40 protein-coding genes, 1 rRNA gene, 2 pseudogenes and 2 riboswitches (1 of these 45 cut by a window edge) are annotated in these 57,671 nt (G+C 44.1%); of the genes and pseudogenes, 35 read left to right on the forward strand and 8 right to left on the reverse strand.

Annotation, left to right across the window (positions count from 1 at the left end):
* The 17 genes from R8695_RS00885 to R8695_RS00965 form a co-directional block, all read left to right on the forward strand.
* Positions 1-2,499: ribosomal RNA gene (locus R8695_RS00885) — 23S ribosomal RNA — on the forward strand (it extends 384 nt beyond the left edge of the window).
* A 301-nt stretch (positions 2,500-2,800) separates the two neighbouring features.
* On the forward strand, positions 2,801-4,267 hold the full coding sequence (locus R8695_RS00890; protein ID WP_154780609.1) for a GH39 family glycosyl hydrolase: 1,467 nt from the start codon (positions 2,801-2,803) through the stop codon (positions 4,265-4,267).
* 21 nt (positions 4,268-4,288) lie between these two features.
* Complete coding sequence (locus R8695_RS00895; RefSeq protein WP_154780608.1) at positions 4,289-6,037, forward strand: cache domain-containing sensor histidine kinase; 1,749 nt, start codon at positions 4,289-4,291, stop codon at positions 6,035-6,037.
* Between the two features lie 20 nt (positions 6,038-6,057).
* Positions 6,058-7,617, forward strand: a complete 1,560-nt coding sequence (locus R8695_RS00900; RefSeq protein ID WP_167515483.1) for a response regulator transcription factor — start codon at positions 6,058-6,060, stop codon at positions 7,615-7,617.
* Between the two features lie 82 nt (positions 7,618-7,699).
* The gene (locus R8695_RS00905) at positions 7,700-8,986 is read left to right on the forward strand and encodes an ABC transporter substrate-binding protein (RefSeq protein WP_019160925.1); all 1,287 of its coding nucleotides are present in this window, start codon (positions 7,700-7,702) and stop codon (positions 8,984-8,986) included.
* 15 nt (positions 8,987-9,001) lie between these two features.
* On the forward strand, positions 9,002-9,889 hold the full coding sequence (locus tag R8695_RS00910; RefSeq protein ID WP_154780607.1) for a carbohydrate ABC transporter permease: 888 nt from the start codon (positions 9,002-9,004) through the stop codon (positions 9,887-9,889).
* A gap of 16 nt (positions 9,890-9,905) precedes the next feature.
* Positions 9,906-10,739 carry a carbohydrate ABC transporter permease gene (locus R8695_RS00915; protein ID WP_118512421.1) on the forward strand — a complete coding sequence of 278 codons (834 nt, stop codon included), beginning with the start codon at positions 9,906-9,908 and terminating at the stop codon, positions 10,737-10,739.
* Between the two features lie 225 nt (positions 10,740-10,964).
* A complete protein-coding gene (locus tag R8695_RS00920) occupies positions 10,965-12,920 on the forward strand; it encodes a M28 family peptidase (protein WP_154780615.1) in 1,956 nt (651 codons plus the stop codon).
* Between the two features lie 81 nt (positions 12,921-13,001).
* Positions 13,002-13,643 (forward strand): GNAT family N-acetyltransferase, encoded by a 642-nt coding sequence (locus R8695_RS00925; RefSeq protein ID WP_118512409.1) that lies wholly within the window; start codon positions 13,002-13,004, stop codon positions 13,641-13,643.
* A 130-nt stretch (positions 13,644-13,773) separates the two neighbouring features.
* Positions 13,774-14,151: a BlaI/MecI/CopY family transcriptional regulator gene (locus tag R8695_RS00930; RefSeq protein ID WP_118512407.1), complete on the forward strand. Its 378-nt coding sequence runs from the start codon at positions 13,774-13,776 to the stop codon at positions 14,149-14,151.
* Between the two features lie 158 nt (positions 14,152-14,309).
* A riboswitch (cobalamin riboswitch) is annotated at positions 14,310-14,503 on the forward strand.
* Between the two features lie 196 nt (positions 14,504-14,699).
* Positions 14,700-15,638 (forward strand): nickel ABC transporter permease, encoded by a 939-nt coding sequence (gene nikB, locus R8695_RS00935; RefSeq protein WP_118512405.1) that lies wholly within the window; start codon positions 14,700-14,702, stop codon positions 15,636-15,638.
* Positions 15,639-16,463: a nickel transporter permease gene (gene nikC, locus R8695_RS00940; protein WP_118512403.1), complete on the forward strand. Its 825-nt coding sequence runs from the start codon at positions 15,639-15,641 to the stop codon at positions 16,461-16,463.
* Positions 16,464-16,701: 238 nt separating this feature from the next.
* Positions 16,702-18,258, forward strand: a complete 1,557-nt coding sequence (locus R8695_RS00945; RefSeq protein ID WP_154780606.1) for an ABC transporter substrate-binding protein — start codon at positions 16,702-16,704, stop codon at positions 18,256-18,258.
* A gap of 26 nt (positions 18,259-18,284) precedes the next feature.
* On the forward strand, positions 18,285-19,070 hold the full coding sequence (locus R8695_RS00950) for an ABC transporter ATP-binding protein (RefSeq protein WP_118512399.1): 786 nt from the start codon (positions 18,285-18,287) through the stop codon (positions 19,068-19,070).
* Positions 19,063-20,037 (forward strand): ABC transporter ATP-binding protein, encoded by a 975-nt coding sequence (locus tag R8695_RS00955; RefSeq protein ID WP_154780605.1) that lies wholly within the window; start codon positions 19,063-19,065, stop codon positions 20,035-20,037. Before R8695_RS00950 ends, R8695_RS00955 begins: the two co-directional genes overlap by 8 nt.
* Before the next feature lie 19 nt (positions 20,038-20,056).
* Positions 20,057-21,298, forward strand: coding sequence for a type 1 periplasmic-binding domain-containing protein (locus R8695_RS00960; RefSeq protein ID WP_154780604.1), 1,242 nt, complete (start codon positions 20,057-20,059; stop codon positions 21,296-21,298).
* 236 nt (positions 21,299-21,534) lie between these two features.
* Positions 21,535-22,614, forward strand: coding sequence for a M14 family metallopeptidase (locus R8695_RS00965; RefSeq protein WP_154780603.1), 1,080 nt, complete (start codon positions 21,535-21,537; stop codon positions 22,612-22,614).
* A gap of 115 nt (positions 22,615-22,729) precedes the next feature.
* Here R8695_RS00965 and R8695_RS00970 read toward each other — a convergent pair whose 3' ends face one another.
* Positions 22,730-23,212 (reverse strand): DUF2284 domain-containing protein, encoded by a 483-nt coding sequence (locus R8695_RS00970; protein WP_154780602.1) that lies wholly within the window; start codon positions 23,210-23,212, stop codon positions 22,730-22,732.
* Positions 23,213-23,408: 196 nt separating this feature from the next.
* Here R8695_RS00970 and R8695_RS00975 point away from each other — a divergent pair.
* From R8695_RS00975 to rhaD, 8 genes and pseudogenes are all read left to right on the forward strand, one after another.
* A pseudogene (locus R8695_RS00975) lies at positions 23,409-23,582 on the forward strand (TetR/AcrR family transcriptional regulator); the annotation flags it as partial.
* Positions 23,583-23,987: 405 nt separating this feature from the next.
* Positions 23,988-25,076: a hypothetical protein gene (locus R8695_RS00980; RefSeq protein WP_154780601.1), complete on the forward strand. Its 1,089-nt coding sequence runs from the start codon at positions 23,988-23,990 to the stop codon at positions 25,074-25,076.
* A gap of 67 nt (positions 25,077-25,143) precedes the next feature.
* A pseudogene (locus R8695_RS17610) lies at positions 25,144-25,780 on the forward strand (MATE family efflux transporter).
* Positions 25,781-26,348: 568 nt separating this feature from the next.
* Positions 26,349-33,017 (forward strand): InlB B-repeat-containing protein, encoded by a 6,669-nt coding sequence (locus tag R8695_RS00990; protein ID WP_167515481.1) that lies wholly within the window; start codon positions 26,349-26,351, stop codon positions 33,015-33,017.
* Positions 33,018-33,174: 157 nt separating this feature from the next.
* On the forward strand, positions 33,175-34,848 hold the full coding sequence (locus R8695_RS00995) for a GGDEF domain-containing protein (RefSeq protein ID WP_308418851.1): 1,674 nt from the start codon (positions 33,175-33,177) through the stop codon (positions 34,846-34,848).
* The gene (locus R8695_RS01000; protein WP_167829770.1) at positions 34,838-36,748 is read left to right on the forward strand and encodes an EAL domain-containing protein; all 1,911 of its coding nucleotides are present in this window, start codon (positions 34,838-34,840) and stop codon (positions 36,746-36,748) included. The genes R8695_RS00995 and R8695_RS01000 overlap by 11 nt, the downstream gene beginning before the upstream one ends.
* Positions 36,749-36,805: 57 nt before the next feature.
* Positions 36,806-37,060, forward strand: coding sequence for a sporulation transcriptional regulator SpoIIID (gene spoIIID, locus R8695_RS01005; RefSeq protein WP_154780597.1), 255 nt, complete (start codon positions 36,806-36,808; stop codon positions 37,058-37,060).
* A gap of 247 nt (positions 37,061-37,307) precedes the next feature.
* On the forward strand, positions 37,308-38,138 hold the full coding sequence (gene rhaD, locus R8695_RS01010; RefSeq protein WP_118509648.1) for a rhamnulose-1-phosphate aldolase: 831 nt from the start codon (positions 37,308-37,310) through the stop codon (positions 38,136-38,138).
* 52 nt (positions 38,139-38,190) lie between these two features.
* On the opposite strand, the gene R8695_RS01015 is transcribed toward rhaD, so the two are convergent.
* Positions 38,191-39,009 (reverse strand): MurR/RpiR family transcriptional regulator, encoded by an 819-nt coding sequence (locus tag R8695_RS01015; RefSeq protein WP_118509649.1) that lies wholly within the window; start codon positions 39,007-39,009, stop codon positions 38,191-38,193.
* A 314-nt stretch (positions 39,010-39,323) separates the two neighbouring features.
* On the opposite strand from R8695_RS01015, the gene nagB reads away from it, so the two are divergent.
* The 6 genes from nagB (at position 39,324) to R8695_RS01045 (ending at position 46,878) form a co-directional block, all read left to right on the forward strand.
* A complete protein-coding gene (gene nagB, locus R8695_RS01020) occupies positions 39,324-40,064 on the forward strand; it encodes a glucosamine-6-phosphate deaminase (RefSeq protein ID WP_118509650.1) in 741 nt (246 codons plus the stop codon).
* Between the two features lie 17 nt (positions 40,065-40,081).
* Positions 40,082-41,185, forward strand: a complete 1,104-nt coding sequence (nagA, locus tag R8695_RS01025; RefSeq protein WP_154780596.1) for an N-acetylglucosamine-6-phosphate deacetylase — start codon at positions 40,082-40,084, stop codon at positions 41,183-41,185.
* Positions 41,186-41,264: 79 nt separating this feature from the next.
* Positions 41,265-43,166, forward strand: coding sequence for a beta-N-acetylhexosaminidase (locus tag R8695_RS01030; RefSeq protein ID WP_243139547.1), 1,902 nt, complete (start codon positions 41,265-41,267; stop codon positions 43,164-43,166).
* Positions 43,167-43,308: 142 nt separating this feature from the next.
* Positions 43,309-44,040: a histidine phosphatase family protein gene (locus tag R8695_RS01035; protein WP_118509652.1), complete on the forward strand. Its 732-nt coding sequence runs from the start codon at positions 43,309-43,311 to the stop codon at positions 44,038-44,040.
* Positions 44,041-44,082: 42 nt separating this feature from the next.
* Complete coding sequence (locus R8695_RS01040; protein WP_154780613.1) at positions 44,083-45,042, forward strand: alpha/beta hydrolase; 960 nt, start codon at positions 44,083-44,085, stop codon at positions 45,040-45,042.
* A 15-nt stretch (positions 45,043-45,057) separates the two neighbouring features.
* A complete protein-coding gene (locus R8695_RS01045) occupies positions 45,058-46,878 on the forward strand; it encodes a DUF6320 domain-containing protein (RefSeq protein ID WP_154780595.1) in 1,821 nt (606 codons plus the stop codon).
* Between the two features lie 194 nt (positions 46,879-47,072).
* Here R8695_RS01045 and thiC read toward each other — a convergent pair whose 3' ends face one another.
* The 3 genes from thiC to R8695_RS01060 form a co-directional block, all read right to left on the reverse strand.
* Positions 47,073-48,383, reverse strand: a complete 1,311-nt coding sequence (thiC, locus tag R8695_RS01050) for a phosphomethylpyrimidine synthase ThiC (protein WP_118509655.1) — start codon at positions 48,381-48,383, stop codon at positions 47,073-47,075.
* Between the two features lie 303 nt (positions 48,384-48,686).
* Positions 48,687-48,795: riboswitch (TPP riboswitch) on the reverse strand.
* 116 nt (positions 48,796-48,911) lie between these two features.
* Positions 48,912-49,922 carry a fibronectin type III domain-containing protein gene (locus tag R8695_RS01055; protein WP_154780594.1) on the reverse strand — a complete coding sequence of 337 codons (1,011 nt, stop codon included), beginning with the start codon at positions 49,920-49,922 and terminating at the stop codon, positions 48,912-48,914.
* A gap of 101 nt (positions 49,923-50,023) precedes the next feature.
* Positions 50,024-50,302 carry a type II toxin-antitoxin system HicB family antitoxin gene (locus tag R8695_RS01060; protein WP_118509657.1) on the reverse strand — a complete coding sequence of 93 codons (279 nt, stop codon included), beginning with the start codon at positions 50,300-50,302 and terminating at the stop codon, positions 50,024-50,026.
* A gap of 135 nt (positions 50,303-50,437) precedes the next feature.
* Between R8695_RS01060 and R8695_RS01065 the strand changes: the two genes are divergently transcribed.
* Together R8695_RS01065 and R8695_RS01070 are read left to right on the forward strand one after the other, a co-directional pair.
* Positions 50,438-51,253, forward strand: a complete 816-nt coding sequence (locus tag R8695_RS01065) for a DNA-3-methyladenine glycosylase family protein (protein ID WP_118509658.1) — start codon at positions 50,438-50,440, stop codon at positions 51,251-51,253.
* A gap of 16 nt (positions 51,254-51,269) precedes the next feature.
* Positions 51,270-51,557 carry a hypothetical protein gene (locus tag R8695_RS01070; RefSeq protein WP_118509659.1) on the forward strand — a complete coding sequence of 96 codons (288 nt, stop codon included), beginning with the start codon at positions 51,270-51,272 and terminating at the stop codon, positions 51,555-51,557.
* Here R8695_RS01070 and R8695_RS01075 read toward each other — a convergent pair.
* On the reverse strand, positions 51,554-52,195 hold the full coding sequence (locus R8695_RS01075; protein ID WP_154780593.1) for an endonuclease III domain-containing protein: 642 nt from the start codon (positions 52,193-52,195) through the stop codon (positions 51,554-51,556). The genes R8695_RS01070 and R8695_RS01075 overlap by 4 nt on opposite strands.
* 158 nt (positions 52,196-52,353) lie before the next feature.
* On the opposite strand from R8695_RS01075, the gene R8695_RS01080 reads away from it, so the two are divergent.
* On the forward strand, positions 52,354-53,025 hold the full coding sequence (locus R8695_RS01080) for a Crp/Fnr family transcriptional regulator (protein WP_118509661.1): 672 nt from the start codon (positions 52,354-52,356) through the stop codon (positions 53,023-53,025).
* Positions 53,026-53,079: 54 nt separating this feature from the next.
* Positions 53,080-54,240 carry an MBL fold metallo-hydrolase gene (locus tag R8695_RS01085; protein ID WP_154780592.1) on the forward strand — a complete coding sequence of 387 codons (1,161 nt, stop codon included), beginning with the start codon at positions 53,080-53,082 and terminating at the stop codon, positions 54,238-54,240.
* 66 nt (positions 54,241-54,306) lie between these two features.
* On the opposite strand, the gene R8695_RS01090 is transcribed toward R8695_RS01085, so the two are convergent.
* Positions 54,307-56,574 carry a glycogen/starch/alpha-glucan phosphorylase gene (locus R8695_RS01090; protein WP_154780591.1) on the reverse strand — a complete coding sequence of 756 codons (2,268 nt, stop codon included), beginning with the start codon at positions 56,572-56,574 and terminating at the stop codon, positions 54,307-54,309.
* Positions 56,575-56,745: 171 nt separating this feature from the next.
* Positions 56,746-57,630 (reverse strand): AraC family transcriptional regulator, encoded by an 885-nt coding sequence (locus R8695_RS01095; RefSeq protein ID WP_154780590.1) that lies wholly within the window; start codon positions 57,628-57,630, stop codon positions 56,746-56,748.
* Positions 57,631-57,671 lie beyond the last annotated feature (41 nt).

Genomic DNA, 57,671 nt, shown 5'->3' on the forward strand with positions numbered 1-57,671 from the left:
TGAGACTGAGCAGGATCCAGAGTACCACGAGACACGTGGAACCTTGTGGGAAATCAGGGGGACCACCCCCTAAGGCTAAATACTACTTAGTGACCGATAGCGCATAGTACTGTGAAGGAAAGGTGAAAAGGACCCCGGGAGGGGAGTGAAAGAGAACCTGAAACCCTGTGTCTACAAGCTGTGGAAGCACTTTATATGTGCAACCGCGTACTTTTTGTAGAACGGTCCGGCGAGTTACGCTTACTGGCAAGGTTAAGCACTTCAGGTGCGGAGCCGTAGGGAAACCAAGTCTTAAGAGGGCCAGAGTCAGTAGGAGTAGACCCGAAACCGGGTGATCTATCCATGTCCAGGTTGAAGCTGCCGTAAGAGGTAGTGGAGGACCGAACCCACATCCGTTGAAAAGGGTGGGGATGAGGTGTGGATAGGGGAGAAATTCCAATCGAACCCGGAGATAGCTGGTTCTCCTCGAAATAGCTTTAGGGCTAGCCTCGATACAGATTTGCGGAGGTAGAGCACTGAATTTCCTAGGGGGCGTCAAAGCCTACCGAAGAATATCAAACTCCGAATGCCGCGTAATCGATTATCGGGAGTCAGACTGCACGAGATAAGTTGGGCGGTCAAAAGGGAAAGAGCCCAGACCTTCAGTTAAGGTCCCAAAGTGTGCGTTAAGTGGAAAAGGATGTGGGATTTCGAAGACAACCAGGATGTTGGCTCAGAAGCAGCCATCCATTCAAAGAGTGCGTAATAGCTCACTGGTCGAGAGGTCCTGCGCCGAAAATGTCCGGGGCTGAAACGCGCCACCGAAACTAAGGAACCGAAAGGTTGGTAGAGGAGCATTGCATGCGGGAAGAAGCAGTACCGTAAGGAGCTGTGGACTGCATGGAAGAGAGAATGCCGGAATGAGTAGCGAGATAGAGGTGGGAATCCTCTAGGCCGAATATCCAAGGTTTCCAGAGTAAAGCTGATCTGCTCTGGGTAAGTCGGGGCCTAAGGCGAGGACGAGAGTCGTAGCCGATGGACAACAGGTGGAGATTCCTGTACTGCGGTATGACAGAACTGTGGGGACACGTAAGGAAAGCGGAAGCCGGGAATGGAGAGCCCGGTGCAAGCGGGGTACCAGCCACTTTGGCAAATCCGGGTGGCAATGGGAAGCCGTGATGCGGAGCGAAATAAAGTAGCGAAGTCCGTGAGCCATGCGTCAAGAAAAGCCGCTATTGTTTATACCGTACCCGTACCGTAAACCGACACAGGTGGATGAGGAGAGAATCCTAAGGCCGGCGGAAGAAGCATTGTCAAGGAACTCGGCAAAATGGCCCCGTAACTTAGGGATAAGGGGTGCCTCAGAAATGAGGCCGCAGAGAATAGGCTCAAGCAACTGTTTAGCAAAAACACAGGTCTATGCGAAACCGAAAGGTGAGGTATATGGGCTGACGCCTGCCCGGTGCTGGAAGGTTAAGAGGAGAGGTTAGCGCAAGCGAAGCTTTGAATTTAAGCCCCAGTAAACGGCGGCCGTAACTATAACGGTCCTAAGGTAGCGAAATTCCTTGTCGGGTAAGTTCCGACCCGCACGAAAGGCGTAATGATTTGAGCGCTGTCTCGACAATGCATCCGGTGAAATTGAAGTACCAGTGAAGATGCTGGTTACCTGCGCCAGGACGGAAAGACCCCATGGAGCTTTACTCCAGTTTGGTACTGGGACTCGGTATTGCATGTACAGGATAGGTGGGAGGCTAGGAGATAGTAACGCCAGTTATTATGGAGCCGCTGTTGGGATACCACCCTTGCAGTATTGGGTTTCTAACCAGCCGCCGTGACCCGGCGGTGGGACAATGCCAGACGGGGAGTTTGACTGGGGCGGTCGCCTCCGAAAGGGTATCGGAGGCGCCCAAAGGTTCCCTCAGAATGGACGGAAACCATTCGAAGAGTGCAAAGGCAGAAGGGAGCTTGACTGCGACACCGACGGGTGGAGCAGGTACGAAAGTAGGGCTTAGTGATCCGGTGGTATTAAGTGGGAATGCCATCGCTCAACGGATAAAAGCTACCCTGGGGATAACAGGCTTATCACTCCCAAGAGTTCACATCGACGGAGTGGTTTGGCACCTCGATGTCGGCTCATCGCATCCTGGGGCTGTAGTAGGTCCCAAGGGTTGGGCTGTTCGCCCATTAAAGCGGTACGCGAGCTGGGTTCAGAACGTCGTGAGACAGTTCGGTCCCTATCCGGCGTGGGCGTAGGATATCTGAGAGGAGCTGTCCTTAGTACGAGAGGACCGGGATGGACGGGCCGCTGGTGCATCGGTTAGACTGCCAAGTCTACGGCCGAGTAGCCAAGCCCGGAAGGGATAAACGCTGAAGGCATCTAAGCGTGAAGCCCCCCTTAAGATGAGATATCCCATTCGAAAGAAGTAAACCCCCTTGAAGACGACGAGGTAGATAGGGCAGAGGTGGAAGTGCAGTAATGCATGGAGCTGACTGTTACTAATCGGGTGAGGGCTTGACCAAGAATCGCAGGAAGTAATGAATCTCAAGGAAATGTCAACATGTATGTAGTTTTGAAGATATAGGAAAGGCCAGCTAGATGATAGCTGGCCTTTTTTATGTGTTTCAAAGGGGAAACCATTTCTTTTTTCTGGCTGGGATTCGCGAAAACTAGGAAGTTAGCTGGATATGGGGATTACTAAGAAAGAGGGGTAATTTTTTTACAGAATAGGTCGGGATTTTGACTTTGCAGTCAGGGCGTATTGCATGGATGGAAATGGCATGTTTATAATAAAAAATAAAAATGCACTTTCAGGAGGAAAAGATGGAGAATTTGAAGTTTTATGTAGATCAGAATGCGCCGAAAACTAAATTTGATCACTATTGGGAGAAATGCGTAGGTGCTTGCCATGCATATACTGCACTGCGTGAAGATTACAGAATGATGCTGAGAAAAGCCAAGAAGGATCTGGGATTTCAGTATGTACGTTTTCATGGACTTTTTAATGACCAGATGAGTGTGGTCAGAGAAGTTGAGCCTGGAAAATACGAATACAATTTCGTCAATATTGACAATATCTTTGATTTCTTATTAAGTATTGACATGAAGCCATTTGTGGAATTGAGTTTCATGCCCACACCATTTGCATCAGGTGATCAGACTTGCTTCTATTATAAAGGAAACGTTACCATGCCTAAGAGCTTCGAACTGTGGGATGGATTGATCGTTGAGTTGCTGAAACATCTGGAGAGCAGATACGGAATGGAAGAACTGGAGAAATGGTTCTTCGAAGTGTGGAATGAACCGGATCTGGATTTCTTTTTTGCAGGAGGCCAGGAAGATTATTTCTTATTATATGAACATACTGCCAGAGCAGTAAAAAGTGTAGGCGCAAACCTGAGAACCGGCGGACCGGCCACTGCCAATAATGAGTGGATCCCGGATTTTGTCAACTACTGTGAGAAAAATTTCGTACCACTTGATTTTATTTCCACTCATCACTATCCATCAGATGATCCCAACTGGAATGCAGATATGCATCTGGATAATTTCTTCGGAGAAGAAGTCAACTTAAACAGCGATGAGATAGACCGTAGAGGACTGCTGACCAAGATGGTACGTATTGCGAAGCATGAAGCAGGAAACCTTCCATTATATTATACAGAATGGAACACTTCAGCCAATGAGGGAGACGAATTCCATGATACACCTTACAGCTCCGCATTGGTAACCAAGACTCTCATTGATAACTATGGATATGTAGAAGCATATTCATTCTGGACATTTTCTGATATCTTCGAAGAACATGGACAGGTTCCGGGAGAGTTCAGGGGTGGATTCGGACTGCAGACCATTCATGGAATTCCGAAACCTGTATACCGTGCCTTTGAACTGATGCATCAGCTGGGAGAGGAACGGCTTCCGAAGGTAGAAGAACAGGGACATGTGGGAATCTGCCCGGTTGTGGACAAAGACGGCAGCCTTGCAATTCTGGTTTATAATCAGGAAATGATCGGAAAACCAGTCTCTGAAGAAAAAGTAGAAATTCATATCAAAAATGCCCCCGGTAAAAAAGCAGAGATCCAGAGGATCGATGATAACCATGCAAATGCGAAAAAACAATGGGAAGAAATGGGATGCCCTACTTATCCCACACCTGCTCAGGTGAAGGAATTAAAAGAGGCTTCTGAGTTGAAAACAGAGGAATTACCTGTTAAGGTAGAAGGAGAAGAAGCAGTGCTGGAATTTGCTCTTCCGGCATATGGTGTGGCATTGATAAAATTGGTATAAGAAATAAGAAGAGGTGGATGCATGAAGGGTTTGAAAAGGATGAAGATAAAGACAAAAATATGGGTATTGTTCCTTGCCTGCATTTTAATGTCGTCTGTCATTTCCATAGGAACAGTGGTATACAGCAGTCAGAAATCCAATCTGAAGCATATCGGTGAAATGACAACACAGACTCTTCATGCCATCGACAGCAACCTGGAGCTGATGATCGATCATGTAAATCAGGATACCTATGCAGTGTTCTGGAGCAAAATGTTTCAGGATACTCTGGAAGAGGTATCCAAAGGAAATCTGACTGTGAAGACTAGAACAGAATTGCAGGACTGCCTGACCAATATCATGCTGGCAGGAGATTATATTTCCTCTATTGTATTTTATGACAATATAGGAAATTCTTTTATGTGCAACAGAGAAGAGGTTGTTTTGAAGAAAGAAATTGCTGTAGAAGATGCCTACTGGTATGAAAAAGCCATAAAAAAGGATGGGGACTGGATCTTTGAGACAGATGGTGGAGGAATCGTCAGCTATAAAAGCAAAAACAGAAATATTCTCTCCATGATCCGTGTGATCAAGAAAAAAACAGATTATTCCAAATTGGGAATCCTCATGGTAAATATCGATGAGAAAACCATCCGCGAGATCTTCGATTCTGTGGGCGGAAATCTGAATTCCAATTTTTATGTGTTGATGAATGACACTTTGATCTTCGGACCGGAGGAAAAAGAAAACTATGATGTAAGCAAGGATATTATCGGATCCCTGGAAGAAAATGAGACAAAGATTGTACGCAGCGAAGAGAATTCCATGGTGTATAAAAAGATCTCATCTATGATAGATGGCTGGACCCTAGCTATAGAGACACCTATGAGCAGTTTTTCCAACAGTATCAGTTATTTCAATACGCTCATCGTCCTGATCGTCAATATAGGTATGCTGATCCTGTGCTGGCTTTTTATTTCCCGTACAGTGAGCAGACCGATCCAGAAAATGGAAGAACAGATGATGTATTCTAAATCTATTCCTGAGAACTTGGAGGTGGATGAAGAATGTGAGGATGAGATCACCAACCTGAAACGGACCTATAATAATCTGTTGAATTCTATCCGTAAGCTTCTGGAGAGAACCAAGGAAGAAGAGAAGATCATTCGGAAAAATGAACTGGATCTGATCCTGGAGCAGATCAATCCCCATTTCCTGTATAATACTCTGGATGTGATCAGCGGCCTTACTCTGATCGGGGATCAGGACAAAAGTTTCCAGATGACACAGGCGCTGGGAAGATTTTACAGAAACAGCTTAAACAGTGGATGTCAGGTGATCACGGTGAGGGAAGAACTGGATATTATCAAAAGTTACATGACGATCATCAATATCCGGTATAATAATGAAATCAGCATTGAATATAAAGTGGATGAAAATCTGCTGGATATTCTGATGCTGAAACTGATCCTGCAGCCTTTGGTGGAGAATGCAGTCCATCATGGAATGCGCCAGAAAGAGGGCAAAGGGGAACTGTGTATTTCTGTGCATGCACTGGACGACAAACTGATGGAAGTTTCTGTGAGAGATAATGGGGTAGGGATTCCGGAGGATAAGATCCGGCTGATCCTGGAAGGCGGATATAAAACTTCCAAGTCAGGATTCGGGCTTCACAGTGTGAAACAGAGAGTTGAACTATTTTATGGGATTGAGGATGCAGTATCCATATCCAGCCAGCCGGGATGCTGGACGGAAGTGAGGGTACGTTTTTCATACAAAACAGATGGTTAATACGAAGAAGAGGGACAGTAATGGAGAAGGATGTCATTAATATACTAATAGTAGATGATGAGAAATATGAAGGCATATTAATGGAAAAAAGCGTAGCCTGGGAATCGGAGGGGTTTCACATTATGGGCAATGTCCAGTGTGCAGAGGATGCGCTGGCACTGATGGAGAAACAGACGCCAGATATTGTGTATACAGACATTAATATGCCGAGAATAGATGGACTGGAACTGAGCAGGCGCATCCGGGAGACATATCCGGCAGTGCATATTGTGATCGTTACCGGATACCGGGAGTTCGAATATGCCAGAGAAGCCATACACATAGGAGTGGAAGAATTTCTGTTAAAACCTATCCAGTCAGATGAACTTCTGGCTGCTGCGGTGAAGCTGCGGGAACAGATCCTGAAAGAACGGGAACAGCAGTCGAAAGATGTGGAAATCTATCCGGTTCTCTGCCAGGAACTGCTTCGAAGGATCGTCACCGGGTACATTAAATCTGAGGAATCTGGGGAAAAGCTTTCCGAATATCAGATCCGGCTGTGGAAAAACAATGGAGTCCGGGGATTTTTGCTTCTCATGGATCTGGAAGACCATGATGTGCTGCTGAAACTTCTGGAGATCATGAATAAAACCATAGGAGAGAAAAAGTACGGATATTTTTTCCTGGAAAAAAACAAGATATTCTTTGTCATAGAGGAAACTCCGGAGATCAAAGATCTGCTTGGGACTGCATTTGAACAGATCACGGAACTGGGCAAAAACGGCACAGCAGCTGCATCTGTCAGCAGCTATTATGAAAAGAGAGATGACAGCCCGAAGATCCTCTCAGAATGTGAGGAAGCACTGGTAGACACTATGCGGGATGAGAGAAAGACTCTGATCTTCTATGAGGATTATATTGAATATATGCAGCAGATCAGTCATTCTTACCCGGTGAATTTCGACAGTTACAGGATCGCAGTGAAAAGTGGTGACCAGGAAGCGGCTGTTGGATTTATAGACCATTATCTGGAACAGTATATTTTTAACGGTCCGTTGATGATCTCTCAGCTTCGTAATCTGGGGGTTCTGCTCTTCCATAATACGATGTCTGTATTGAAGGAAAGCAATAAACACCTGGATAATGAAGAACAGGTAAAGATCCTGGAAAATATTTCAGGGATTAATACACTGCAGGAGTTCTGCAGAACACTGTATGCTCTGATCGAGGGAACCATACAGACGATTTCACGGAATGCAGGAGGAAATACAGTAGCTCAGAAAGCACAGGAATATATTGAACAGAATCTGGACAGGGAGAAACTGTCCCTGAACCTGATCGCATCGGATCTGTTTGTAAATGCCAGTTATCTCAGCCGTATTTTCAAACAGTCTGTAGGGGAAAGTATTACGAAATATATTATGCGCAAGCGCGTGGAGAAGAGTATGGAGCTTTTTGATACTACGGATCTGAAAGTATATGAAGTAGCGGCGGCCGTGGGAATGCCTGATGCACATTACTTCGGAACATCCTTTAAAAAGTACACCGGAAAAACAGTAAATGAGTACAAAAGTAAAAATCGCACCCTTTCAGGTAAATAATCTGAATTGAGAAAACGCCTTCCGGATTTTATAATATCAACATAACAAGTCACTTAGAGTTCATAATTCAGGGAGGAAAAAAATGAACAATTGGAAAAAGTTTACAGCAGCGTGCATGGGTGCTGCAATGGTTGGAACAACAGTTTTCGGAGCATCTGCAACAGTTTTCGCAGCTGATACAGTAACACTGGATGTATGGCATCAGTTTACAGACCCGGAAAGTGCACAGACACAGGCATTCGAGGCAGCGGTAGAAGAATACGAGAAAGAACATGAAAATATCAAAATTGAACTTCACGGTCTGGATACAGAATCCTATAAGACAAAAATCTCTACAGAATTCGCAAGCAGCGCTTCCGGAGTAGATGTATTTTATTACTGGGCACCTGGAAAACTGAAACAGCTTACAGATGCTGATAAAGTTTTACCGTTAAATGATTATGTAACAGATGATATTAAGAGCAGAATTAAAGAAGGTTCCACAAGCAACTTTGAACTGGATGGAAATTTATATGCACTTCCGATCGACAGCTATATGATGTGCCTGTTCTGCAACAAAGATTTATTTGACCAGGCAGGAGTAGAGATTCCTACTACTTATGATGAACTGATCACAGCCGGCGAAGCGCTTGCGAAACTGGACGGAGTAACACCATTGGCTATCGGCGCAAAAGATGCATGGCTTGCAGGTGCTCTGTATGAATCACTTGCACTGAGAGAAGTAGGTGCTTCTGAAGTACAGTCCGCACTTCTGGGCGAAACAGAATTCACAAACGAGGGATTCAAGAAAGCAGCAGAAGATGTTGTTGAATTATACGACAAAGGAATCCTTGGCAAGAACCCTCTGGAAGACGGCGAAGCAGAAGCTACCGCAGACTTCCTCAACGGAAAAGTTGCAATGCAGCTTGACGGAAGCTGGTTCGCAGGAACTATCGACAATGCAGAAGACAGCGCTGTTAAAGATGTAGAAGTGATCACATTCCCTGTAGTTTCTGACGAGCAGGATGCAGCTGATTATGCAGGCGGTGCAAGTGCTTCCTTCTTTGTAAACAAAAACACAGATACACCGGAAGAGTCCGCAGATTTCGCAATGTATATTTCTGAGAAAATGGGCGAGCAGGCTCTGGAAATTGGCACAGGATTCCCATGCTGGAATACAGATGTTGACACAGACACGATTTCCCCGACATTTGTAAAATTAATGGATCTCTATGATGGCGTAAAAACAGGTGTACAGAACTGGGATGGTATCATAAATGCAAACGCAGCAGCTGTTCATCTGGAGCAGGCTCAGTCCTTACTTTCCGGAAGCGCAGATATTGACAGCTTTATGACTGCACATCAGGATGCAATCAGCGCAGCAGAATAACGCAGGGATGAAACTATGAAAAAACTTTTAAGTAATAAGGCCTATATCGCTGTTTTCGTCGCACCGGGTCTGATCCTGTTTCTGGTAATGGCGGTGATCCCGCTGTTTACCACAGGATATTACGGACTGTTCAATTACGACGGAATCGGAGAAAAAGTCTTTATAGGATTAAAAAATTACAAAGAACTATTTACAACAGATCCTTATTTCCTGAGATCTGTATTGAACTCATTTATTCTGGCAGCAGGTTCTTTGTTTATTCAGATCCCTATCGCGTTATTCCTGGCCATCCTTCTGGCAAACGGGATCAAGGGAGAGGGCTTTTACAGAACTGTATTTTTCCTGCCGGTAGTAATCTCCAGTATGGTAATCGGACAGCTCTGGTGCAAGATCTTCAACAGTGAGGGACTTCTGAATGCGATCCTGGGTGCACTGGGAATGGTAAACGATACTGCATGGCTGGTAAATCCGAAAACTGCTTATATGACAACGGTGATCCCGGCAATCTGGCAGAGCATCGGATACCATATGGTCATCCTCTATGCAGGTGTGAAGAATATTTCGCCGGAATATTATGAAGCTGCGAAACTGGACGGAGCTACAGGATTCAAGGCAGCTACGAAGATCACGATCCCGCTGCTGATGCCGACGATTAAAGTATGTGCCACATTTGCACTGGTTGGTTCTCTGCGTGTATTTGACCTGGTATATGTTATGACAGGCGGCGGCCCGAACCATGTCAGTGAAGTTCCTGCAACATTGATGTATGATAATCTGTTTGTAAAATGCCGCTATGGTTACGGCAGCGCCCAGGCGTTCTTTATCGTATTTGAGTGTCTGGTGTTCAGCTTCCTGATCAACCGCATTTTCAAAAAATCCGAAGAAAATGCATCGATGATTTGAGAGGAGCCAGATGAATATGAGTGCTATGAAATTAAAAAAGACTTTAATCTATCTGTTCCTGGCGGTATTTACTTTTATTCAGATATTCCCGTTCTACTGGCTGGTAACATTCTCATTCAAGAGTAATACAGAAATATTTGATTCCAACAATCTGGTAGGTCTGCCGAAAGTATGGCATCTGGAAAATTACTCCAAGGCCCTTATGGGAGGAGAAATCTTACGATATTTGTTAAACTCTGTTTTCTATGCAGTAGTGACAGTTGTGGTTTCAACACTTCTGGCATCTATGGTTGCATATGCCATTAACAGAATGTACTGGAAGGCCAAGGGAATTGTGGCAGCGATCTTCAGTCTGGGAATCATGATCCCTGTACAGGCAACACTGCTTCCATTGTTCCAGGGACTGGACCGTCTGGGAATCAGAGGGGGATATTTGGGACTGATGCTTCCGTATATCACATTTGCTATGCCGATGACGGTTATGATATTGAGCGGATTTTTTAAATCTCTGCCAAGAGAGATCGAAGAAGCTGCATGTATCGACGGATGTAATATTTTCAATATGTTTTTCAGGATCATCCTGCCTATGATACGTCCCGCAATTGCCACTTCCTGTATCTTCGCATTCCTGAATACATGGAACGAGCTTTTATTTGCTAACACATTCGTAGACAGTTCCCAGTATAAGACACTTCCTGTAGGAATCATGTCCTTCGTAGGCGAACATTCCACGAACTGGGGAATTATCGGAGCCGGTATGGTGATCGCCACACTGCCTACAGTAGTGATCTATCTGCTGTTGAGCAAACAGGTTCAGGAGAGCTTTACAGTTGGAGCTGTAAAAGGTTAAAAAGTGAACATAAGGAGAAACTGCATTTGCTGATCGGATTGTAATGGATCAGTGATGCAGTTTCTTTTTTCTTGTTCCATTCCCTTTTCTATGCTAAAATACTTTCATGATATCACGAACAGCTTTTCATCGTACAATATCAGGAAAGAGGCGAAGAAATTGAACATTAAAAATTCCTGTATTTCCTACATTGACACAGACTGGTCCTATCAGCTTGCCAAACGCATGGAAAAAGAAAAAACCAATTCTGTCCTGGGTTATCGTACTGCAGGTTCTGATGCAGAGACGGCCACAGGGGAGATGCTTTATAAAGAAATGGAGCAGATCGGCCTGAAAGATGTAACGAAGGATAGGTTTACACTGGATGGCTGGGAATTTAAGAAAGCTGTACTGAAGTTCACGGATGAAGCAGGCCAGACTCATGAATTCCAGATGGGCGGTTACCAGACGAACTTCGAAACGGACGAATTTCAGGATTACGAACTTGTCTATCTGGGAAAAGGCACAGCAGCTGATTACGAAGGAGTGAATGTAAAAGGCAGGCTGGTTATGGTGGAGATCAACCAGAGGGATGAATGGTGGATCAGCTTTCCGGTATATCAGGCCTATTTAAGAGGGGCAGCAGCTCTCATTGCAGTGCAGGCCAACGGTTACGGTGAGATCGCGGAGACAGCCCTGAATGCACAGGATATTGCTGGGCCGGATTTCGCACCTGCATTTTCCTTGTCACAGGCAGATGCCCGGGTACTGAAAGATGCCTTGAGGGAGAAAGAATTCGTTACCGTTTCCCTTGATGCCTGCTCCAGGGTGATGCCTGATGTGAAAGCCAGCAATATTGTGGGAAAAATCCCAGGTACAGAGACAGATTCCATGATCCTGTTATCTGCCCATTATGATTCCTATTTCGATGGATTTCAGGATGACAATGCAGCCATCGCCATGATGCTGGGAATTGCCAGGGCTTTGGTAAAGGGAGGATATCAGCCTGCTCATACCATCGTCTTCTGTGCCATGGCAGCGGAAGAATGGGGAGTGATCGACTCCAAGTACGACTGGTCCACAGGGGCTTACAATCAGATATTTCGCGTACATCCGGAATGGCAGGGAAAAGTAATTGCAGATCTGAACTTTGAACTTCCGGCCCATGCACATAATACCCGGGATGCCATCCGCTGTACCTATGAATATGCAGATTTTATCCGGGAGTTTACAGAATCACTCACTGTGCCAAAAGAGGCGTATCCGGATGGGATTACAGTTCTGTATCCCATTGAAACCTGGTCCGATGATTTCTCCATGGCGATCGCGGGGATTCCTTCTACAGTCAATGATTTCAGTGCAGGTCCCTTCATGCAGAATTATTATCATTCACAGTATGATAATCAGGATGTATATCAGGAACCGGTCTATCGTTTCCATCATGAATGTTATCTGAAACTGATCATGGAATTGGACCGTCTGGTACTGCCGCCGATGAATTTCGGCAATACCATGCATGCAGTGGCAGCCAGTGTGAGGGATACAGCTTCTGACTGTGCATCAGGAGATCAGAAGGAACTTCTGACACAACTGGAGGCAGCAGAAGAACTGGGATCACAGATCTATGACTGGATTTGCAGGATCAACGGAGAATATCAGAGTTTGACAGAGCGTTCAGCGAAGAAAGCTTTCCGTGAGAAATGGCAGCCACAGGGACAGAAACTTCTTCATATTTTCCGCAAGACTCAGGATTATCTGGTGCGCCTGAACTGGCAGGATGAAGTAATGTTTCCGCAGGAAGCAGCAGCCTGGAATATCCGCCAGCTTGAGAAAGCAAGGATATCCCTGGAGAAAAATGACATCACAGATGCGCTGAAAGCCCTTTACCGGGTAGATAATAATATGTATGCCTTTCTTTTTGACGAAGAGGTTTACTATCATTTCACAGAATACATCCTTCACCAGCCCAAGGACCGCCTGATGTGGGGAGCAGGACGCATCATGCATCATGAGAACCTCTACGGGATCGTTCAGAAACTGAAAGAGCGGATGAATGAAAAAGAGCCTGAACTGGATGAAGAGATCCGCCGCCTGGAGGCTGCCCTGCGCAGACAGAGAGCTTACTACAGAGATGATATCCGCTATCTGAAACAATCGGTTTCCAGGATTTACGTAATGCTGGAAGAAATAAAAGGATGTTAGGGTCAAAGCGTGCAGGCACGAACGGCTTTTTGAACTTTAACTCTGATATTATAGAATAATTGAAGGAGATTTATACATAATATGGAAAGCAATAAGTTATACAGAGTACAGGAAGACGATTTGCCGCGATTGCAGAAACTGCTGACGGTCTGCTTCGCCCAGGATCCGTTATATCATGCACTGATCCCTGATGACGATACCAGAGAACGGCTTCTCCCGGAGCTTTTTTCCTGCGATCTGACGGAGTTTTTTCACACCTGTGAGATCTATTCCGACAGCAGTGAACTGAACAGTATTCTGGTGGTTTCTGATGAAACAGAGCATTATAATTTCCTGGAGTACTGCCTCACAGAGGCGAAGGCCATGCTTACCACAGATGGCTGGCTGATCAAAGAGGATCCCAGCCTGAAGACCTTCTGGAATTTCGTTCAGGGAAAGGATTACCTGAATTCCAGCTGGACGGACCAGCTTCATCAGACCGAACGGCTTCATGTAATTTACCTGGCAGTGGATCCGGGCCATCAGCACCATGGACTGGCAGAACTTCTGATGGATGAAGTGATCGATTATGCACAGGAACATAAGATGCTGATCTCCCTGGAAACGCATAATCCCAACAATGTTCCCATCTATGAGCATTTCGGCTTCAAGACTTATGGAATTGTGGAGAAACCTCATTTCGGACTGAAGCAGTATTGTATGATCAAAGAAGCATCTGTATAAAAAAATAGCCTATTTTGCAGTTGGATTTTTGTATAAATCTTCATCTGGTAATCTTTGCAGATTTATATTATAATAAGATATAAATATGTTGTACTATATCAAGAAAGATAACTAATAAGGAGGACTTATAATGGTACGCAACGCGATGAGCGCAACTGAATATTATATTTTGAATTATTTATGGTCCAGAGAAACACCAGGGACTTTTTCCGAGATTATGAATTACTTTAATAACGAGGCAAATAAAGAATGGAAAAAGCAGACTGTAAATACATTCCTTACACGCCTTGCTCAGAAAGGTTTTCTGAATATTGACAAAAGCGGTAAACGTGCGATCTATATTCCGGCCGTTACGAAGCAGAAATATTTCGAGAATTATGCTCAGCAGATCGTTGACGATTCTTATGAAGGTTCTCTGAAGAATTTTGTCAGTGCATTTACCAATGTCCGTAAGCTGACTGAGAGCGAGAAAGAAGATCTGATCAATTATATTAAAGGACTGAATTAATATAGAAGAGAGACATCAGTGGAAAGAAGAATCCTGCAGGCAGGGTTCTTTTTTTTGTATGTTTTTTGATACAATTCAATTTTTTTTCGTAAATACTAGACAAAATATAAAAAGTTGTTTTATACTGTTCAGGCAAAAAATAAATAACATTTATTGGTTTTGAACCAGTCGTTGTAAGTTCCGCAAGGATTAATAGAGAAACCGGTGTAAGTCCGGTACGATCCCGTCACTGTAATAGGGAGCTTCGTAATGATAAATGTCACTGGACCATGTGAAGTTAAAGTTGGTCTGGGAAGGCGATTTCGAAGTGATGATTTTAAGTCAGGAGAACTGCTTACAATTGGGATAGGAATGATTCTTACGGTAGATAGGAAGCATAATTTTTTCGTGTCATTTTGTGTCCGTATGTATGGTATTTTATATACGGGCTATTTTTTTGCGTAAAATTAAGCCCCCTGGGGGGATTTTTCCGCGTTACTGAACAAAAGGCGCTCAGTAACAATTCTGAAATTGGTTTAATTCACGAAAGATGTAGGAAGGAGATTATTTTGACGAAAAAACAAATCGGGAAAAGATTTCTGCAGATTCTGATCGTCCTTTTCGGTATCAGTTTTCTGACCTTTGGACTGACTTATCTGTCTCCTGGTGATCCGGCTGAGATCATGCTGACAGAGTGCGGTAATCTTCCCACACCGGAGCTTCTGGAACAGACAAGACATGAGCTGGGTCTTGACCAGCCGTTTCTTGTACAGTATGGAAGCTGGCTCAAGGGTGTGCTTACCGGAGATATGGGACAGTCCTATTCCTTTAAGATGCCGGTAGTACAGAAACTTGTATCCTGTTTCTGGCCAACCCTGAAGATGTCTTTGCTGGCATTGCTGATGATGATCGTGATTTCCATCCCATTGGGAATCCTGGCAGCAGTGTATCAGAACAAATTCCCGGACTATTTTGTAAGAGGAATTACTTTTATCGGGGTGTCCGTACCAAGCTTCTGGCTGGGTCTGATCTTACTTAGCATCTTCGGTGTACAGCTTCGCTGGGTAAATGTAGCAGGAGGAAGCACCGACTTAAAGGCGATGATCCTGCCGTCACTTACGTTGGCCCTTGCCATGTCTGCGAAATATACAAGACAGGTAAGAAGTGCGGTTCTGGAGGAGCTTCACCAGGATTATGTAACAGGTGCACGAATGAGAGGAATCAAAGAGAGCGTAATCCTCTGGAGACATGTTCTTCCGAATGTAATGCTCCCACTGGTAACTCTGCTTGGACTTTCTCTGGGAAGTCTTCTTGGCGGTACTGCGGTCGTTGAGATCATCTACAACTGGCCTGGTATGGGAAATATGGCAGTCAAAGCAATCTCCTGCCGCGATTATCCGCTGGTTCAGGGATATGTACTGTGGATCGCTATCCTGTATATGTGTATCAATCTGCTTGTGGATCTGTCCTATACTTATCTGGATCCAAGACTTAAGGAGGATAGATAATTGAAGTTAGCGAAAGTATTTAAAGAAAATAAGCAGTTTACCCTTTTTTCGATACTGGCGCTGGTGGTAGTCGGTGTAGCTGTGTTTGCTCCGCAGATCGCACCCTACGACCCGCTGGATGCAGTAATGCTGGAATCCCTTCAGGCGCCAAGTTCTGCACATCCCTTTGGAACAGACAAGCTGGGACGTGACCTGTTATCACGAGTGATCTTCGGAACCAGAACTTCTCTGGTCATGACATTATGTCTGGTAGCAGTTATCTTTGTGATCGGTACATTTCTTGGAGTTATCGCCGGATACTTCGGTGGAATCATAGACAGTGTGATCATGCGTATCGCAGATATGATGATCTCTTTCCCTGGTCTGGTACTTGCCATCGCAATCGCCGGTATGCTGGGACCGAACCTTGTAAATGCGGTTATCTCCATTGCAGCAGTAAGCTGGACCAAATATGCCCGTCTTGCACGAAGCATGGTACTGAGAGTAAAGAAAAACCTTTATATTGAAGCAGCAGTCGTAAACGGAACCAAGACATGGAAGATTCTGCTTGTACATGTTCTCCCGAACATGGTTACTCAGATGGTAGTAACTGCAGCAGCAGATATCGGAACCATGATGCTGGAGCTGGCATCCTTGTCATTCCTTGGTTTTGGTGCTACAGCGCCGACACCTGAATGGGGACTGATGCTCAACGAGGGAAGAACTTACATGGCAAAAGCACCTTGGCTGATGATCTACCCAGGTATTGCGATCGTGATCTGCGTAGTTATCTTCAACATGCTTGGTGACAGCATCCGTGACGTTCTCGATCCGAGACAGGAGTAAGAAAGCAGGCTGTTGTTTCTTATATAATGAGGACAGCTCAAATATATCCGCATGGTAAAAAAATGCCGGGTATAAAAAGTTCTGCGGCTTCCGTACTGAACCGTAGAAGATAAGGTAAGATAGAGTAACAATCAACCGGTGCAGACAGCAATCGGACTTCTGCACAAGTAATAATGATAAATGATCAACCATAAAGTGGAAATGAATCCCACTTACCTAATTTTTTCAGGAGGAATATATGAAAAACACATTATTCAAAAAAGTTTTAGCAGTAGCACTTGCATGTACAATGACATTTTCCATGGCAACTGTAACTCACGCAGCAGATGCAAAAGAGATCACAATCGGTGTAACAAGCTTCGCTGATACTCTGGAGCCTACAGAGCAGTACTTCAGCTGGGTTGTTTCCCGTTATGCTATTGGTGAGTGCCTTACTAAATTCGATGAGAACGGTGAAATCGTTCCTTGTCTGGCAGAGAGCTGGGAAAACAGCGAAGACGGACTTACATGGACATTCAAGATCCGTGAAGGCGTGAAATTCTCCAACGGTGATGACATGACACCGGAGATGGTAATGGCATCTATCCAGCGTACAGCTGACAAGAGCGACCGTGTACAGGAGTTCTTTGACCTGGACAGCATGGAAGTTGACGGACAGAACCTGATCTTCCACTTAAACAGAGCAAACGCAAACATGGCAGGAAGCCTTGCAGACCCGTTATTCCTGATCGTAGATACAAACGTAGATGACTCTACATTTGCAATGGAAGGACCGATCTGTACAGGACCTTACGCAGTAGAATCTTTCAGCCCTACAGACTCCTGCGTTGTGGTTAAGAATGAGAATTACTGGGATGGAGAAGTGCCGCTGGATAAGGTTACACTGAAATGTGTAGATGATCAGACAACACGTTCCATGGCTCTTCAGACAGGTGAGATCGATATCGCTTATAACTTAAAGACAGAGAACCTTATTGAGTTTGAAGGAAATGACAATTATGAGATCCAGGAGCTTCAGTCCCTGCGTTCCACATACGCATTCATGAACCAGAGTGAAGGTCGTGCACTCAGCGATAAAGCGCTTCGCCAGGCACTTCTGCGCGGACTTGATAAACAGACATACTGTGACGTTCTTCTTGAGGGTGGAGCTACAGCAGGTAAAGCACCGGTACCTCCGACACTTGACTTCGGATTTGATGATCTGAACGATGAGAACAGCTATGATCCGGAAGGTGCGAAAGCAATCCTTGAGGAAGCTGGATACAAAGATACAGACGGTGACGGATTCGTGGAAACACCGGACGGAGATCCGCTGACACTTGATTTCGTTATCTATACAAGCCGTGCAGAGCTTGGTGTTTACGCACAGGCAGCACAGGCAAGCTTAAAAGATATCGGTATCAATGTAAACCTGAACACAGTAAGTTATGAAACACTTCTCGACATGAGAGATTCCGGTCAGTATGACCTTCTTATCTGGAACGTACTTGTTGCAAACACAGGTGACCCGGAAAACTACTTAAGAGAAAACTGGTACAGCAAATCTGCAAACAACACAGCAGGATACAATAATCCGGAAGTAGATGAACTTCTTGATGAGCTTGCAGGAACATTTGACGAAGAAGAAAGAAAAGACCTGATCATCAAGATCCAGCAGGATATCATGGATGATGCAGCAACTGTATTCTTCGGATATGAGACAACTTATCTGTTCTCCAACAAGAGAGTTACAGGCGTGAAGATGTATCCGATGGATTACTACTGGCTGACAAAAGACATTACACTTGCTGAGTAATCTTAATCAAAAAGGAGCGTTAATTTATGCTTGAAATAAAGGATCTCTCAGTCCAGTATGGAAAGCAGGCACCTACCATCGAACATTTCAACCTGAACATGAAGAAGGGCGAGATCATCAGTGTTGTAGGTGAGAGTGGAAGTGGAAAGACCACTGTTATCAGAGCTGTCCTCGGCGCACTTGCCGGAGGCGGTAAGGTAACACAGGGAGATATCCTCTTTAACGGAAAATCCCTGCTGACCAATACCAAGGATGAATGGAGACAGTTAAGAGGAACACGTATATCCATGATCTTCCAGGACTGCGGCGGAACCCTGAATCCGATCCGTAAGATTGGAAGCCAGTTCGTGGAATATATCTGTACTCATTCAAAAATGTCAAAAGAAGAAGCATGGAAAAAGGGTGTCAGCATGATCGAGAAGATGCGTCTTCCGGAAGCAGAGAATATCATGAACAGTTATCCTCATCAGCTTTCCGGTGGTATGCGTCAGCGTGTCGGTATCGCCATGGCAATGACCTTTAATCCGGAACTGCTTCTGGCAGACGAACCGACCAGTGCGCTGGACGTTACCACTCAGGCACAGATCGTACGTCAGATGATGGAACTTCGTGATGATTTTCACACAAGTATCATCATCGTAACCCATAACATTGGTGTAGCTGCTTACATGGCGGATCAGCTGATCGTTATGCAGCACGGAAAAGTCGTGGATCAGGGAACAAGGGATGAGGTTATGAATCATCCGACAAGTGATTATACAAAGAAACTTCTGGCAGCAGTACCGGAAATGGAGGGACGCCGTTTTGTTTAAGGAATCAGATATCGTGCTGAGTGCAAAGCACATCGTAAAACAGTTTCCGGCATCCCATGGACGGACACTGACAGCCTGCAATGACATTAACCTTAATGTATATAAAGGCAAGACATTAGGAATTGTAGGAGAGAGTGGATGCGGTAAATCCACATTCGTAAGAATGGTCATCTCCCTCGACAAGCCTACCAGCGGTGAGATTCTGTATCATGGCAAAAACCTTGCTGATCTTTCCAGGAAAGAAACATGGTTAAACCGCCAGAACATGCAGATGGTTTTCCAGGATCCGCTGGCATCATTTAACCCGAAGATGAAGATCGTGGATATCCTTACAGAGCCGCTGATCAATTTCGGAAAATTAAAGAAAAGCGAAAAAGAAGCCAAAGCAAGAGAACTGCTGGAAATGGTAGAACTGCCGGGTGATTTCGTAGATCGTTATCCGCACAACATGAGTGGTGGACAGAGACAGAGAATCAGTATTGCAAGAGCGCTTTCACTGGAACCGGAGATCCTGGTTTGTGATGAGGCGACATCTGCACTGGACGTTTCCGTACAGGAATCTGTGATCGAGCTTCTGGTACGACTTCAGAAAGAAAAAAATATCAGCATGCTTTTTATCTGTCATGACCTGGCGCTGATCCGCTCTTTTGCCCATCAGATCGCTGTTATGTATCTGGGAAATATCGTAGAGGTTATTCCCGGTGAAGATGTTACAGAGCATGCAGTACATCCGTATACACAGGCACTTCTGGGTGCACAGTTCTCAATCCACATGGATCCCAGTCAGAAAATCCAGAGTATCGAGAGTGAAGCACCAAGTCCTCTGGATGTACCTAAGGGCTGCCCTTTCCAGAACCGCTGCGAGCATTGTATTGACAGATGTAAGGCAGAGATGCCGAAGCTGAAAGAAATTGCTCCCGGACATGAAGCAGCTTGTTTCTATGTGGAGGAGCATCTGAAAAATTGAAGGAAAGGGGGAAGGTGTAATGAGAAGAAAGTTTATCAGTCTGACACTGAGTGCAGCTCTTGTGCTTGGAGTTACACCCCCTGCCTGGGCTGCCGCTGAAACCTATGCAGATGGTGAGGCGCATACAATTGGTGTCATCGTATATGATCCGGATTCTTCAGAGATGGAAATGTTCGCTGACTACTACCGTGATTATATCCAGGCAGGTTTTCCTGTGAAATTCATTTTCTCCGGCAGGACAACCAACGCAGAGGATGAGATTCAGTATATTGATAAAATGAAAGAGCAGGGTGCAGAAGGAATCATTTCTTTTGCAGGTTTTGCAGCAGGACTTCAGGATATCATCGGGGAATGTGAAAAGGAAGAGGTGTATTATGCACTTGGTTCTAACACGATCAGCGATGAGAATTATGAAGTAGTAAAAGATAATACCTATTATATGGGAAGTGTGGGACCGAAGCTTGAAGATGTGTACCAGAGCGGATGTGATATGACAGAGTATTTTCTGGATAAGGGTGCGAAGAATTTCGTGATCATGTCCGGTGGCGCTTCTTCAGGGAACCGTCTGCATCAGGTGAGAACCTGGGGAATGCTCAATACATTGGAAGAGAAAGCAGGGCTGGTTCTGACAGAAGAAGCAGAAACACTTTCTACAACAGAAGAAGTTACAAAGCTTTCCAGTGAAGACGGTTCTGTACAGGTTACGATCTGTCCGGGATACACAGAGCAGGATGGACCGGGACTTGACAATCTGAGTACTGCATTTGCAGATGGAAACTGTGATGCATTGATGAGTGCATTCCATGTTTCTACTTATCTGGACAAAATTGCAGATAAAGAGAAAGAACAGAACAGCAATATTCTGGTAGGTTCTATCGACAGTTTTACCGATGGAAATTATGAGCTTTTCCAGGAGAAAGATATGTTCGGAAATCCACCTGTTGATTATGTACAGGGTAAATATGCATCTCTGGCAGGCCCTGCATTTGCCATGATCTACAATGCCATCACAGGAAATTCGGATGCAGTGAAAGAGAACGGACAGGCAGCACGTCTGTACCAGGGCTTCTGGACCGCAACAGACGAGAAAGATTATGAAGAGCTTTATGGATATGCAACAGGTATTTATGAAAACGCATACAGCTGTGATGATCTTCAGGGCGTGATCAAGGTATTTGATGAAAGTGCTACACCTGAGAAGTTCAAAGAGCTGACAGAGAGCTATTCTGTAGAAGATGCTAAGGCGCGTATCTTTGATTAAGAATAATATTTACTTATGAAAACATCTGCGTGTTTCTGTTTTTATTTGACAGGAATGTGAAAGAATGTTAAAAATGAAAAGGCAGGGAGTTGATACTTCAGGTATCCGCTCCCTGTTTGAAAATATGGAAGTTTTACACAACTAACTGCTAAAACTGGTATTTATTGAACAATATAAGGGCCTGCCGGTGGATGATAAGATCTGGCAGACATGGAATGAGTAGAGGAGAATATAGGATGAGGACATTACGAGTAGCAGACCTGGAAGCGAAGCCGGGTGAGAAAGTATCCGGATTTGTGCATATCATTGGCGCAGAATTTGGAATTCCGGTAACACTGATCTGCGGAGAGAAAGAGGGCGAGACAGTCCTGATCTCCGGTGGTGTACATAATGCTGAATATGTGGGAATTCAGGCTGCCATGCAGCTTGCGGATGAACTGGATCCAAAGAAGATCGCAGGAAATATCATAGTGATCCGCCTGATGAACAGAACCGGATTTGAGCATCGTACCATGAGTCTTACCTATGAGGATGGAAAAAACCTGAACAGAGTTTTTCCCGGAAATCCGAATGGTACACTCAGTGACAGGATCGCTTATACTGTTGTAACAGAATTTTTCCCGAAAGCGGATTACTATGTGGATCTGCACTGTGGTGACGGATTTGAGGGCCTGGTATCCTATGTATACTGTACAGGTGCAGCAGCGCCGGAAGTAGCCGCAAAGAGCCGCGAAATGGCTGAGATCGCACATGTGGACTATCTGGTAACTTCCATGTGTGGAACAGGCGGAGCTTATAACTATGCCGGAAGCATGGGAATTCCGAGTATCCTGCTGGAACGTGGTCACAGCTCCCGCTGGTGTGAAGATCTGGTTGCTGAGGATGTTCATGATGTGAAGAATATCCTCAGACATCTTGGAGTTCTTCGCGGTAAATCTCATATGCATGGCAAACCGCCGGTAGAAGTAAGTCCTGTTATCTATGAGGATGCACCGGTATCAGGATGCTGGTACCCGGCGAAACAGCCGGGTGAGACTTTCAAAGAGGGAGAAGTGCTGGGAAGGATCTGCGATTATTTTGGACGGGAACTGTTTGTGTACAGAGCCAAAATGGGCGGAATTATTCTTTACCAGACGATCAGTTTATGTATTATGAAAGACACGCCGATGGTTTCTTATGGAACCTGGGATGAGGATACACAGGGTAAGATCGAGGTTGAATGTGAAGTGTGTGGAAATGCAAAACATAAGCATGGACATCACCATAAGAAGGATGATAAGCACCATAAACGTCATGAACATCATAAAGAAATGTGATGTCTGTGAAAGTCAGAAATTAGAGTATAAATAAGTAAGAACTGCAAACTGTAAAAAATACGGCTGCGCTATATCTGTAAAGTGAATTTCAGATACAGTGCAGCCGTGTTTTATACTAATCTTCATGAAACAGAATCTGTGTAAAGAATCTCACATCTGAGTCATCTGCCCAGCAGACCATACCAACTGCGTCAGCCATTTTCTGGGCATCCACACTGTAAGCAGACATACAGGAACAATTCTTATACGGTCCTGCACTCATGATCAGGACATCTTCTTTTCCATTTTCCTGCATCCATTTGGCAAGCTGTTCGGTAAGGATATTCTGTGCATGCTTCGCCTGTTTGAAAAGAACCGGATCCATGACCGGATCTTTCAGAACCGTCTGGAGAACCAGCGCTTTCTCATATTTCATTGCTTTCTCCTGCATTTCCTCAACAGTGCCGCAGGCAGGCGGACATGCAGGAACCAGGTTATAATTTCCGCAGAGATTGTCCTCGCAGAACTGTCTGTATTCCGGTACAAATACCAGGTCTTTTGTATCCATGATCGCTGCATTTGCGAATCCCATGGAAAGTGCTTCCTTTATTAAATCCATAAAAAAGTCTCCCTTCTTAAGTTGGATTGTTTGTCTTTAATCTGTCATGATTATAACATTTTGAAGTAAATAAAGACAGAGTTATTGAGGTAAAAAAGTATGCATTTTAAACAGAAACTGCGCTGGAAATACAGGGCAGTAATTGATATAATAAATGTAGTAAGTTTTATCTGTGAGAGGAATTTGTATGGATATGATAAATGAAACGGGCAAAGGAGTGAAAACGAAATATCGTCTTGCACAGTCAATGAAAGAATGTATGAAAACAATGTCTGTAGATAACATTACGGTGAAGCAGATCACGGAAAATTGTGGAGTTACCAGGCAGACTTTCTACCGGAATTTTATGGACAAATTTGATCTGATAAACTGCGGAGCAGTTATTCGGTTATGAGCAAGTAGCGAAGCGGATTGCGAATATCCGCTTGATTATTGTAAAGTACTGATTCAGTTTAACAACCGTAGCAAGAATTCCCTCACCTCTATAGGTGATGGGATGAATTGCACATACTTAAATGAAAAACTAAATTCCAGCTGTGGATTATCTTAGAATATATTTGCAATCATATACTATAAAATATATTCAAATCTCCAATAACTATTCCTATAAAAGTAAATAATATTAATAGCAAATACAACCAAAATGCCAGTTTACAGGGTTGACAATAACACCACTTTAGCCTACTATTATTTCTAACAGGAGCTGGCTTTTGGGAATGGAAAAAGCTGGCTGTTTTACTGATGTGGTACATAAGAGAAGATGGAGGATAAGTAAATGGAAAACTGGAATGATGTAAAACTGGTGCCGGAGTTTTCAGAGCAGGGCGTAGACTGCTATCGTCTGGAGGGCGGAAACTACGAGAATGAATATTATGTGGTTTCTGAAGCAGAAACCAGAAAGCTTTTGAATACACCGGAGGTAGTTGGATATGAGGTATATCATTGCCTGATCCCGTCCACTTCTCAGATGCTTTACTACTTCAAGGAGCAGAAGAAAGTCACAACAGCAAACATTCTCTCAATCCTTCGCGGTGCGTTAAACTACCCGCTTGAAGAGAGCTGCTACAGAGAGCATATCCGCGTTCATGATATCAGCTTTCTTTCCAGCGAGCGTGTGTTTAATGAAGATGAGATCGCAGGCCTGGAGATCAAATACAGCAAGCTGACTATGGTGCCGGACAGCACACTGCTGATCGGTGATATCATTGCTACAGGTGAGACTCTGATCCACTGCTTACGTTATGTGACAGATTTCTACAGAGAACACGGAGCAAGACTCCGTAATATTATTATCTTTACAATCGGAGGAACTACAGGAATTAAGATTCTTGAGCGCCTGACAAAAGAGATTCGTGAGTTCTGGCCGGAGTTTGAGGGATTTATCACGGTATATTATGAAGGAATCTTCAGCACTTACCAGGACAAAGGTGTATCAGGAATCAATCTTCCGGATGTAGATTTCTACTGGAAAGACGGCATCATTGCACCGCAATTCAGAAGAGAGACTTTATCTATGAGAAATCCACTGTTTGAGAAATGCATCATCTATGACGGAGGTGCGAGACGTTATGAGATCCATGAGCATGTAGAGGAAGTTCTGGAATTCTGGAAAGAAATGCTGGCGCGTGCAGACAAGATTGATTTCAAAGCGCTGCTGGACGAAAAACTGGGATATGCCACACCGATCAGCTTTGAAGACTGGGTGAAAGCAAATCATTACGAAAAGATCAGTTCATCTGTGAATAAATGGTTATATAAACAGGAACAGGGATATATCCAGAGTATGCAGGACGTTACATTGAGAGAGATCGCAGAAGAACGGATCGAACAGTTTACCACTGCATTAAAGAAATATATTCTGTAATCCCAAGCAGATAAAACAGAAGTAAAGCAGGTTTTTAACTATGTAATATAATCTTACGGAAGGCAATATAACAGGAAATCTTCTGAAATTTGCTTTTCCTCTTATGATAGGAAATCTTTTGCAGCAATGCTATAACATAGCGGATACCCTGATCGTAGGGCGCTTTCTGGGAGCAGATGCGCTGGCAGCAGTGGGATCTGCCTATACTTTGATGGTATTTCTTACCTCCATTATCCTGGGACTCTGTATGGGAAGCAGCGCATTTTTCTCCATGCAGTTCGGTGCAGGAAATACAGAACGGCTGAAAAAGAGCTTTTTTCTGGCATTTGTGCTGGTTTTTCACTGGGGAGTAAAAGGGGCAGCAGTCTATTATGAATCTGGGTATCCTGATGGTTCAGGGGCTGGTAAACAGTTTCGGAACTGCAGTTATGGCAGCCTTCGCAGCAGCAGTGAAAATTGACTCTTTTGCCTACATGCCGGTGCAGGATTTCGGAAATGCCTTTTCCACATTTGTGGCGCAGAATTTCGGGGCAGGAAAAAAAGACCGGATCCACAGAGGAACGAGAGTTGTGCTGGCATATGTACTTTCTGCCATTCCGGCAGTAGGAGTGACCGGAATCTGGATGTCTGTCCCCATCGGCTGGATACTGGCAGATGCCACCGGAATTCTTTATATGTATAAACTGGAAAAGAATAAAAGGTAGAGAAATCAGATTTTCTAGAAATTATCAGTTAATTTCTGAGTGGGTTGGAGTATTGCGTATAAAAACAAAAGAATATTCCTTTTATACCTTGCAATTTTGAACTAAAAAACTAAAAAACATATAATGTTATTATTAAAACACTTAAAATAATTAATATTAATGGCATCAAGAAGTACAGAACAAACAACCGCTTGCTCTGTACTTTTTTATATCGCAACAGGAAAATTATAGAACAAACAGGTTTGATCTGAAGGAGGGTAAAACCTATTATGTACGGATACGCACTTATAAGACGGTATCCGGCAAAAAGTATTACTCTGACTGGAGCGCAGTAAAGAGTGTTAAAGTATCAAAATAGTTTATTCAGAAAAAATCTGAAAACAGCAAAAAAAACATCAGTTTTTACAGTAGACAATTATAGATTCAGCCGGTATACTGAATTTATAATTGCCTACGGAAATATAGCCTGTAAATCAGGCAGATATAAGTCAAAATCCCATCGCCGCAGGCGATTTTCAATGGATCTTGTATGAAAGAAAGGGAAGAAAGAGAAAAAGGAGGCAGAGGTATGAAGAAAAAGAACCTTGCATGGCTTCTGACTGCAGCCATGGTAGCAGGCAGTGTAGAAGGACCGGTGGCAGTAGCCAGCGGTGCGGAATTTTCGGCAGGGCCGGAGGAAGTCCAGGAAACAGAAACCGTAGTAGAAGAGAGTGGTTCACAGGAGCAGGACGTTTCCCTGACAGATGGAAATGAAACAGTTTCTGAATTCACAGATCCGGAACAGAGTGAATCTTTGGGGACAGAATTTACGGCTCCTCAGCAGAATGAGTCAGGAGATGCAGTGACTGCTTTTGACAGTGACGACGAAGACGAGGACGACGATGAAGTAGATGACAGGTGGGAGCAGGCCAAAGCCAGTGCAGTAGAGATGATGCTGGGCGAAAAGGCTGAGATCCAGGTAGATGAATCTTATGAAGATTACTACTTCAAGTTTACTGCTCCGGAAGATGGTATTTATACATTTGATTATGACGGTACAGATCTGGATGGAGAATATGATCCGGATATTAATTATAGTGTGTCATATCTGGATGAAGATGGGGAATACACCGGTGAAACTGTAGAACTGCAAAAGGGCTGCAGTATATATGTTAATTTACAGAACTATGGATACTGTGGATATAAATTCTTTATCACTGCATCCAGCAAACCCTATATGGTAAAAAGTCTGGAATTAGTAAGCGGACCTTCTGACACAGAATATATAGAGGGAATCGACTGTAAAATCAATAATACTCCGAATAATGATAGTATGAAGCTGGATGGTCTGAAAGTACGTGTGACTTATTCAGACGGCGAAACAGAAGAACTGACTCCGGGCATGACCGGACGTGATGGAAAGACCCAAATTTTCGCTTATGCTGACTGGTCAGAAGAAGACACAGAAGAAAACGGAATTGTGTGGGAAGGAAATCTCCGGGTATCCTACGACGGAGAGGCATTAACTGACAACATTCCATTGACTTTTAAGAGTATTTCTTCTTATATTACAGAGTCGGGAACGTCTGTAGAAGCTATTGCGTCAGGGAACCAAAAAGCAGTCACCTGGAACGGATATGGAGGATATCTGTATAAATTCGTTCCTTCCAATACAGCCGAATATATTTTCTCATCCAAAACAGTCGTAGAGGATGAAGATGACGAAAATTATCTGGATACTTACGGATATCTTCTGGATAATAAGGGTTTCATCCTGAGCGAAGATGATGATAACGGTGGAAATGGCAACTTCAGTGTTCGGGCGGAACTGGAAGCAGGAAAAACCTACTATTACCTGGCACGTCCGTATTCCGCTACTTATAGCAAGAGCACACTGTCCCTGCAGGAGATCCGCAGTCTGAAGAGCATTACCCTGGATTCCACAGAAACACAGAAATATATTGGGATAGATGATTTGTCCTACAGTGGATTGGAAAAGATGGCAAAGAAACTGAATGCTACCCTGCATTTCAGTGACGGCTCAGAAGAGACGATCGGCTGGGGAGATACAACTGCAGACGGATATTCTCTCAGCATAGATATTCCGGATGTAGACCGGGAGAAGCCGGGAACTTATGTATTGAAAGTTTCCTCAGATTCTGTAAGCGCAGACTATACGATCAAAGTACTCTCTGCTATGGACTATATGAAAGACCATGCACAGGAACTCCAGGCCGGAAAGAGAACCGCAGTGACGATTCCTGTAGATACCTCTGTCGCATACTGTGTGACTGCACCGGAAACAGGATATTATGGTGTGAAATATCAGAGCCATTCTGAGGCAGATCTAGCATTGTTTGACGAACAGGGAAATAAATACAGTCATCATGTCAGAGTGGAAAAAGGACAGAAATTCTATTTCTCACTGGCTAACACAGGAAATATGGATATTAAAGCACTGGTAACACCGCAGCAGCTGGATGTAGTGCTTAAGAATGCGTCAGTTACTACACCTCCGACAAGTACAACACTGATCGAGTATGTTGACTGTGACAATGGTGAGACAGATCCGGAAAATGCAAGTCAGATCATGAAAGGCCTGGAAGTTACAGCAGAATATTCTGATGGAGAGAAAGAAACCCTGTCTTATGGAGACACCGGACGTCTGGGAGATAAACTGTCAGGATACCTGAAATGGGAGTATAAATATGATTCTAAAGAAGGAACCTCTAAACAGACTGTTGTTATGATCCTGACCATGGGTGAAGAGAACATTGCAGAAGTTCCTCTGACCTGGATTCCTTTCAGTGAATATTTAAGTAAGGGTGAAGGAATCGAAGCCCTGACTGTCAATACGGATAAACAGGTAGAAACAGATAACGTATATAGCTTCACAGCTGAGAAAGACGGGGAGTACACTTTCCTCTCCAAAGGTGAGGGCGATCCTTTTGGATATCTGTATTCTGAAAATGGAGACTGTCTTACCAGCAATGATGACAGCGGAGATGGAATGAATTTCCGCATCACCTATGAACTGGAAAAAGGTTCGAAATATTATCTGCGGGTAAGAACCAACGGTACGTCCTGTTCCGTAAAGGTTTCTGACGGAAGTAAACAGGAAACAGAAGAATTATCTGATTTCCAGTTAATATCTGCACCTGTAAAAACAACCTTCTTCTCCCATGCTGCAGATAGAGATCTGAATACAAACCGTCTTCCGGCTGCAGGACTGAAGATCAGTGCGAAGAATAAAGATGGTGAAACAGTAGTGTATTCCTATGATGATGACGATGAATTCCCGTTTGAGATCAGTGCAGAATTTAAGTATGACGAAGATGATTATTATATCATACCGGGCGAATATACTGCGAAAGTCCTCTATCAGGGTCAGACAGCAGCAGAATATCCGATCGTTGTAAAGAGCTTCAGGGACTATCTGAAGGAAAACACAAAGACTCTCAAACCAGGAGAAACCATTGGAAATGAAATCGGTGAGTATACAAACAGCGGAACATATCTGTATGTGAAGCTTCCTTCCGACCTGAAGGGCAGATATACATACTGTAATCAGTACAGATGGAATCCGGACTGCATTTATGACAGCGACGGCAATGAAACAAATCTGCGGTTTGATCAGGGTGATGACTGGGATTTCAATGGCAAAGACTACTATCTCTGCCTGGAAAACGGTTATGTGGATGATGATGAGGAGGAAAATGTTTTCTGGTATGATCAGATCCCGTCCAGTGGACTGATCCAGAACCTGGAGATCATCAGCCAGCCGGAGATCACAGAGTATCCGCAGGGAATGGAACAGTCTGTAAATCTTAAGGGTATGGTAATACGTATCACTTATAAAGATGGTACTCAGAAAGTGACAGAAGCAGAAGACTACAATGGTATGTATCTGAAATACACCAGCATTAAAGACAAAGATGGCACAACAGTCTATGATGTTTCAGGGTTGCCATTGGGTGAGAATCAGTTATATCTTACCATGAGCAATGCGAAAGTTCCGTTCACGATCAATGTTAAGAAACTTTCTGAAATGAATGCAGATCCTCTGACTCTGGAAAAAGAAGAAGTATTCAGCATTACTGAGAGCAGTCCGTACCATGTATATTCTTATACACCGGAGAAAACCGGAAGTTACAAACTGTCAGCAGCATTTAAAAATATTGCAGACAGTACTACTGTAGGCGGCACAAAGGTAAGATGGTATATGGCAGATGAGAACGGAGAATCACAAGGAGAAAATTATTCTTCCTATAGACTCCGTGCAGACAAAAAGTACTATTTCGTTGTCTATTCACCGGAGGAATCCTTTGCAGATATTTCCGTTAAGCTTTCCGGAAAAAATATAAACAGCGGTATCGTAGACCTGGAACTGACAGCTCCGTCCAAGACAGAATATCAGCCGGATGAAGAAGCCATTTCCTATGAAGGAATGATCGTCAAAGCTGTCTATGAAGATGGAACTGAGAGAGATTTCACAGCTGAGGAAGCAGAAGCTGCAGGCATTCAGATTAAGAATGATGTAAATTACGGATATCAGAAGAAATTCCCGGGAAGTTATAAGATCACTGTTTCTTATGAGGATCCGGAGGATTATTATACGGTAGAAAAGACCTTACCGATCACTGTAGCAGAAGCAGATACAACGGAGATCACATTAGGAGAAACTCCTGTAGAATTAGCAGAATCCAAAGATGGCAGATTCTATAAATTCCAGATCAGTGCGGATGGTTATTATCAGCTTCATATTACAGGACAGGATGCAGAAGGTTTCAGTGCGAAGTTCAAAGATGAATGGATGAATATGAATGGATATTCTTCACTTCATGAACTGAAAGCAGGAACGTATTATCTCTATATCGATGGTGCTGCATGCTCTGTCAGTATGACTGCCTACAATTCTGAACCGACAGCAGTAGTTATAGAGAAGCTGCCGGAGAAGACAGAGTTTGTCTATGGACAGGATGAAGTCACATTTGCAGGAGCACAGTTCAGAGTAACTTTCGCAGATGGCTCAGAGAAGATCGTGACAGTACCGGAAGGCTTCGGTGCATTTGATATTATGGAAACCGGAATCGAATTCCAGCGCTACACTACAGATAAAGTAGGAAGCTATTCAGTGACAATTAGTATTCCATCCGGACAACATAATACTAAAATGGATTATTCCATTGTCTTTCCTGAGGATATGGTAACTCTGGAAGACGGAAAATCCTATGAGGTCAAAGCATCCCAGTTAAAGAACAACAAACAGGTAGTCTATAAAGTAGTTGGATCCGACCAGGGCGGACAGATCATAACTGTAGAGTATGGACAGGCTTATGCACGTGTTATACCTGCGCAGGGATATGGAATAGGATATGTGACATCACAGAATCCGGGAGTTCTTTACTTCGCAGCAGAAAAAGGTAAAACATACTATGTGGTTCTTTCCGGACTGAAAAATGGACAGGAACAGCCAGATATCACAGTGAAATACAGTACTTCCAAGGCTATTACCAAACTTACACCTCTGGAAGATACCGGAACCTATTATTACGGTGTGAATGATTCTATATTAGGAAGTGTGCGTCTGCAGCTTACTTATGTAGACGGCAGCACAGAAGTGATCACACAAAATGAGACCAAAGGCTGGCTGACAAGGCTGGATATGGAGCAGGTTCCGATCCGTGGAACAGGAACCTATCAGGGAACCATCAGTCTGGCAGGTATCAAGACCAGTTATTCCCGTAAGATCGAGATGCTTCCTGAGGAAGAGATCAAGGCAGAACAGCTGGTAGAAGCCCAGTCAGAGAAACGTTATAAATTCGTACCGGAGAAGACACAGAGTTATTATCTGCTGAGCAATGTCAAAGGCGAATTAGATGTGGATATTGAGAATGCAGATGGTGCGAATCTGGACAGCTGGGCATTGGGAAGCGAGTGCAGGGAAGGAAAGATGGTCCTCACTGCTGGCAGGACTTATTACTTCAGAGTGATTGGTATTCAGGGAAACTTCGCTATTTCTACAGATGTGGGAGTAGCAGTCAGCCTGAAAGACAGTAAAACAACTTATACTTACAGCGGCGAACCCATCAGACCGGAACTGACAGTAACCTATGATGGAAACACACTCCAGGAAGGTAAAGATTATCAGATCAGATACTATGATAATGTTGAGTTCGGTACAGCCCGTGCAGAAGTAGTTCCGGTTTCCGGAGGAATGAATTTCGTTTCCAGAACTGTTTACTTCGGCATTGACAGATGCAGCCTGAAAGACAGTGAAGCCAGGATTGAAGAAATCCCGGATCAGGAATGGACAGGTGAGGCTATCACACCAGATCTGAAAGTAACCTGCAACGGAAGATATCTGGAAAACGGTGTGGACTATCAGGTATCCTTCAAAAACAATGTAGAGATTGGTACTGCAGAAGTAACAGTAGAAGGTATCGACAATTACACAGGAACGCTCAAAGCTGAATTTACGATCAGGGAACAGCAAAAGAAACCGGTAGAGAAGATCAGCCTGAACAAAACTTCTGCCAATGTAGTGGCAGGTAACAGCGTACAGCTGACAGCAACTGTTTCACCGGATGATGCAGCAGATACATCCGTTAAATGGACCAGCAGTTCCAAATATGCATCTGTAGATGACACTGGAAAAGTAACTGTAAAATCAAATGCTCTTGGTGGTTACATTACCATAACAGCATCAGCTAATGATGAAAGCGGTGTAACAGCATCCTGCAAGATTAAGGTTTACAATAAGATCACCTATAATCTCAATGGCGGTAAGCAGAACAAATCAAACAAGACAAGCTTCTGCAAGCAGACAGTGAAACTTTACAGCCCGACCAGAGCGAAATATACATTCGGCGGCTGGTACACAGATAAGGGACTGAAAAAGAAGATCACATCCATCAGCAATAAGACTACGAAGAATGTAACCTTATATGCGAAGTGGAAAAAAGTTACCCAGTGCAGTGCACCGTCCAAAGTAACGCTGAAAAACTCCAAAGCAAAGACCATGGCAGTTTCCATCAAGAGTGTATCCGGAGCCAAAGGTTATGAGATCACATATTCCACAAGCTCCAAATTCTCAGGTGCGAAGAAGAAAACGATCACAGGCAAAACTGTGAATATCGGCAGTCTTTCCAAAAGAAAAACTTATTATGTGAAAGTCCGCGCATACAAGCTGGATTCCACAGGAGCCAAGGTTTATGGAAAATACAGCAAGACTGTAAAAGTTCAGATCAGGAAGTAATCAGGATATAATGTAAGTCAGGTGGGAAACCTCCGGCATGGCAATGGCCAGCCGGAGGTTTTTACGGTCTTGTGTTATAGAACAGAATCATATAAAATAAATAATGGAAAAAAATAGTATGGAAATAAAAAAGAGGAAAAGAGGGGAGAGGAATGGCGTGAAATATAACCAAAAGAAACGGGGACAGGAACTGGAAATGTTTCTGTTTATCATAGTGCTGACTGTATTTGCAGCTGTCCTTGGGGTAGTAGCCAAGGGTGGAAAGACACAGACGATGGAACAGTTCAGAACGTTATCGTCAGGCTGGTACTATATTGAAAACGGGGAAAAAACAGAGATTTCCCTTCCGGCAGTAATAAAAGCAGACGGGCAGAAGAAGCTGGTGCTCTATAATGACAATATTACAGAAGAAGACGCAGGAAAAACCATAACAACCAAAGGTGCACAGCATGAACCTGAGATACGGCTGAATGATGAAATTCTGTATCAGTATGAGAATTCGGCATTTCCCAGAAATACCCAGATGAAATCCAAGCTGGACTGTGACGGGGAAATTCCCGCGGACAGCCGGGGAGGAACTCTGACAGTTACTTATTCGGAACCCCAAAGGGGAGAGTATGAGATTGCAGAGTACTATATCGGAAGCGGAAGTACAGTCACCCTGTACCATATCGAGTGTTCCCTGGTAATTGTGGGAATCGCGTTCTGCTTTATTGTACTGAGTCTTATTGCATTTCTGACAGCAGTTTACCTGAAGATCCGGAAAATGCCGGCTGGAAGATTCCGGGATGTGGCATTGTTTCTGTTTATCTGCGGAACATGGCTGATCACAGATTCGCCGGTGATTCAGATGTATACCAGTCATCCGGCTGCCACCTGCATCATTTCGTTTTATATGTTTATGATCCTGGCAGTGCCCATGCTGCATTTTGCCCAGGAGGTGCGTAACATGAAGAAATATCGGATCCTGAATGTGGGGATCGTTCTTTTTTATTTTAATGCACTGATCCAGGGAATCCTGAATTATCTGGGGGTCTTCGAATTTATTGACATGCTTTTTGTAACCCACATCCTTCTGTGGATATGGGTATGGATCTCAGCAGTACTGCTGTGGAAAGAATACAGGAAGGATCCGGCGAAAGATCTGCGGAATATCATGGCTGCGTATACCATTGTATCTGTAAGCGGCATTCTGGCCCTTGTGTTGTACTGGCTGTTTCAGATTTCCTATTATGGGGCAATCTTTGCCCTGGGAATTCTGGCATTTCTTGTTCTGATCCTTGCAGATGCAGTGGCTAATCTGGCAGAGAATATACATTTCAGAACAGAAATGCAGGCATATGAGCGGCTGATGAAAGAAGACAGCATGACAGGCATGCCCAATCGTGAGCCCTTCGAAAAGCTTATTGCAGGCATTACGCAGGAGGCACACAATTACCGGAATATCCTGCTGGTATTTATGGATATCATTCATCTGAGAAGGGTAAACCATGAGATCGGCAGAACCGCCGGGGATGAGATGGTCATAGCAGCAGCCAGATGTATGGAAGCGGTGTTCGGAGAACATGGGAAATGCTACAGGATCGGCGGAGACGAGTTCGCAGCAGTGGTTTATGATCCGGATGCAGATACAGATGTATTTTCGGAAAGACTGGATGAACAGATCAGAAACTATAACAGGAACAGTAAATACAGATTATCAGTAGCCAGAGGATTCAGCCTGATCCGTGATGAAAACGGAAAAATGAAATCTGTGGGTGAATGGAAATACGAAGCAGATACAGAGATGTATCAGAATAAAGAGAAGGAGGAAGGCTCACGTGAATTATAACATAAATTTTCAGATTGCAGCATTGATCATTGTGATCTTACTTCTGTATCATTTTCTCACACAGAAAAAACTATATAATATAAATGCCAGAACTTTTACATATGTGCTGGTCCTGGGTGGACTGTATATCCTGCTTGACCTGCTCAGTACGCTGGTGTTCATGAATTACCGCGCAGAACATGAAACGGTAATTCTGCTGGTCATTACAATCGCATATTTATTTGACGTTATGCTGCCATATATCCTGTACTGCTGTGTCTGCATCATATCAGGAGAAAAGCAAAGGAAAATCAGCGGAACCTCAGCTGTGTGTACTGCGATCACAGTGGTGATGCTGCTTCTGATCCTGGGAAATATCAAAAGCGGCTGGTTCTTTTACTTTGATGAAAGTGGTACATTTGTAACCGGTTCCGGATATATTTTTCTTTATATCTATGCCCTTGCCTATGCAGTGCTTGTTATTGTTTCTGCCATCAGAAACCGGGGAGAAAATATTACCCGGAAGATGGGGATTGTGGGAGAATTTCTGGTGCTTGAAGGAGTATGCATGGTCATCCAGATGTATACCCAGAGGCTGCTTCTGACTGGATTCGGGCTGGCACTGGGACTGGTTTTTCTTTATCTGACCATCAACAATCCGGGAGATTATGTGGACAGTATTACCGGTGTATTTGATAAACAGTATTTCGATAAGTGGATCGAGGAAAAACTGGACAAGAAGGCAGAGTTTCATCTGATCGCAACAGAGTTTTATATGCTGAAACAGGTGAATAAGGTATACGGAAGCAGTGTGGGGGATCAGATGCTGATCCAGGCTGCACAGGGAATTCAGGAGATCACAGGTTCTTCCCAGGTATTCAGGATCACCGGAAACTGTTTTCTGGCAGTGGCAGAGTCCATGGCAGAATATGAAACAAATAAGCAGAAAATGGAAGAGTTTTTCCGGAAACCTTTCGAACTTAACGGAGAGAAAATTGATTTCCCGGCAGTCATCTGTGGAATTATGGATGGCGGGAAAATGAAACATGAAGATGTCATTCTTTCCTATATTGAGTATCTGGCTTCACTGATAAAAAATACAGATGAAACAGTGGTAATACAGTCAGATGACAGGATTCTGGAAGGGTTCCACTATGAGAAAGAGGTGGAACAGTTCCTGAAGACTGCCGTAGAACAGGATCTGTTTGAAGTTTATTATCAGCCGATCTACTGGAACAAAGAAGAGCGTTATATCACCCTGGAAGCGTTAAGCAGACTGAGACATCCCAACATGGGCATGATCCCGCCCGATGTATTTATCGGAATTGCCGAGAAGCAGGGAATGATCGCGCAGGTGGGACTTCTTCAGTTCCGAAGAGTGTGCCGTTTCGTGAAGGAACATGAGTATCTCATGAAGACTCTGAAGAATGTGAAGTTTAATCTGTCTCCGTCCGAACTGCTGAAAACGGGACATATCCAGCTTCTGATCAATATGATCAGGGAGTACGGACTTTCCCCGAGGTACTTCCAGTTCGAGATCACAGAGACAGTTGCCACAGAATACAGCGAGAGTTTCTGCCAGGCAGTGGAAGATTTTCAGAAGGCAGGCATTGGTCTCTGCCTGGATGATTTCGGTTCCGGCTATGCCAATCTGAACACAGTACTGAAACTCCCTTTCTCAGTAGTAAAAATGGATCGCTCCCTCCTTACAGGGGTAACCTGCGATGAACAGGCAGCAGTGTTCTACAGAAGTATCGTAATGGTCATGCAGAACATGGGCTATCACATCGTAGCCGAAGGCGCCGAGACCAAAGAGGAAGTAGACCTTCTGCAGACCTGGGGCGTAGACATGATCCAGGGCTATTATTTCTCCCGGCCATTACCGGAAAACGAGCTGCTGAAGCTGTTTGACAAGGAATAACATATGTTGAGATAATTTCGCATACACTGTAAAAACAGCGTCTTCGGAGGCTTATCCTTGAAAGATTATATCGAGGAACGTGCAGTGGAAATTGCGAAATATATCATTGAGACCAGGGCAACAGTACGGCAGGCGGCGAAGAAGTTCGGGATCAGTAAAAGTACGGCACATAAGGACTGTACTGACCGCCTGGTACAGATCAATCCCGGACTGGCACAGGAGGTCCGGCTGGTGCTGGATGTGAACAAGCAGGAACGCCATATCAGAGGCGGACTTGCAACCAGAGAAAAATATCTGCATCAGCATACATAAAAACAACTGAAAAATTATAAATTAAGTCAAGGGGCTGTGTTACTGCCAGAAACAGTAGCGTGGCCTCTTTTTTAGTACAGATTCACAAAGAATCTCCAGAATCAAAGTGTGGTTTTGTGAGAGTTTTTTTCTTAAAATTGTTTACAAACCACACAAAACAATATATAATACACTCGTAAACAACAAGAAACAACTAAAAAAGGAAATTAATACAACAGAAAACCACATAAACGGGAGGATATATATTATGAAAATTCTGGAATCTAAATTTGTACGGGGATTTATAAAGATGGCAGACGACGGTTATCAGCAGGGCTGGCATGAGAGAAACGGCGGAAACTTAAGTTACCGTCTGAAACCTGAAGAAGTAGAGATGATCAAGCCCCGTCTGAATGCACCTGGAGAATGGACACCTATCGGAGTAGAAGTTCCGGGACTTGCAGGAGAATTTTTCCTGGTAACAGGAAGCGGTAAATATTTCAGAAACATTATCGTAGACCCGGAAGTATGTCTGGCGATCATTGAACTGGATGAAACAGGAACCAATTACAGGATCCGTTGGGGACTGGTAGAAGGGGGAAGACCTACCAGCGAACTTCCCACACATCTGATGAACCACGAAGTAAAGAAGAAACTTACCAACGGCAGACACCGTGTTATCTACCATGCCCATACCACCAATACCATTGCGCTGACTTTCGTACTTCCACTGGATGATAAAGTCTTTACCAGAGAACTCTGGGAATCAGCCACAGAATGCCCGGTAGTATTCCCGGACGGTGTAGGTGTAGTTGGCTGGATGGTACCTGGCGGCAGGGAGATTGCTGTAAAAACAGCAGAACTGATGAAGAAATATGATGTGGTGATCTGGGCTCATCACGGAATGTTCTGTTCCGGAGAGGATTTCGATCTGACCTTCGGCCTGCTCCACACAGTAGAGAAATCCGCAGAGATTCTGGTAAAGATCCTGTCCATGACTCCACGCAAACTCCAGACCATCACACCGGATAATTTCCGCGCTCTGGCGAAAGACTTCAAAGTCAGCCTTCCGGAAGAATTCCTGTATGAGAAAGAATGATCAGATCGAAATATAAGTATAAAATATAGCTCACTGAGAACACATCCATATTTCAGGACTGAAGAAGCGACTGTATGGTATATTCATGCAGCGCTTCTTTTTTCTGCCTGTCAATCTGCAGATAACGGGAATACAGAACATCCAGCATCAGCAGGATAGGAAACTGCGGAGAAATGATGTTCCCACGCTCCAGATGTTCTTTACTGGCGAAGATCAGGGTTTCATCGCAGAATTCCTGGTATCCTTTGTCCTGTCTGGCAGTCATAAGAATAGTACAGGCGCCCTGCTTTTTCGCAGCACGAAGAGAAGAAATGATCTCTGCAGTTTCGCCGCTGACACTGATGGCAATAACCAGGCAGTCTTTTCCCAGAATAACAGAATTCATCTTCATCACGTGGCTGTCTGTAACTGCTTCAATATTCAATCCGATACGCATGAAACGCAGCTGCATCTCCTGTGCCACCAGCCCGGAACTGCCTCGCCCGTACACATATACTCGTGGCATGGAAACCAGAAGATTCACGATCCGGGTGATCTGACTGTTGTCCAGAAGCGCGTTGCTCTTGTTCAGAAGTTCCTGGTAAGTATTGAATTCCTGAATATCGAAATCAGAAACCGTTTCCTCTTCATCCGGTTTCAGGATCTGCTTGTATTCATAGATAAATTCCCGGTATCCGTGAAAGCCACATTTCTGCGCGAAACGTGACAGAGATGCCTCAGATACGAAAAGCTGTGAAGCGATGGTACGTGAAGAAAAATCCTGTTCCTCTGTATTATGGATAAAAAAATCCCCAATGGTTCGTTCAAGGGGTGTAAATGTATGGTAATAAGATTCGATCAAAGGGATAATATTATGTCTGGCAGATGTCATAAGGCTCCTCCTGAAAAATATGTCCGGCTCAGACAGCCGTGTTCTGGTTAAAGTATACCACCCGATGGGCTCTGGTTTCAATATAGGAATGTAAATAATTTCAAATAATATAAAATATGTGAAAGAAATTTCAAAAACAACATAAAACCAGTTGAAAACAGGGATTTGTAAGGAAAACACTGAAAGAAGATTCTAAACCAGACTGCTTTATTGAAAATAAAATCAACAGGAATTATAATGAACTCACGAAACAAGATCAGCAGCTGACACTGCTGTAAAAAGATATAGAAAATTACAAAAACAGGAGAATAAATATGACTATTTATGAAGGAAAAGATTATCAGGATGTAAGCAGAAAAGCAGCCAATATCATGTCTGCACAGATCATTATGAAACCAAGAGCAGTTCTGGGACTGGCTACAGGTTCCACACCGGTGGGAATGTACAAACAGCTCATCGAATGGTATAAAAAAGGTGACCTGGATTTCTCACAGGTTACCTCTGTAAACCTGGATGAGTACAAAGGTTTATCCGGAGACAACGACCAGAGTTACCGATACTTTATGAACCATAACCTGTTCGATCATGTAAATATTGATAAAGCCAGAACCTACGTCCCCAATGGCCTGGAAGAAGACAGTGAAAAAGCCTGCGCAGAATACAACGAAATCATCCGCAGTGTAGGCGGCATTGACATGCAGCTTCTGGGAATTGGTGGTAACGGACACATTGGTTTCAACGAACCAGGAGAAGCATTTGAAAAAGAAACCCACTGTGTAAATCTGACAGAAAGCACCATCAAAGCCAATGCCAGATTCTTCGAAAACATGGACGAAGTGCCGAAACAGGCGTATACTATGGGTATCAAAAGTATTATGTCAGCAAAAAAGATCCTTCTGATCGCCACAGGTGCAGCGAAAGCAGATGCTCTTTATAAATCCCTGTATGGACCGATCACTCCGAATGTTCCTGCATCTATCCTGCAGCTCCATCCGGATGTAACCGTAGTGGCAGACGAAGAAGCATTAAGCCTGATCAGAGCGAAGGGGCTGTAAAAGGAGTGTAGATTTTCATGATTATCACAAATGGTAAGGTCTTCCAGGAAGACGGAAGTTATAAAGTAATGGATCTGTATGTGGAGAACGGCAGACTGGTATCTTCACCGGAAGAAGTAACGGACAAAACACAGCTTGATGCAGCAGGGCTTAAAGTTCTTCCGGGACTGGTGGATATCCACAGCCACGGTGCGAAGAGACATGATTTCTCAGATGCAGACACTGGCGGACTGAAAGTGATCCTTCAGTATGAGAAATCACAGGGCGTGACTTCCTACTGCCCTACATCCATGACTCTTCCGAAAGAAGAACTTCTGGCTATTTTCCAGACAGCAGCAGATGTAGAACAGGATGACACCTGTGCCCATATCGTAGGTATCAATATGGAGGGACCTTTCCTGGATCCTGCGAAAAAAGGCGCTCATGTGGAAGGATATATCCGCAAACCGGATGTAGAATTTTTCCGCGAATGCAATAAGGCAGCCAATGGCATGATAAAAGTAGTAACTCTGGCTCCCAACATGGAGGGCGCAGAAGAATTTATCAAAGAACTGCACGACGAAGTAGTGATCTCCCTGGGGCATACAGGTGCTGATTATGACTGCGCGGCGAAAGCCATGAAAGAGGGTGCTCTTCATGTAACCCATCTTTATAATGCCATGAATCCTATGGGACACCGTGCACCGGGAATGATCGGTGCAGCAGCAGACAATGAAGAATGTATGGTGGAACTGATCGGTGACGGAATCCATATCCATCCGGTCACAGTCCGCAACACATTCCGCCTGTTCGGACCGGAGAGAGTGGTTCTCATCAGTGATTCCATGATGGCCACAGGTATGGAAAACGGTACCTATGAACTGGGCGGACAGGAAGTAACCATGAAAGACCGTAAGGCTACTCTGGCAGACGGAACCATCGCAGGCTCTGCTACCAATCTTTTCGAGTGCATGAAGTGTGTGATCTCCATGGGAGTTCCGGAAGGGGAAGCAATCCTGGCAGCTACCAGAAACCCGGCGAAGAGCATCGGTATTTATGAGGAAACAGGTTCTCTTACACCTGGAAAAAGAGCAGATATCGTGCTTGCAGACGATAATCTGAATATTGTAAAAGTCCTTTAAATGGATCACATATCATACATAGAATCGGGCGTGTAACAACGCCCGATTTTTAACCAAATCAAGCCGAGGAGAAAATTCTATGAAAATAAAATTTCAGGGAACTGCGCAGGACATTGCACAGATCGAAGAAGGAACCTGCCTGATGCTGCAGGACTCGGTTCTTCACAGCTGCCTGTCAGGGAAAGACAGCATGACAGCAGAACTGAAAGTAACCTTTACAGACGCTCCGGATCTTACTGTAAAGAGAACCGGCACACAGGCAGAGATCACCTGCCAGAAACCGTCCCATTATTACCGTGGACTTACCTGGCTTCTGCACAATCTGGATCAGGAAACATATGAAAAAAGGGAAACTGCGTATTTCCCACGAAACGGTCTGATGCTGGACTGCTCCCGCAACAGCGTCTTCACTGTGGAGAAAGTGAAATCCATGATCCGCATCCTGGCACGCATGGGAATGAATGTGCTGATGCTTTACACAGAGGACACTTACGAGGTAAAAGACGAACCGTATTTCGGAGCTTACAGAGGCAGATACAGCGCAGCGGAAATCCGTGAAATGGATGATTATGCGCAGAAATTCGGAGTAGAACTGGTTCCCTGTATCCAGACTCTGGCCCATCTCCACAATGCCCTGAAATGGCCTGGTGGGGAGAAGATCAAAGACACTGCCGACATCCTTCAGGTAGGAAAGGAAGAAACCTATCAGTTCATCGAAAGGATGCTGAAATCTGTAAAAGAAGCTTTTCATACTGATCGCGTTCATCTGGGAATGGATGAGGCAGTGCAGCTTGGACTGGGAAATTATCTGCAGGAAAACGGATACAAAAAGAGTTCCACGCTGATCCGGGAACACTGTGACAGAGTACTGGCAATCTGTAAAAAACTTGACCTGAAACCAATGATGTGGAGCGATATGTACATCACATCCAACACAGGCGGCGGATACTATGAAGTACCGGAAAATGCAGACTGCAGTACTTGGGAAAAACCAGATCCGGATCTTGGAATGGTGTACTGGGATTACTACAATGCAGATCCGAAAGTGTACGAAAAAATGCTCCGGGTTCATGAACAGCTTTCTCCAAACACCGTTTTCGCCGGAGGCTGCTGGATCTGGAATGGCATTGCGCCAAACTATTCCAGAAGCTACGTATGTACGAAAGCAGCACTGCAGGTATGTAAGAAATACCAGGTACAGGAAGTACTTTGCACTGCATGGCAGGACAATGGTACAGAGACACCGGTGGACACCATTCTTCCGGGTGCAGCTCTGTTTGCACATCTGGGATTTCATAAAGATTTCGACCAGAAAGCTCTGGAAGAGGAATTTGCCAATGCCACAGGTGGAAATCTGGAGAACTTCCTGAAACTGGATCGTTTTGACCGGCTGTTTCTGGGAGAGAAGGACAATCTGGCATCCGAGAATCCTTCGAAATATCTCCTGTATCAGGATGCACTTCTGGGAATTTTTGACTATCATCTGCAGGGAAAAGATGCTGCAGGATACTACCGGAGACTGGCACAGGAACTGGAAGGCTGTGTGCTGGAAGCAGGCTGCTACACCAGGTTATTTGCCTATTACCACTGTCTGGCACAGGTGCTCTCCGAGAAAGCAGATCTGGGAGTAAAGATCAAAGCTGCCTATGATGCACATGATCTGTCCACATTGCAGAGCATCAGTGAGGAAAAAATCCCACATATCATCACTCAGATGTGGAAACTGAAAGATCTCAGAGAGGATCTGTGGATGGAAGACGGGAAACCATTCGGATACGAACTCATCGATCTTCGTCTGGGTGGGGTGCTCACACGCCTTGAAAGCTGCAGCCGAAGACTGGAGAAATATATGCAGGGAGCTCTTCCGAAACTGGAAGAATTGGAAGGGGAAAGACTTCCCTATTTCGGCGAAGGAGAAACAGCTATCGAAAACAGATGGCAGAGAGCCATCAGCGGAGCTGATCTGACAGATACCATCTGATCATATAATTTATGTAACGAAGCGCAGGCATACCGCAGACCCGGACAGGGTGCACAATGGCCTGCGCTTCTTGTCAATTATGCAGGGGTATGATATATTTGAAAATAGATATATTTGAAAAGACGAAAGGACGGAACCAACAATGAAATTACTGATCGTACGTCACGGAGATCCGGATTATACCATTGATTCACTGACAGAAAAAGGCTGGAGAGAGGCCAGGTATCTCGCACAGAAACTGTCGAAGCTGGAGATAAAAGATTTCTATGTTTCTCCTCTGGGAAGAGCAAAAGATACAGCCTCCTGCACCCTGAAAAAAATGAACCGCACAGCCACAGAATGTGACTGGCTGAAAGAATTTGACGTATTTATCAACCGGCCGGATGTGACAGACCGTAAGATCATTCCATGGGACTGGCTTCCCCAGGACTGGACAATGGACGAGAGATTCTATCAGTATGACCACTGGTTTGAGAACGAAAGAATACAGGATTCTGATGTAAAAGAGTATTATGATCATGTAACAGGGAAGTTTGATGAAGTCCTGGCTAAACATGGATATGTACGGGAAGGACACTATTACAGGGTGGAGAAAGAAAACGAAGATACACTGGTATTTTTCTGCCATTTCGGTCTGGAATGTGTGCTGGTCAGCCACCTTCTCAGTGTTTCACCTATGGTATTGTGGCATGGAGCATGTGCGGCACCAAGTTCTGTGACGACCTTTCATACAGAAGAGAGAAGACAGGGGATCGCCAGCTTCCGTATGAGTTCTTTCGGAGATATTTCACATCTGTATGCCAACGATGAACCGCCGGCATTTGCTGCCAGATTCTGTGAAACATACAGCAATGATAAACAGCGTCATGATTGATCATGGCAGCAGAAAGAGGAAAAAATATTGATATCGAAGACAATGAAAACTGTTTTACACGCACTTTCTTATGGAAATATAGAGGTGGATTCTTCCAGAAAACTGGCTGATCTTAAGCAGTTGGATGCAACCCGGATTTTTTTGAAAAAGCTGGATGCCAGGGTATATAATGGAGATCATGAAGTACCTGTACGCCTGTATTTCCCCACAGAAGAAGCCATGGAGGCAGGAATTGCAGAGGGAACTACCTTTCCTGTACTTCTGTTTTTCCATGGAGGCGGATGGGTGACAGAGAGTGTGGAAAATTATGACCGTGTGTGTTCCAGAATGGCACAGGCTACCGCCCATATCGTAGTATCTGTGGAATACAGACTGGCACCGGAGCATAAATTTCCGATACCGCTGGAAGACTGTTATGCAGCTGCGAAAGCACTTTATACCAACCAGCTGATCCTTCATACAGATCCGGAGAAGATTACGATCATCGGTGACAGTGCAGGTGGAAATCTCACAGCAGCAGTATGCCTGATGGCCAGAGACAGGGGAGAATTTACCCCCAGACGACAGATCCTGATCTATCCGGCAGTAGGAAACTGCTATACAGAAGAATCTCCTTACAGATCGGTGCATGAGAATGGCAGTGATTATCTGCTTACAGCAGTAAAAATGGAAGATTATCTGAACCTTTATCAGAGAACAGAGGAAGACAGAAAGAATCCGTATTTCTCTCCACTTCAGGAAAAAGATCTAAAGGATCTGCCGGAAACGCTGATCCTGACAGCGGAGTATGATCCTCTCAGAGATGAAGGAGAAGTATACGGGAGGAAGCTGGAAGCAGCAGGAAACAGGGTGGAGGTACACCGGATCCGCGGTGCATTTCATGGATTTTTTGCATTGGGGATTAAATTTCTGCATGTGCAGGAGAGTTTCAGATTTATCAATGGATTTCTGAATGACAGTTATTTACGAAACAATATACTGGCTTCTTCAGAAACGAAATAAGAAAGCAGGAGAAAGATGGAAGCAGGTTATTCAAAATGGAGAAAACTTGATAATGCAGCATTGGCTTTTCCTCTGGTTACAGGGAAAAATGACACCAGAGTTTTCAGATTTTACTGCCAGCTGAAAGAGGAGGTTGCCGGTGAAGTTCTGCAGACAGCACTGGATCAGACCATGGAGAAATATCCGCTGTTTCAGACTGTGCTGAGAAAGGGATTGTTCTGGTTTTATCTGGAGCACAGGGAACTGCGTGCCCTGGCAGTACCGGAGACAGAACCGCCCTGCAGCAGACTGTATATTCCGGACAAAAAGACCCTGCTGTTTCAGGTAAGCTATTATAAAAATAGGATCAACTTCGAGGTATTTCATGCGCTGACAGATGGAACAGGAGCTATGCATTTTCTGCAGGAACTGGTGCAGAATTATCTGATCCTGGCACATCCCCAGGCAGGACTTCCCCGGATAGAAACAGCAGAAGAAACAACCTGGGGAGACCAGGAAGAGGATAGTTTTTCCCAGTATTATTCTTCAGATATGCCCAGAGACAAAGAGAAGAAAAAGCCTGCTGTAAAGCTGAAAGGGGAGAAACTTCTTCATTCAGATATGCACATCACAGAAATTGGAATCCCAGTAAAAGAAATCCATGCAAAGGCGAAATCCTACGGTGTTTCCATTACAGTACTGCTTACGGCCATGATGCTGTGTGCCATTCATGAAGAAGTTCCCAGGAGCCGCCAGAACCGGCCGGTGGCATTGATGATCCCTGTGAATCTGAGAAATTATTTTCCGTCACAGTCTATGGCGAATTTCTTCGGATGGATCGAAGTGGGTTATACTTTTACAGATCATACAGTGTTTACGGAAGTCCTTCAAGCAGTGAAGGATCAGTTTAAACAGGAACTGGTAAAAGAGAAGATTGCCATGCACATGAATGGATATGTGCGGCTTGAGAAGAATCCTCTGGTGCGAGCAGTACCGCTGGAAATCAAAAAATATTTCCTGATGGTAGGTGCGGAGCTTGGAAGCAGAAGCATTACTGCTGTGTATTCCAACATCGGGATTGTACGTTTTCCGGAAGAATATCAGAAATTTATTGAACGTTTCGGCATTTTTGCAAGCACGGATTCTCTGCAGATGTGTTCCTGTTCCTATGGAGATGCGATGACGCTTGGCTTCACTTCGAAGATCCCGGATAACAGTATTGAGAGGAATTTTCTGCGGATGCTGAAGGAAGAGGAGATTTCCTGCAGGGAAGAGCGAAATGATTTCCCGGGCTGTACAGAAGCCGGAAAGCTGGTGAAAAAGGAGAACCGGAAAGTGGTACAGGAGTTCAGTTTTCTGTGTCTGGTGATCGCGGTGATCTGTGGAATGGTAAATTATCTTGCAGAAGGAACTCTGAACTGGTTCTGGTTTGCAGGGGCAGGCTGTGTCTGTGCATGGCTGGTGGTAATGGTGGCGTATTTCAAGAGAAGAAATATTCTGAAGAATGAAATGTGGCAGCTTTTGATCGTGACGGTGATCGCCATCTTGTGGGATGTTTTTACAGGATGGAGAGGCTGGTCTGTGGACTTCGTTTTTCCGGTGGGAGTGCTTGCAGTGCTGATCTCTGTTCCGGTGATCGCGAAGATCAGCAGGCTGGCCCGGGAAGAATATCTTTTCTATCTTATCCAGGCCTGTCTGGCAGGTCTTGTTTCCATTATTCTGATCTGTACCGGACTTGTAACTTTCCGGTATCCTTCTGTAATCTGCGCAGGGATCAGTTTTCTTACCCTTGCAGGACTGTTTATTTTCAGGCAGAAGGAGATGCTGCGGGAGTTTCATAAGAAGCTGAGAATGTAGGAAATTGAATGATAAAAGCCGTATTTCGACGACTCAAATTGTGTTGAAATACGGCTTTTGTTTATTGTAGAAAAGACAGTAACTATGGCAAAAACTATCTTTCTATAAGCATTTGTTTCGAAAACAATGTAACAGACCTATTGTTAAACGTATAAAATCATTTATTTCAATGTTTGCCTGATCTGGCTATAAGATCATTCGTCGAATATAGTAACGATCTCTCCATCCAGAATACGATTGGTGTTCTTTACAGCACAGAAATTTCCGCACATACTGCAGGTGTCTTCTTTTTCAGGTTTGGCTTCTGCGCGGTAGCGTCTGGCTTTTTCAGGATCCAGGCTGAGCTTGAACATTTCTTCCCAGTCCAGATGTTTTCTGGCTTCACTCATCTTATAATCCCAGTCAGCAGCACCAGGAATACCTTTAGCAATATCTGCGGCGTGGGCTGCGATCTTGGCTGCGATAATTCCCTCTTTTACATCTTCTGCATTAGGCAGGCGCAGATGTTCTGCAGGTGTTACATAACACAGGAAAGCAGCTCCTGAATAAGCTGCAATAGCACCACCGATGGCAGAAGTAATATGGTCATATCCAGGTGCAATATCTGTTACCAGAGGTCCCAGTACATAGAATGGGGCACCATGACACAGTGTCTTCTGGATTTCCATATTTGCGGCGATCTGGTTCAGCGGCATATGTCCCGGACCTTCGATCATCACCTGGACATCTTTTTCCCATGCACGTTTCGTAAGTTCACCCAGAGTGATCAGCTCCTCGATCTGTGCGGTATCGGTAGCATCAGCAATACATCCCGGACGGCATGCGTCACCCAGACTTAAAGTGATATCATACTCACGGCAGATATCCAGGATCTCATCGAAATGTTCATAGAATGGGTTCTCCTGTCCTGTCATTTCCATCCATGCAAACATGATGGAACCGCCTCTGGAAACAATGTTCATCAGACGTTTATTCTGCTTGAAACGGGCTGCTGTTGCACGGTTCATACCGCAGTGGATAGTCATGAAATCCACGCCGTCTTCTGCATGCATACGTACAATATCGATCCATTCTTCGGAAGTAATTTTGCCAAGGGCTTTGTGATAATATACCACTGCATCGTAGATCGGAACAGTTCCGATCATTGCCGGACATTCAGAAGTAAGTTTGCGGCGGAAGCTTCTGGTATCGCCGTAGGAGCTGAGATCCATGATGGCTTCAGCACCCATTTCTACTGCAGAATGTACCTTTTTATACTCCATATCAACGTCTTTCCAGTCTCTGGAAACACCCAGGTTTACATTGATCTTGGTGGTGAGTTTCGCACCTACACCGCTTGGGCTGATGCATTTATGATTCTTATTGCAGGGAATGATCACCTGTCCTTTCGCGATCAGTTCTCTTAATTCGTCTGCATCCATGTGCTCCTTTTCTGCTACGATCTCCATCTGAGATGTAATGATTCCGTGACGTGCTGCGTCCATCTGTGTTGTGTACTGTGTCATTTTTTCCTCCTTGCCCTGCACTGCGGGCTGCTGATCATTGTACGTTCCTCACGTATAATGATAATAAATGAAATGCGCCTCCTGTATAGAAACAGGGACTTGCACCTGCGCATATCTGTAAGTTTGTAAGTGAACTTCTGAGATTCAGCAGAGAGTGGTGCCCCCGGTCTGCCATGTGAAACTAAGATAAGGGGGGATAACAATGAATGAAAGTATAAATATCCATCTGTGCGGATCGGAAAACCTTCCGTTTATCCGTGGATAAAAAAGAAAAACTGCAATACGCCAACAGCATACTGCAGTCCGAAAGAACGATAACTTTCCCTACGTTGGCATTATCCAAATCAGGTTATGGGTTAAAGCGATACAGCTTACTCTCAGCCTGTTTACACAAGCTCCCCTTGTCTTAATCTTCCTGCATTGTAGCACTATGACGCGAAGAAGTCAAGAAAAAGGTTCCGCAGTTACTGTTTTTTTTGTAACTGCGGAACCTGGATTGAATTTAACGTTTCTGAACGGTTCAGCGGATTAACTGAGGCTCATATTATAGGTTTTGAAAGCGGAACGCCACTGCTTTCCGTAGAGCTTTTTGTTTGCCACAACCCGGATCTGATACTGTTTGTTTAAACTCATATTTGTGAGGGTGTAGGTGGTTTTGCCTGTGGTCTTTACTTTTTTGAAAGAAGAACCTGGAGCTTTAATATAAATGCTGTAGCTGTCTGCTCCGGAAACCTTGTTCCACCTTACTGTCATTGTATTACGGGTATTGCCTGCTTTGGCAAGTATAATTTCTTTGGAAACAATGTAGTTGGTAGGTGTAGGGCTTACGCAGCGTTTGTTATTCAGCTGAATGTACGGATAAATGGATACTTTGTAAAAACTGTTCCGGGCCAGCGGAAGAGTGAAGGAGTAGCGGGTGTTAAAAAGTTTGGTTACTTTTTTATGATTGGCGGAACTTTCGTAAACGACTTTATATCCGCTGATGGAGTTGGCGGCCTGGGGAACGGTCATGTTAAAGGTATATCCTGTGGCAGCATTGGAAGACCAGGACGATCTTACAGATACTGTTTTATAAAGGGTGGTGCAGTCTACGGTTCTGGTGGAAATGGCTTTTCCGGAAGAATTGATGGCTGTGACCTTTAAGGTGTAAACGGTTCCTGGAAGCAGGTTCTTTATGGTTACAAACCGTCGTGGAGTATATCCCATGAGTTTGAATGAATTTTTACCATAATGGCTGATGCTTACCGCGTATTTCTCTGCGCGGGATACGGCATCCCACTGAACTTTTATTTTATAGCTGTTATTCTGATAAAGTGCATCAGTCTGCCGGATGCCGCTGTTGGAGTAGCTTGGATAATAAGCTGCAGATGCTGCCGGAGCGTCCCCGGAAGTCACGCGGGAATCTGTATTTCCAGATGTCTCTACTGGCTGTAAAGTGGCAGTAGTGGTATCTGCAAAAGCAGCAGATGTCATTCCGAATGTGAGGGCAGCGCTTAATCCAATGCTGACCAGCAGTTTGTGAAATCTTTTCATTTTCATAAATAAATCCTCCTTTATACCTGATATTATGATATAGAAAAAGCTCCGCTTATGTTTAATGGAATTGTAACATAACAGAGCCTGTTTTCTGTAATTTCACCTTATTCGTCCCATCCGTCATACATGCGGATATTTACCTGAATATTTCTGACGATTTCCCCTTCCTGAAGGTCCAGATCAGATTCATCAGAGACAGGCGGAAGATCCATTTCGTCTTCCATTACTTCTGCATAGATCCAGTTGTAAGCTGCTTCATTGGCATTATCAATGGCATCATCCAGGGTATCGCCCTCTGCTTCACAGCATGCCAGATCAGGGAAAAATGCCTTATATTTGCCTTCTTCATTTTTGCGGAAAACCGCAGGATATATAAATTTCATTGGTAAGAACCCCTTTCTGCTTTACGTTTATACTGAGAATAGTATATAATACATTCATATATTCATCAAGAATAAAAAGTAATCAGTTACGAAGATGCGCTGATGGCTTGGCAATTTTACAGAGGGGATTAGGATATGCTGACAATAGAGGTGGACAATTTTGACCTGGGGCAGATCTGCAGGTCCGGACAGTGTTTCCGGATGGATCAGATCAGTGATGACCGCTACCGGGTGATCGCGGGAGATAAATATCTGGAACTGACTCAGGAGGGGGGAATTGTCAATTTCTTTTGCCCGGAAGAGGACTTTATCTTCTTTTGGATCCGGTATTTCGATCTGGACTGTGATTACAGCGAATACATAAATAAGATCAACCCTCGGGATAAATATCTGATGACAGCAGGAGAGCTGGGAAGCGGGATCCGTATTCTGCAGCAGGATCTGTGGGAGATAACCATTTCCTTCCTGATCTCTCAGCAGAATAACATCACCAGAATAAAGAAGTGTATTGAAAATATCAGCCGGGAATTCGGAGTAAGAAAGATAAGCAGTACAGGTGCAGAGTATTATGCATTTCCCTCTGCAGATGCACTGGCTTCAACGACAGAAGAACAGCTTCGGGGGTGCAATCTGGGATACAGAGCGAAATACGTACTGGACACAGCCAGGAAGGTCTGTTTTGGAGATATTTCACTGGATAGTCTGTACGATATGACATATAAAAATGCTAGAAAAGAACTTCTGGGACTGTATGGAGTTGGGGAAAAAGTAGCAGATTGTATCTGTCTTTTCGGTCTGCATCAGCTGGATGCATTTCCCGTAGATACTCACATCCGTCAGGCACTGGATGCTCATTACAAACGGGGATTTCCAAACAGACGTTATAAGGGCTGCCGGGGCGTGATGCAGCAGTATATATTCTATTATGAACTGATGAACAGCAGTAAATAAAAGGAGGATTGTTATTATGGAAATCGGAGCTATGTTAGACGAGTTAAGAGAAAAAGCACTGAAAGATCATAATATCTGGCAGGAACTGATGGACACCAGAAAAGCAGAACAGCCTCTGGAAGCATTCTGCGCCAAATGTCGGGAACTGGGATATCAGATTTATGAAATGGATCTGATCACAGCGGGAGAAGAATTCTATGCAACCATGCGCAGAAGCACCAATGGCGGCGGAGAGAACTCTCCGAAACTGGCAGGAGAAGACGATTTCTATGAACTCTTCTTCGCCAGCCTGGAGCAGATTTAATTGTCCACACCATTTTTCGAACAGATATCATTCAGGCAACATCTGTCACAGTATGGTTTGGTACGGGCGGTACAGACATCACGGCCGTGATTAACCAGACGGTGGCAGAAATCGTTGCCTTCTTCCGGCGGAATGATCTTCCATAAAGCCATTTCCACCTTCTTAGGTTCTTTTATATTATCCACCAGGCCAATACGATTAGACAGACGAATACAATGGGTATCCGTAACGATCGCCGGTTTACCAAACACATCCCCCATGATCAGATTCGCACTCTTTCTCCCAACTCCCGGAAGCTTCAAAAGCGCATCAAAATCTTCCGGAACATGATCATGATACTGTTCATGCAGGATCTTCATACAGGCACTGATATCCCTTGCCTTACTCTTACCCAGCCCACAAGGCCGCACGATCGCCTCAATATCTGCAACATCCGCATTTGCAAGCGCCTCCACAGTAGGAAACTTCGCATACAGATCCTGCACGACTACATTCACACGCGCATCTGTACACTGCGCCGCCAACCGCACACTTACCAGTAATTTCCACGCATTATCATAATCCAGGGTACAATCAGCATCCGGATATTCTTTCTTCAATCTCTCAATAACCTCAAGAGTCAGTTCCTGTTTTGTCATATGTGTATATCTCCATTTCATAATAATCAATTTTAAGTCTCCATTTCTAATATCATAACACAAACAACAACCCCTTGCATTTCCTATTTTCCTATATTAAAATAAAATCAGCCGTTGTATTTACAACAAAGAATAAAAAATCATCCGAAAGGAATTCTATGATAGATACAGACTTTCTATGTAAATCCCGATTATTCCAGGGATTTACAGAAGAAGAAATAAAAAGCCTGCTGGAATGCCTGAATGCCTCCTCCAAAACCTATAAAAAAGGAGAATACATTTTTCAGACCGGAGAAATAACTGAGAATTTTGGAATGATCCTGGATGGCAAAGTTCAGATCATCAGTGACGATTACTGGGGGGAACGCCAGATTCTGGCAGGATTTGGAAAAGGACAGCTTTTCGGCGAAGCATACGCATGTATGGAAAAAATGCCTCTTCTGATCAGTGCTGTAGCAGTAGAAGAAACACAAGTACTGATGCTGAATGCTCACAGAGTCTTACAGACCTGTACCTCAGCCTGCGACTTCCATCGCAGACTGGTAGAAAATCTGGTAGGAATTCTTGCAAAAAAGAACCTGACACTCACCAGAAAAATCGACCAGATCAGCAAGAAAACAATCCGTGGAAAAGTTCTTGCCTATTTATCGAGTGAGGCTGGAAAACAGGACAGCAATGACATCATTGTCCCGTTTAACAGACAACAACTGGCTGAATATCTTGCTGTAGACAGAAGCGCATTGTCAGCAGAATTGTCGAAAATGCAGAAAGAGGGTATTATCAGTTATAAGAAAAATCACTTTATTCTAAATAAAGAGAGCATGGAATAGAAAAAAGCATTAGAGCGTGTTTGAAACAGGCTCTGGCACATAAGAGGGAAAAGAATGAAAGTACGAATGTATAATGTAGGTTTCGGAGACTGCTTCTGCCTCCGGGACAGAAAGAAAAGTCTGCTGGTGGACTTCGGAACCAACAACAGCAGGATAGAAGGACGCCCCAGAAGAGAAATCTTCGATCTGATCATCTCAGATTTATCAACGATCAGCAGTAAAAATCTGCTTCTGACACATTTCCATATGGATCATCTGTCAGGTCTTCTTTATATGATGAAGAAGAAAGATATTTCTGTTGACTTCGGTAAAATTTACCTGCCGGATGTTTTTTCGAAAAAAGAGATGAGCAGAACTCTGGTATTGCTGCTTCTTGCAGACCTGTTGAAAGAATCTGGCCTTCCAAGCCGTCAGGTCAGCCTGTTTGCACTGGTGGATGCACTTCTGGAGAATAAGCAGAATGTGGAGCTTCTCAGCAGAGGAAAACTCTTTGAGAACAAATATCAGGCACTGTGGCCGGATGTATATGTTATTCAGAAAGAAACAGATGAAGTATATGACCAGCTCAGTAAAGATGAGAGATTTACTGAAGTAATGGAAGTTCTGCTGGAGTTTGCAGAAAAACTGCGTAAGATCATCTGGTCCATGACAGAAGAGGGAAAAGAGCAGTCTGAAGAAGAACAGGAGAAAATCTCTCTGGCATATGTGTATGACAGAGAATTCAGAAGAATTAAAGCAATTTCGAAGTTCAAAGATCTGTTGAACTATTTAAACGAGAATAAAGTGAATCTTAGACAGTTCAAGCATAAGATCAGTATCATATTCCAGAATGCCCACGATGGAGAGTTGAATCTGTTATTTACCGGAGATGCCCAGCCGGAACATATGAAGATGATCGCAGAGAACTATGACGGAAAACTGCCGTTATATGAACATTACTGGTGCATCAAAGTACCCCATCACGGAACGCAGGGACATTACTTCGACTTCTCCCGATACGAACCGGAGAATATGCTGATCTCTAATGGAATCCACTTTGCGAACAGCAAGAAAGAATCCAAAGAACTGCGTACTTCACCGCTCTATGGCGGATTATTCTATATCCCGGATACACATATGTACTGTTCGAACTGTGACTGCTGTGACAGTTACGAGAACGGATGCTCCTGCAAGGAAGCAGATGTGATTTCTCCGGCTTATTACAAGGATATATAAAAACAAAACAGCAGGCATTGTATATCCCATCGGATATACAATGCCTGCTGCTGAATTTTTATTAGATTATTTAGCCGGTGTCAGGTGCCAGATATCATTATTGTACTGCTCGATCGTTCTGTCAGAAGAGAAGAATCCAGCTTTTGCGATATTGACAAGCATCTTCTTAGCCCATGTCTTTCTGTCTGCATAATCAGCCAGAGCCTGATCTTTTGTTTTAACATAGTCGTTGAAGTCAAGCAGTGTCATGAACCAGTCTTTGCTTACCAGTTCGTGATGCAGTCTTTCCAGATTTTCTTTATGACCAAGTGCCAGCATCTTGTCACTTACGATGAAGTCAACGCATTCTTTGATATGTTCATCGTTCTCGTAGATATCTTTGGAGCAATAGTCTGCTTTCTCATAATGTTCGATCACTTTCTCACTGGATTCACCGAAGATATAAATGTTATCTTTGCCAACCAGTTCACTGATCTCTACGTTAGCACCGTCCATAGTTCCCAGAGTAACAGCACCGTTGAGCATGAACTTCATGTTACCTGTACCACTTGCTTCTTTGGAAGCCAGGGAGATCTGTTCGGAAATATCGCATGCAGGGAATAATTTCTCGGCTGCGGATACATTGTAGTTCTCAACCATAACAAGCTTCATGTATGGTGCAACTTCCGGATCATCTTTGATGAGATCCTGGAGTGTGAGCAGAAGATGAATGATGTCCTTTGCGATCACATAAGCAGGAGCTGCTTTTGCACCGAAGATAAAGGTTACAGGCTGAGCTGGTTTCTTTCCACCCTTAATCTCCAGATATTTGCTGATGATGTACAGAGCGTTTAACTGCTGACGTTTGTACTCATGGAGACGTTTGATCTGGATATCATAAATGCTGTTCTCATCAATTTCAACACCTGTGTTGGACAGGATAAATTCTTTACAGGTTTTCTTAGCTTCTGTTTTGATCTCAAGGAGCTTGTTCAGAACTGCTTCATCATCCTTATATTTCAGGAGATTTTCCAGTGCAGTTGCATTTGTTTTAAACTCATCACCGATCAGGGAGGTAATATAGTCTGTCAGCGGATGATTGCAGTGCATTAACCAGCGGCGGAATGTGATGCCGTTAGTTTTGTTGTTGAATTTCTCCGGATAAATATCATAGAAAGCTTTCAGCTCGCTTGTTTTCAGGATTTCTGTATGCAGGGCAGCAACACCGTTGATGGAGAATCCATAGTGAATATCCATATGTGCCATGTGAACCAGGTTGTTTTTGTCAATGATGGCTACATTTTCCTGGGGATATTTTGCTTTGATCTTCTCATCCAGCTTTTCGATGATCGGTACAAGGTGAGGAACTACATCAAGAAGGTAGTCCATGGGCCATTTTTCCAGAGCTTCTGCAAGGATAGTATGGTTTGTGTAAGCACATACTTTGGATACGATTTCGGTAGCCTCATCAAAGTCGATTCCGCGCGCTGTCAGGAGACGGATCAGTTCCGGAATGACCATACTTGGGTGAGTATCGTTGATCTGGATCACTGCATAGTCTGCAAGGTCATGCAGGTTGCAGCCTTTCTTTGTTGCTTCGTCCAGGATGAACTGAGCGGCATTGGATACCATGAAATACTGCTGGAAGATACGGAGCTTACGTCCGTCATCATCACTGTCATCCGGATACAGGAACAGTGTCAGGTTGTGAAGGATGTCCTTTTTGTTAAAGGAAATTCCATCGTGAACCATGGATTCATCTGCCAGATCAATGTCAAATAAGTGCAGATGAATGGATTTGTTATTGTAGCCTGCAACGTCGATATCGTACAGGGAAGATTTCAGTGAGAATCCGCGGAACGGTACAGTGTAGGAAACACCTGCAGGTGTAAGCCAGCTGTGTTCTTCAATCCATGGGTTCGGAGTTTCTTTCTGAAGTCTGTTCTCAAAGAGCTGTTTGAAAAGACCCAGATGATAATTCAGACCAATACCTTCGCCCGGAAGACCGAGAGTTGCGATGGAATCCAGGAAGCATGCTGCCAGACGTCCAAGACCACCGTTTCCAAGAGATGGTTCCGGTTCAACTTCTTCGATGTCAGCAATGGCTTTTCCATTCTCTTTTAAGAATGCAGCAACATCATCATAGATTCCCAGGTTGATCAGGTTATTGGATAATAATTTACCGATCAGGAACTCTGCGGAAATATAATAAATTTTCTTCTTTCCGTCCTGATAGCCTTTTTCGAAGAGCTGGTTTTTGGTATAAATCAATAATGCATTGTAAATTTCTTCGTTTGTGCACTGGCGTACATTTTTCTTATACAGGTCATAGATGAGCTTTTCTAAATTTTCCATCGTAATCTCCCTTTCTGAAATAAATATGTGTTTTTTTTATGAGTTAGATTGCTTATTTTTTAGTTTTGAATAGTGTATTGTTTTTGATTTATATCAGGAAGAGAAGTTCTCTTGCTGACATCTATAACTATATCAGCAGTCTATTCGAAAAAATACAACAAAATTGCGATTTTATGACAGGTTTCTGCGAAACTTGTGGGGAGACATTCCGGTTGCCTGCTGGAATTTCTTAATGAAGTAGCTGGTGTTGTTGAAGCCTACTTCCAGTGCGATCTCTGTGACAGAGGAATCGGAGTGCAGAAGCATAGGCTTGGCTTTCTCAATGCGCAGGTCATTGATGTAGGCAATCAGGGTCTTGCCTGTATATTGCTTGAACAGTTTCATAAAGTAGTATTCGCTGTAATTGGAGAGAGCAGTAAGCTCTGCTGCGGTCAGTGACTGTGAATAATTGAGGTTGATGTAGTCCAGGATCTTTTTAATAGAAGCAAGACTTTTGTTCTCTTCCTTATCTGCGGGAGTGATGTAATTTCCCATGAGCATTTCGTAGAAAAAGCTGAAGAACAGAGCCTTTAATTTTACGAAATAATATGGCTTTTTTTCTTTATGGCAGGCATGGATCCTGTCAAAAAGCTGGCAGATATTTCCGTAATTCTCATCAGATCTGGAAATAATATGGGTAAATTCCGCCTGATTATCCATCAGTAAGGAAATGACACGTTCCTGACATAAATCGCCCGCCGGGCCTGACAGGAAGTTCAGGTCAAAAACAATACTACGGAAATAAAGGATATTCTTCAGATCTGTTTTTATGCCATGGAGAACTCCGCGGTTCACAATGATCAGGTCTCCGGTCTTGACGCGGAGGATCTCTTTATTCAGACGGACCAGTCCGCTGCCAGATTCAATATAGATCAGTTCCATCTCGTCATGCCAGTGGTTGTAGAGAGAATGGAAGATTTCGCAGTTGTCTGTATAGGTTTCTATGGGAAGCTCAAAGGAGCCGTGAGAGCTTCGTTCTTTGAGAGTGTCATCTACTTCAATCGGGGGAGTTGGCATGGAAAATCTCCATTTCTTAAATATGATATTAAAAATGTTGC

Source organism: Blautia luti, from assembly GCF_033096465.1.
Lineage (GTDB): Bacteria > Bacillota > Clostridia > Lachnospirales > Lachnospiraceae > Blautia_A > Blautia_A luti.

Excerpts from the sequence above, each read along its gene's own strand:
- R8695_RS00890 (WP_154780609.1), top strand. The coding sequence starts at position 2,801 with ATGGAGAATTTGAAGTTTTATGTAGATCAGAATGCGCCGAAAACTAAA.
- R8695_RS00895 (WP_154780608.1), top strand. The coding sequence starts at position 4,289 with ATGAAGGGTTTGAAAAGGATGAAGATAAAGACAAAAATATGGGTATTG.
- R8695_RS00900 (WP_167515483.1), top strand. The coding sequence starts at position 6,058 with ATGGAGAAGGATGTCATTAATATACTAATAGTAGATGATGAGAAATAT.
- R8695_RS00905 (WP_019160925.1), top strand. The coding sequence starts at position 7,700 with ATGAACAATTGGAAAAAGTTTACAGCAGCGTGCATGGGTGCTGCAATG.
- R8695_RS00910 (WP_154780607.1), top strand. The coding sequence starts at position 9,002 with ATGAAAAAACTTTTAAGTAATAAGGCCTATATCGCTGTTTTCGTCGCA.
- R8695_RS00915 (WP_118512421.1), top strand. The coding sequence starts at position 9,906 with ATGAGTGCTATGAAATTAAAAAAGACTTTAATCTATCTGTTCCTGGCG.
- R8695_RS00920 (WP_154780615.1), top strand. The coding sequence starts at position 10,965 with ATGGAAAAAGAAAAAACCAATTCTGTCCTGGGTTATCGTACTGCAGGT.
- R8695_RS00925 (WP_118512409.1), top strand. The coding sequence starts at position 13,002 with ATGGAAAGCAATAAGTTATACAGAGTACAGGAAGACGATTTGCCGCGA.
- R8695_RS00930 (WP_118512407.1), top strand. The coding sequence starts at position 13,774 with ATGGTACGCAACGCGATGAGCGCAACTGAATATTATATTTTGAATTAT.
- R8695_RS00945 (WP_154780606.1), top strand. The coding sequence starts at position 16,702 with ATGAAAAACACATTATTCAAAAAAGTTTTAGCAGTAGCACTTGCATGT.
- R8695_RS00950 (WP_118512399.1), top strand. The coding sequence starts at position 18,285 with ATGCTTGAAATAAAGGATCTCTCAGTCCAGTATGGAAAGCAGGCACCT.
- R8695_RS00960 (WP_154780604.1), top strand. The coding sequence starts at position 20,057 with ATGAGAAGAAAGTTTATCAGTCTGACACTGAGTGCAGCTCTTGTGCTT.
- R8695_RS00965 (WP_154780603.1), top strand. The coding sequence starts at position 21,535 with ATGAGGACATTACGAGTAGCAGACCTGGAAGCGAAGCCGGGTGAGAAA.
- R8695_RS00970 (WP_154780602.1), bottom strand. The coding sequence starts at position 23,212 with ATGGATTTAATAAAGGAAGCACTTTCCATGGGATTCGCAAATGCAGCG.
- R8695_RS00980 (WP_154780601.1), top strand. The coding sequence starts at position 23,988 with ATGGAAAACTGGAATGATGTAAAACTGGTGCCGGAGTTTTCAGAGCAG.
- R8695_RS00990 (WP_167515481.1), top strand. The coding sequence starts at position 26,349 with ATGAAGAAAAAGAACCTTGCATGGCTTCTGACTGCAGCCATGGTAGCA.
- rhaD (WP_118509648.1), top strand. The coding sequence starts at position 37,308 with ATGAAAATTCTGGAATCTAAATTTGTACGGGGATTTATAAAGATGGCA.
- R8695_RS01015 (WP_118509649.1), bottom strand. The coding sequence starts at position 39,009 with ATGACATCTGCCAGACATAATATTATCCCTTTGATCGAATCTTATTAC.
- nagB (WP_118509650.1), top strand. The coding sequence starts at position 39,324 with ATGACTATTTATGAAGGAAAAGATTATCAGGATGTAAGCAGAAAAGCA.
- nagA (WP_154780596.1), top strand. The coding sequence starts at position 40,082 with ATGATTATCACAAATGGTAAGGTCTTCCAGGAAGACGGAAGTTATAAA.
- R8695_RS01030 (WP_243139547.1), top strand. The coding sequence starts at position 41,265 with ATGAAAATAAAATTTCAGGGAACTGCGCAGGACATTGCACAGATCGAA.
- R8695_RS01035 (WP_118509652.1), top strand. The coding sequence starts at position 43,309 with ATGAAATTACTGATCGTACGTCACGGAGATCCGGATTATACCATTGAT.
- R8695_RS01040 (WP_154780613.1), top strand. The coding sequence starts at position 44,083 with ATGAAAACTGTTTTACACGCACTTTCTTATGGAAATATAGAGGTGGAT.
- R8695_RS01045 (WP_154780595.1), top strand. The coding sequence starts at position 45,058 with ATGGAAGCAGGTTATTCAAAATGGAGAAAACTTGATAATGCAGCATTG.
- thiC (WP_118509655.1), bottom strand. The coding sequence starts at position 48,383 with ATGACACAGTACACAACACAGATGGACGCAGCACGTCACGGAATCATT.
- R8695_RS01055 (WP_154780594.1), bottom strand. The coding sequence starts at position 49,922 with ATGAAAATGAAAAGATTTCACAAACTGCTGGTCAGCATTGGATTAAGC.
- R8695_RS01060 (WP_118509657.1), bottom strand. The coding sequence starts at position 50,302 with ATGAAATTTATATATCCTGCGGTTTTCCGCAAAAATGAAGAAGGCAAA.
- R8695_RS01065 (WP_118509658.1), top strand. The coding sequence starts at position 50,438 with ATGCTGACAATAGAGGTGGACAATTTTGACCTGGGGCAGATCTGCAGG.
- R8695_RS01070 (WP_118509659.1), top strand. The coding sequence starts at position 51,270 with ATGGAAATCGGAGCTATGTTAGACGAGTTAAGAGAAAAAGCACTGAAA.
- R8695_RS01075 (WP_154780593.1), bottom strand. The coding sequence starts at position 52,195 with ATGACAAAACAGGAACTGACTCTTGAGGTTATTGAGAGATTGAAGAAA.
- R8695_RS01080 (WP_118509661.1), top strand. The coding sequence starts at position 52,354 with ATGATAGATACAGACTTTCTATGTAAATCCCGATTATTCCAGGGATTT.
- R8695_RS01085 (WP_154780592.1), top strand. The coding sequence starts at position 53,080 with ATGAAAGTACGAATGTATAATGTAGGTTTCGGAGACTGCTTCTGCCTC.
- R8695_RS01090 (WP_154780591.1), bottom strand. The coding sequence starts at position 56,574 with ATGGAAAATTTAGAAAAGCTCATCTATGACCTGTATAAGAAAAATGTA.
- R8695_RS01095 (WP_154780590.1), bottom strand. The coding sequence starts at position 57,630 with ATGCCAACTCCCCCGATTGAAGTAGATGACACTCTCAAAGAACGAAGC.